General features: G+C 73.4%; 46 protein-coding genes (2 of these 46 cut by a window edge). 25 read left to right on the top strand and 21 right to left on the bottom strand.

What is annotated here, in order from left to right; translation table 11 throughout:
• On the top strand, positions 1-228 hold the 3' end of the coding sequence (locus tag N4G63_RS00650; RefSeq protein WP_260789363.1) for an MOSC domain-containing protein. 351 nt of this gene lie to the left of the window's left edge; 228 of the gene's 579 nt are visible here — the last part of the coding sequence; its start codon lies off the left edge, out of view; its stop codon occupies positions 226-228.
• A 51-nt stretch (positions 229-279) separates the two neighbouring features.
• Here N4G63_RS00650 and N4G63_RS00645 read toward each other — a convergent pair whose 3' ends face one another.
• Positions 280-1,377 carry an alkene reductase gene (locus N4G63_RS00645; protein ID WP_260789364.1) on the bottom strand — a complete coding sequence of 366 codons (1,098 nt, stop codon included), beginning with the start codon at positions 1,375-1,377 and terminating at the stop codon, positions 280-282.
• Between the two features lie 284 nt (positions 1,378-1,661).
• On the opposite strand from N4G63_RS00645, the gene N4G63_RS00640 reads away from it, so the two are divergent.
• Complete coding sequence (locus N4G63_RS00640; protein ID WP_260789366.1) at positions 1,662-2,339, top strand: CAAX prenyl protease-related protein; 678 nt, start codon at positions 1,662-1,664, stop codon at positions 2,337-2,339.
• 122 nt (positions 2,340-2,461) lie between these two features.
• Here the strand turns inward: N4G63_RS00640 and N4G63_RS00635 are convergent, their stop codons facing one another.
• From N4G63_RS00635 to N4G63_RS00620, 4 genes are all read right to left on the bottom strand, one after another.
• Positions 2,462-3,091, bottom strand: a complete 630-nt coding sequence (locus N4G63_RS00635) for a hypothetical protein (RefSeq protein ID WP_314599221.1) — start codon at positions 3,089-3,091, stop codon at positions 2,462-2,464.
• 49 nt (positions 3,092-3,140) lie between these two features.
• Positions 3,141-6,386, bottom strand: a complete 3,246-nt coding sequence (locus N4G63_RS00630; RefSeq protein ID WP_314599220.1) for an SNF2-related protein — start codon at positions 6,384-6,386, stop codon at positions 3,141-3,143.
• An 85-nt stretch (positions 6,387-6,471) separates the two neighbouring features.
• Entirely contained in the window at positions 6,472-7,629 is a 1,158-nt protein-coding gene (gene tgt, locus N4G63_RS00625; RefSeq protein ID WP_260789372.1) for a tRNA guanosine(34) transglycosylase Tgt, read from the bottom strand.
• Positions 7,630-7,801: 172 nt separating this feature from the next.
• Positions 7,802-8,197: a c-type cytochrome gene (locus N4G63_RS00620; protein ID WP_260789374.1), complete on the bottom strand. Its 396-nt coding sequence runs from the start codon at positions 8,195-8,197 to the stop codon at positions 7,802-7,804.
• Positions 8,198-8,398: 201 nt separating this feature from the next.
• Between N4G63_RS00620 and N4G63_RS00615 the strand changes: the two genes are divergently transcribed.
• The 4 genes from N4G63_RS00615 (at position 8,399) to N4G63_RS00600 (ending at position 15,128) form a co-directional block, all read left to right on the top strand.
• Complete coding sequence (locus N4G63_RS00615; protein WP_314599219.1) at positions 8,399-9,493, top strand: RDD family protein; 1,095 nt, start codon at positions 8,399-8,401, stop codon at positions 9,491-9,493.
• 172 nt (positions 9,494-9,665) lie between these two features.
• A complete protein-coding gene (locus N4G63_RS00610; protein ID WP_260789378.1) occupies positions 9,666-11,510 on the top strand; it encodes a hypothetical protein in 1,845 nt (614 codons plus the stop codon).
• Positions 11,511-11,603: 93 nt separating this feature from the next.
• A complete protein-coding gene (locus N4G63_RS00605) occupies positions 11,604-12,890 on the top strand; it encodes a phosphatase PAP2 family protein (protein WP_260789380.1) in 1,287 nt (428 codons plus the stop codon).
• Between the two features lie 9 nt (positions 12,891-12,899).
• Positions 12,900-15,128, top strand: a complete 2,229-nt coding sequence (locus tag N4G63_RS00600) for a hypothetical protein (protein ID WP_260789382.1) — start codon at positions 12,900-12,902, stop codon at positions 15,126-15,128.
• A gap of 43 nt (positions 15,129-15,171) precedes the next feature.
• On the opposite strand, the gene N4G63_RS00595 is transcribed toward N4G63_RS00600, so the two are convergent.
• Together N4G63_RS00595 and N4G63_RS00590 are read right to left on the bottom strand one after the other, a co-directional pair.
• Complete coding sequence (locus tag N4G63_RS00595; RefSeq protein ID WP_260789384.1) at positions 15,172-15,639, bottom strand: hypothetical protein; 468 nt, start codon at positions 15,637-15,639, stop codon at positions 15,172-15,174.
• A 332-nt stretch (positions 15,640-15,971) separates the two neighbouring features.
• Positions 15,972-16,877 (bottom strand): pirin family protein, encoded by a 906-nt coding sequence (locus N4G63_RS00590; RefSeq protein WP_260789386.1) that lies wholly within the window; start codon positions 16,875-16,877, stop codon positions 15,972-15,974.
• A gap of 112 nt (positions 16,878-16,989) precedes the next feature.
• Between N4G63_RS00590 and N4G63_RS00585 the strand changes: the two genes are divergently transcribed.
• Together N4G63_RS00585 and N4G63_RS00580 are read left to right on the top strand one after the other, a co-directional pair.
• Positions 16,990-17,778: a hypothetical protein gene (locus tag N4G63_RS00585; protein WP_260789388.1), complete on the top strand. Its 789-nt coding sequence runs from the start codon at positions 16,990-16,992 to the stop codon at positions 17,776-17,778.
• 108 nt (positions 17,779-17,886) lie between these two features.
• Positions 17,887-19,581 (top strand): thioredoxin family protein, encoded by a 1,695-nt coding sequence (locus tag N4G63_RS00580; RefSeq protein WP_260789390.1) that lies wholly within the window; start codon positions 17,887-17,889, stop codon positions 19,579-19,581.
• A gap of 58 nt (positions 19,582-19,639) precedes the next feature.
• Here N4G63_RS00580 and gstA read toward each other — a convergent pair whose 3' ends face one another.
• The gene (gene gstA, locus N4G63_RS00575; RefSeq protein ID WP_314599218.1) at positions 19,640-20,248 is read right to left on the bottom strand and encodes a glutathione transferase GstA; all 609 of its coding nucleotides are present in this window, start codon (positions 20,246-20,248) and stop codon (positions 19,640-19,642) included.
• A gap of 113 nt (positions 20,249-20,361) precedes the next feature.
• Here gstA and N4G63_RS00570 point away from each other — a divergent pair, with 113 nt between their 5' ends.
• The 5 genes from N4G63_RS00570 to N4G63_RS00550 all read left to right on the top strand — a co-directional run bounded on the left by N4G63_RS00570 (position 20,362) and on the right by N4G63_RS00550 (position 24,877).
• Positions 20,362-20,727, top strand: a complete 366-nt coding sequence (locus N4G63_RS00570; RefSeq protein ID WP_260789393.1) for a glutaredoxin domain-containing protein — start codon at positions 20,362-20,364, stop codon at positions 20,725-20,727.
• Positions 20,727-22,343 carry an alpha/beta hydrolase gene (locus N4G63_RS00565; RefSeq protein WP_314599217.1) on the top strand — a complete coding sequence of 539 codons (1,617 nt, stop codon included), beginning with the start codon at positions 20,727-20,729 and terminating at the stop codon, positions 22,341-22,343. The genes N4G63_RS00570 and N4G63_RS00565 overlap by 1 nt, the downstream gene beginning before the upstream one ends.
• Positions 22,340-23,146, top strand: coding sequence for an ABC transporter ATP-binding protein (locus tag N4G63_RS00560; protein WP_260789397.1), 807 nt, complete (start codon positions 22,340-22,342; stop codon positions 23,144-23,146). Before N4G63_RS00565 ends, N4G63_RS00560 begins: the two co-directional genes overlap by 4 nt.
• A complete protein-coding gene (locus N4G63_RS00555) occupies positions 23,143-24,312 on the top strand; it encodes an ABC transporter permease (RefSeq protein WP_260789399.1) in 1,170 nt (389 codons plus the stop codon). The genes N4G63_RS00560 and N4G63_RS00555 overlap by 4 nt, the downstream gene beginning before the upstream one ends.
• Positions 24,313-24,412: 100 nt before the next feature.
• Positions 24,413-24,877 (top strand): CopD family protein, encoded by a 465-nt coding sequence (locus tag N4G63_RS00550; RefSeq protein ID WP_314599216.1) that lies wholly within the window; start codon positions 24,413-24,415, stop codon positions 24,875-24,877.
• Positions 24,878-24,909: 32 nt separating this feature from the next.
• On the opposite strand, the gene N4G63_RS00545 is transcribed toward N4G63_RS00550, so the two are convergent.
• The 8 genes from N4G63_RS00545 to N4G63_RS00510 all read right to left on the bottom strand — a co-directional run bounded on the left by N4G63_RS00545 (position 24,910) and on the right by N4G63_RS00510 (position 34,417).
• Positions 24,910-25,551 (bottom strand): nitrous oxide reductase accessory protein NosL, encoded by a 642-nt coding sequence (locus N4G63_RS00545; protein WP_260789403.1) that lies wholly within the window; start codon positions 25,549-25,551, stop codon positions 24,910-24,912.
• A gap of 14 nt (positions 25,552-25,565) precedes the next feature.
• The gene (locus N4G63_RS00540; protein WP_260789554.1) at positions 25,566-26,135 is read right to left on the bottom strand and encodes a nitrous oxide reductase accessory protein NosL; all 570 of its coding nucleotides are present in this window, start codon (positions 26,133-26,135) and stop codon (positions 25,566-25,568) included.
• Between the two features lie 50 nt (positions 26,136-26,185).
• Positions 26,186-27,112: an ABC transporter permease gene (locus N4G63_RS00535; RefSeq protein ID WP_443111987.1), complete on the bottom strand. Its 927-nt coding sequence runs from the start codon at positions 27,110-27,112 to the stop codon at positions 26,186-26,188.
• Positions 27,109-28,044: an ABC transporter ATP-binding protein gene (locus tag N4G63_RS00530; protein ID WP_260789405.1), complete on the bottom strand. Its 936-nt coding sequence runs from the start codon at positions 28,042-28,044 to the stop codon at positions 27,109-27,111. Before N4G63_RS00530 ends, N4G63_RS00535 begins: the two co-directional genes overlap by 4 nt.
• Positions 28,025-29,398: a nitrous oxide reductase family maturation protein NosD gene (locus tag N4G63_RS00525; protein WP_260789407.1), complete on the bottom strand. Its 1,374-nt coding sequence runs from the start codon at positions 29,396-29,398 to the stop codon at positions 28,025-28,027. The genes N4G63_RS00530 and N4G63_RS00525 overlap by 20 nt, the downstream gene beginning before the upstream one ends.
• The gene (locus tag N4G63_RS00520) at positions 29,383-32,013 is read right to left on the bottom strand and encodes a 4Fe-4S binding protein (RefSeq protein ID WP_260789409.1); all 2,631 of its coding nucleotides are present in this window, start codon (positions 32,011-32,013) and stop codon (positions 29,383-29,385) included. Before N4G63_RS00520 ends, N4G63_RS00525 begins: the two co-directional genes overlap by 16 nt.
• Positions 32,014-32,093: 80 nt before the next feature.
• Positions 32,094-34,031 (bottom strand): TAT-dependent nitrous-oxide reductase, encoded by a 1,938-nt coding sequence (nosZ, locus tag N4G63_RS00515; protein WP_260789411.1) that lies wholly within the window; start codon positions 34,029-34,031, stop codon positions 32,094-32,096.
• Positions 34,028-34,417 (bottom strand): DUF2946 domain-containing protein, encoded by a 390-nt coding sequence (locus N4G63_RS00510; RefSeq protein WP_314599214.1) that lies wholly within the window; start codon positions 34,415-34,417, stop codon positions 34,028-34,030. The genes nosZ and N4G63_RS00510 overlap by 4 nt, the downstream gene beginning before the upstream one ends.
• A gap of 198 nt (positions 34,418-34,615) precedes the next feature.
• On the opposite strand from N4G63_RS00510, the gene N4G63_RS00505 reads away from it, so the two are divergent.
• From N4G63_RS00505 to N4G63_RS00495, 3 genes are all read left to right on the top strand, one after another.
• A complete protein-coding gene (locus N4G63_RS00505) occupies positions 34,616-35,053 on the top strand; it encodes a c-type cytochrome (RefSeq protein WP_314599213.1) in 438 nt (145 codons plus the stop codon).
• Positions 35,054-35,063: 10 nt separating this feature from the next.
• Positions 35,064-36,089, top strand: a complete 1,026-nt coding sequence (locus tag N4G63_RS00500; RefSeq protein WP_260789414.1) for an FAD:protein FMN transferase — start codon at positions 35,064-35,066, stop codon at positions 36,087-36,089.
• 233 nt (positions 36,090-36,322) lie between these two features.
• A complete protein-coding gene (locus N4G63_RS00495; RefSeq protein ID WP_260789416.1) occupies positions 36,323-37,903 on the top strand; it encodes a methyl-accepting chemotaxis protein in 1,581 nt (526 codons plus the stop codon).
• Positions 37,904-37,964: 61 nt separating this feature from the next.
• On the opposite strand, the gene N4G63_RS00490 is transcribed toward N4G63_RS00495, so the two are convergent.
• Positions 37,965-38,903 (bottom strand): LysR family transcriptional regulator, encoded by a 939-nt coding sequence (locus N4G63_RS00490; RefSeq protein ID WP_260789418.1) that lies wholly within the window; start codon positions 38,901-38,903, stop codon positions 37,965-37,967.
• 111 nt (positions 38,904-39,014) lie between these two features.
• On the opposite strand from N4G63_RS00490, the gene N4G63_RS00485 reads away from it, so the two are divergent.
• From N4G63_RS00485 to N4G63_RS00470, 4 genes are all read left to right on the top strand, one after another.
• A complete protein-coding gene (locus tag N4G63_RS00485) occupies positions 39,015-39,554 on the top strand; it encodes an RNA polymerase sigma factor (protein ID WP_260789420.1) in 540 nt (179 codons plus the stop codon).
• A 135-nt stretch (positions 39,555-39,689) separates the two neighbouring features.
• A complete protein-coding gene (locus N4G63_RS00480; protein WP_260789422.1) occupies positions 39,690-40,580 on the top strand; it encodes an anti-sigma factor family protein in 891 nt (296 codons plus the stop codon).
• A 69-nt stretch (positions 40,581-40,649) separates the two neighbouring features.
• The gene (locus N4G63_RS00475) at positions 40,650-42,275 is read left to right on the top strand and encodes an AmpG family muropeptide MFS transporter (protein ID WP_314599212.1); all 1,626 of its coding nucleotides are present in this window, start codon (positions 40,650-40,652) and stop codon (positions 42,273-42,275) included.
• A 58-nt stretch (positions 42,276-42,333) separates the two neighbouring features.
• Positions 42,334-43,257, top strand: coding sequence for a M48 family metallopeptidase (locus tag N4G63_RS00470; RefSeq protein WP_260789426.1), 924 nt, complete (start codon positions 42,334-42,336; stop codon positions 43,255-43,257).
• A 17-nt stretch (positions 43,258-43,274) separates the two neighbouring features.
• Here the strand turns inward: N4G63_RS00470 and N4G63_RS00465 are convergent, their stop codons facing one another.
• The 3 genes from N4G63_RS00465 to N4G63_RS00455 all read right to left on the bottom strand — a co-directional run bounded on the left by N4G63_RS00465 (position 43,275) and on the right by N4G63_RS00455 (position 45,714).
• Entirely contained in the window at positions 43,275-43,886 is a 612-nt protein-coding gene (locus N4G63_RS00465; RefSeq protein WP_260789428.1) for a Crp/Fnr family transcriptional regulator, read from the bottom strand.
• 187 nt (positions 43,887-44,073) lie between these two features.
• Entirely contained in the window at positions 44,074-44,877 is an 804-nt protein-coding gene (locus N4G63_RS00460) for a helix-turn-helix transcriptional regulator (protein WP_260789430.1), read from the bottom strand.
• Between the two features lie 198 nt (positions 44,878-45,075).
• A complete protein-coding gene (locus N4G63_RS00455; protein ID WP_260789432.1) occupies positions 45,076-45,714 on the bottom strand; it encodes an MBL fold metallo-hydrolase in 639 nt (212 codons plus the stop codon).
• Positions 45,715-45,992: 278 nt separating this feature from the next.
• Here N4G63_RS00455 and N4G63_RS00450 point away from each other — a divergent pair, with 278 nt between their 5' ends.
• Both N4G63_RS00450 and N4G63_RS00445 read left to right on the top strand, forming a co-directional pair.
• Entirely contained in the window at positions 45,993-47,255 is a 1,263-nt protein-coding gene (locus N4G63_RS00450; RefSeq protein ID WP_260789434.1) for a serine hydrolase domain-containing protein, read from the top strand.
• Positions 47,256-47,508: 253 nt separating this feature from the next.
• Positions 47,509-47,922: a response regulator gene (locus tag N4G63_RS00445; protein WP_260789436.1), complete on the top strand. Its 414-nt coding sequence runs from the start codon at positions 47,509-47,511 to the stop codon at positions 47,920-47,922.
• Here N4G63_RS00445 and N4G63_RS00440 read toward each other — a convergent pair whose 3' ends face one another.
• Positions 47,923-48,663 carry a DUF3280 domain-containing protein gene (locus tag N4G63_RS00440; protein ID WP_260789437.1) on the bottom strand — a complete coding sequence of 247 codons (741 nt, stop codon included), beginning with the start codon at positions 48,661-48,663 and terminating at the stop codon, positions 47,923-47,925.
• Positions 48,664-48,847: 184 nt separating this feature from the next.
• Here N4G63_RS00440 and N4G63_RS00435 point away from each other — a divergent pair, with 184 nt between their 5' ends.
• The 3 genes in view from N4G63_RS00435 to recC are tightly spaced (at most 28 nt apart) and all read left to right on the top strand, a layout consistent with a single transcriptional unit that may run on beyond the window.
• Positions 48,848-50,020 (top strand): metallophosphoesterase family protein, encoded by a 1,173-nt coding sequence (locus N4G63_RS00435; protein WP_260789438.1) that lies wholly within the window; start codon positions 48,848-48,850, stop codon positions 50,018-50,020.
• Positions 50,021-50,035: 15 nt separating this feature from the next.
• On the top strand, positions 50,036-52,786 hold the full coding sequence (locus N4G63_RS00430) for an AAA family ATPase (RefSeq protein ID WP_314599211.1): 2,751 nt from the start codon (positions 50,036-50,038) through the stop codon (positions 52,784-52,786).
• A gap of 28 nt (positions 52,787-52,814) precedes the next feature.
• Positions 52,815-56,497, top strand: the 5' portion of a protein-coding gene (recC, locus tag N4G63_RS00425) for an exodeoxyribonuclease V subunit gamma (RefSeq protein WP_260789441.1). It continues 118 nt past the right edge of the window; only the first 3,683 of its 3,801 coding nucleotides appear in the window; it begins with the start codon at positions 52,815-52,817; its stop codon lies beyond the right edge, outside the window.

The following is a 56,497-nucleotide window of genomic DNA, read 5'->3' as shown; positions in this document are numbered from 1 at the left end:
CTGGCCATCAGCGAGCCGCGTTTTCCGTGCTTCAAGTTCAACGCGGTGATGGGCTTCAACCAGGCCAGCAAGCTGATGGCGCAGTCGGGCTGGTGCGGCAGCTACCTGGCGGTGATCGAGCCCGGCGTGGTGCGGGCCGGTGACCCCATCGAGGTGCTGCCGGGCCCGCGCGAGGTCAACATCCGCGAGCTGTTCATGGCCCGGATGAAGAAGAAGAAAGACCTCTGATACGCCGCCACGGCAGCCGCTGTGGCCGCTGCCGCCGCCGCTGTTGCAAGCTCAGGCGGGGGCCAGCGACGGATAGTCGGTGTAGCCGGTGGCGTCGCTCAGGTACACGGTGCCCGGGTTGATCGGCGCCAGCGGCGCATCCAGGCGCAGGCGCTGCACCAGATCGGGGTTGCTGATGAACGGGCGGCCGAAGGACACCGCGTCGGCCCCGCCGGCGGCCATCGTGTCGATGGCCATCTGGCGCGTGTAGCCGTTGTTCACCACCCACGGGCCGCCAAAGGCCTGGCGCATGGCGGCGTAGTCGAAAGGCTTGACGCCCTGCTCGCCCAGGTCGCGCGGGCCGCCGGTGGCGCCTTCCACCACCTCCAGAAACGCCAGTTTCAGCGGCGCCAGCCGGGCCGCCACGTGGGTGTAGAGCGCCTGGGCGTCGCTGTCTTGCGGTGCGGCGTTGGCAGGCGTGATCGGCGACAGGCGCAGCGCGGTGCGATCGGCGCCGACCTCGTCGACCACGGCCTGCATCACCTCGATCAGCAGGCGGGCCCGGTTCTCGATGCTGCCGCCATAGGCATCGCGGCGGTCGTTGATGCTGTCGCGCAGAAACTGCTCGAGCAGGTAGCCGTTGGCGCCATGCACCTGCACGCCGTCGAAGCCGGCATCGAGCGCGAGGCGTGCGGCCTGGCGGTAGGCGGCGATCACGCCAGGGATCTCGTCGCTGCGCAGCGGGCGCGGCTGGGCGGCCAGCTTGGCGCCCTCGGCGGTGCGGGTCTTCACGCCCTCGGCCACCTTGTCGCTGGACGACACCGGCGCCGCGCCGCCGGGCTGCAGCAGGTTGTGCGAGATGCGGCCCACATGCCACAGCTGGGCCACGATCTTGCCGCCGGCGGCATGCACGGCGTCGGTCACGGGCTTCCAGGCAGCGGCCTGCTCGGCGGTGTAGAGCCCGGGCGTGTCAATGTAGCCGCGGCCTTCGGGGCAGATCTGGATGGCCTCGCTGATGATCAGGCCGGCACTGGCGCGCTGGGCGTAGTACTCGCGCATCAGCGCATTGGCCAGTTCACCGGGCGCTCGGGTGCGCGTCAGCGGCGACATGATGATGCGGTTGGACAGCGCAAGCGCGCCGAGCTGGACGGGATCGAAGAGGGTAGGCATGCGAACAAGCGTAACGGCGTGGCGCATGTCCCCGCTGTCACCCGGGCGGCGTGATTTCTGGCAGCCACCGCCCGCGGCCCTTGGCCTTGGGGGGCTGACGCGCGGCCGACACGAGCCGGTGCGATGATCCCAAGCAGCAAAGCCGCCAAAAGTTGCGCAATGCGCAACCGGGGCGCGCCGGCCACGAAGGCCTTGCCGGCCGACACTCGGCAGCGCCTGCGGCGCAACCAGCGTCGGCGGCGCGTCCCAACCGACGATCCCTGACCGTTTTTTCGCACCGCCCCATGCCCCAGTTGTCTCCAGCCGCGGTGCGGCGTGTTGTGCCCTTCGTCGTGTTCATGCTGCTGCTGGCCCTGCGCGGCATGGCGCCGGCCGACGGCAGCTGGGGCCTCGACAGCCGTTGGCTCTATGCGCTGAACCTGTTGCTGGTGGGCGGGCTGCTGCTGTTCTGGCGCCGCGAGTACGGCGAGCTGGGCCGCCAGACCTGGCCCGATCTGCGCCAGGTGCTGCTGTCGCTGGTGGTCGGGCTGGCGGTGTTTGCGGCCTGGATCCAGCTGGATGCGCCGTGGATGCAGATCGGCGAACCCACCGCCGCCTTTGTGCCGCTGAACGCCGCTGGCCAGCTCGACTGGCCGCTGATCGTGGTGCGCTGGATCGGCGCCGCGCTGCTGGTGCCGGTGATGGAAGAGCTGTTCTGGCGCTCGTTTCTGATGCGCTGGCTGCAGCAGCCGGTGTTCGAGGGCCTCAACCCGCAGGCCACCGGCGCCCGCGCGGTGCTGCTGTCGACTTTTGTGTTCATGCTGGCGCATCCGCTTTGGCTGGCCGCCATCGTGGCCGGCCTGGCCTATGCGCTGCTGTACCGCGCCACCGGCCGGCTGTGGACGGCGGTGATCGCCCACGCGGTGACCAATGGCGCGCTGGGCATCTGGGTGGTGGCCTCGGGCCAGTGGCAGTTCTGGTGAGCGTTTGAGCGCCTGAGCGTGTTGCCGCTGCGCGGGCACTTGGCGGCCCTGCACGGCTCACCATCCGGGTGCAGGGCAGCGCCGCGCGAACCACCCGGTGCCCGCGCGCGACAAAGATCGCCTCAGGCGCTCGTGTGGCCGCCAGCCCGCCAGCGCCCCCACTGCCTGCGCGCCAGGCGCTTGAATGCGCGGCCGGTGCGCCAGGCCCAGGAGGCCCGCACGCGGGCCAGCAGCGTGGCCTTCCAGGCGCCCCAGCGCGCGTAGAGCGCCACAAACCAGGGCAGTTGCAGCAGCGCCGGGCGGGTCAGCGTGAACAGGCGCGCCAGCACCGCGGTGCCGATCAGCTTGGCCAGCACGATGACGGCCAGCCCCAGCAGGCGCTGGCCATGGGCGATGAGGCCCAGGGCCAGCAGCTTGACCGGCAGCAGCAGCAGTGCCGGCAGCGCCAGCACCGCCAGCGCGGCCAGCGGCGGCAGCCGGGTGATGGCGGCCTCGAGCCGGCGCAGCAGCGGCAGCCGGCCCAGGCGGGCGAGGGCGCGCTGCAGCGGCTCCCAGCCCCATTCCTCAAACAGGATCAGCAGCGCCAGCAGCACGCCGGCCAGGCGCCGCAGCAGTTGCAGCAGCAGGCGCAGCCCACGGCGCAACGGCCCGCCGTGCGGCGGTGGCTGGCGCGGGGTGCCGGTCACGGCCGGCAGGCTGGATGGGCCGGGTGGGCCGGGTGGGCGCGACGGGTCGATCGGCTCGGTGGGCATGGGCGCATGATCAGCGCCCGGGCCCGCCGGTCAAGCCCGGCGCGACCGCTCAGCCGCCCGCGCCGACAGACGGCTGGGCGGCCGGCATGGCCTGCAGCGCCTGCTGCACGGCCTGCAGCCAGGCCAGCAGGCGCTCGCCCTGCAGGAAGCCGCGGCTGCCGGCATCGGCGGCGCCGCGCGGCACATCGGTGCGTGCGGCCAGGGTGTCGAACAGCGCGGTTTCCAGGCTGTCCTGCGCCACCAGCAGCTGCCACTGCTGGCCCGGCACGGTGGCGGCACCGGCACCGGCCGGCAGCAGGGCGGCACGGCGGGTGCGCCAGGGCACGCCCACCTGCAGCACGGCATCGGGCGCCACGCCCACCGGCTGGCCATCGGCCAGCAGCGTGACGCCGGGCCGCGCCAGGCCGCGCGCCTGCAGCATGGCAGCCAGCTGGGCGGCGTCGGCCGTGGTCTCGCACAGCAGCGCCACCTGCAGCGGCGCCGCGGCGTCGGTGGCCGGGTTCCAGGCCTGCAGCTGATCGGCCACGGCCTGCACCACGGCCTCGGCCAGCGGGCTGGTCTCGACCGCCGGATCGGCGCGGTGGCAGGCGGCCAGGGCGGCGCGCAGCGTGGTGGCCAGGCGCCACTGGTCGGTGTCCGACAGGTAGGCGCTGGCCTGCCAGCCGGCCAGCACGCGGCGCAGCGTGGCCAGGTGGCGCTCGTGCGCCTCGCGCTGGGCCGGGGCCAGCGGCACGATGCGCTCGCTGTAGACCAGCGGCGGCAGCTGCTCGGCCACCTCGGCGCGCTGGCGCTGCAGCACGCTGCGCGACAGGGCGTCGGACACGCGCTCGACACCGGCGTCATCCAGCACGGCGTGGCCCTCGCGGGCGGCCTGCACCTCGCGCAGCGCCGCCAGCGCGCCCAGGCGGTCGCGGTCGAGCCAGGTCACCAGCTGCTCGAGCAGCGCGGGCTGGTCGTCCAGCGGCGCGCCGCACAGCAGCAGGGCCTGCGGCGCCTGCGCCAGCGCGGCCCAGTCGCCGGCATCCAGCGCCAGGCGCTGCGGCTCGTCGATGATCACCAGCTCGGGCGCCCAGTGCGCCAGGTGGGCGGCGTCGCTGGCCAGGGCCTCGGGCGCCAGGATGCGCACCTCGGCCTCTTGCGACCAGGCGGCCTGGCGCTGGTGCAGGCCACCTTCCATCACCTGCGCGGGCTGGCCGGCAAAGCGCCGCCAGGCGCGCTGCCAGGCCAGGCGCTCGCCGGCGCCGCTGATCACCGCCACGCGGCGCACGCCGAAGTGGCGGCGCCACAGCTGCGCGGCGGCAATGGCCATCACGCTCTTGCCCAGGCCACGCTCGTCGGCCAGCAGGCCGCGGCCGGCCACCACCGCCCACAGCGCGCCTTCGGCCTGGAACAGCGGCAGCGGTGCGGCCAGCAGGCCACGCAGCGCCGGGCTGGCCGGGCCGTCGGGGTAGGCGGCCTGCAACACGCCGGCGCGGGTGCGCGCATCGCGGCGGGCGGCCAGCTGGGCCCACACGGCGGGGTCCACCTCGACCGGGTGGCCCTCGTCGGCAGCCTGGCGCAGCAGGCGCGGCAGGCTGTCGTCGTCCGCGTCGGGCAACTGGCCGCTGGCGCCCAGGCGCTCGGCGGCGGCGACGAACAGCGCGTCGCTGGCGCCACGGCCGGTGTGCCAGACGATCTGGCGCTGGTCGCCGTCCAGGCATTGCAGTGTGCTGTGCGCCGGGCCGCTGGGCGCCGGACGCTGCGGGCGCGCCGGCCGTGGCGGCCGCGCCGGTGGGGCGGGCGTGTTCGGCGTGTCGGGCGCGGCTGCAGCCGTCTCGGCAAGGGCCGGGTCGGCGGCCGGGGCGGGGGTGTCGGTCGAGGTGTGGGCCGAGGAATGGGCCGAGGTTTGGGCCGGTGTGCGGGCCGGGGCCGGGGCGCTGGCGTCAGGGGACTTGCGCACGCGCTCGGCATCGGCCGACTCGCCCTGCGCCGGCTTGGCCGCGGCCGCGGGGGCCTCGGTGCGGGCTTCGGCGCGCTCGCGGTTGCGCTCACGGTTGCGCTGGCGGTTGCGGCTGCGCCGGCTGCGCTCGCGGCCGGCGGCCGATTCGCCCTCGGGCGGGCTGTCAGGCTGGGTCTCGGTGGCGTTGTCGGCCGAGTCGTCGGCGGTGGCGTCGGCTGTGGCGGCCGGCGCTTCGCCGGCGGCGGCGGCGGCTGCGCTGTCGCGCTCAGCCTGGGCCACGGCGGCCTCGCCCGACGCGGCAGGCGCCGAGGCGCCGGCTGCTGCGTCATCGACGGCCGGCGCTTCGGCGCTGGTTTCAGCCAGCGGCGCGGTGGGCGCCGGCGCGGCGGCTGGCGCGGCGCCGGCGTTCGTGGCGGTGGATGCCGCACCGGTACCGGCCTGGCGCCCTGCCCGCTTGCGGGCGGGTGTGCGTTGCGGCGGCGCGGCAACCGGCGTGGCGTCCACGGCTGCGGCTGCGGCTGCGGCTGCGGCTGCGGCTGCGGCTGCGGCTGCGGCTGCGGCTGCCGGCAGGGCTTCGGCTGGGGCCTGCGCCGCAGTCGACTCGGCCGGCACCGGTTCAGCGGCCTGGCTGGCACCGCGCCGGGTCTGGGTCTTGTCCGTCTTGCCGGCGGGCGCCGGGGCGGCGGCGGCCTTCGTGCCTGCGGCCTTGGCACCCGCCGGCTTGGCGGCCTTGGGCTGGCCGGCTGACGTGGCTGCCGGCTGGCTGGCTGCCTTGCCAGCCGCCTTGCGGGCCGGCTTCTCAGCGGCCGGTGCGGGTGCGGGTGCGGGTGCTGCTGCGGGTGCTGCTGCGGGTGCTGCTGCGGGTGTGGCCACGGCCACAACGGCCGGGGGGGCCTCGGCCGCCATCGACGCCGCGGCGGCGCCGGCCGCCCGCTTGCGCGCAGCGGCCTTGGGCTTGGCGTCGGCCTGGGCTGCCACCGGCGCTGCGGGTGCGGGTTCCGGCGCCTCGGCGGCGCGCGCGCGACCGGCGGTATTGGCCACGGCCTTCTCGGAAGACGCCTTCTTGGAGGCGGTCTTCTCGATGGTGGTCGTCTCGGTGGTGGCCTTCTGGAGGGTGGCCTTCCCGGTGGTGGCCTTCTTGGCCACCGGGGTCTTGCCGGCAGCCTTCGGGGCCTCGGCCGGGGCGGCCGTGTCTGCGGCCTGGCTCGCCGTCTTGCGGCGGGTCTTGGCGGCCGGCGGGGGGCTCAGGGCGTCGGTGTGTGTGGAGGCCGGAGTGGGCTGGTCGGCCTGCGGGAGCGCTGCCTCGGCAGGGTTGGCGCTCGCGCGGCGACGGGTCTTGGCAGGGGTGGTTGCCATGGGATGTGGGTGTTTGTCTCGGGCAGGCGGCCTCCGGTTGGGCCGCCCGCAGTGTCGGATGGATGAATGTCCGCCGTGCGGCTGGCTAGACGCCGCGGGCCCGGTCGGACAGGAATTGCGCACGGAAGGCGGCGAACCCGCCAGGGCCTTCGTCCAGCGCTGCGCGCACCTCGCGCATCAGGTTCAGGTAGTAGTGCAGATTGTGGATGCTGGCCAGCATCGGAAACAGCATCTCGCCGCAACGATCAAGGTGGTGCAGGTAGGCACGGCTGAAGCCTCCCTGGCTGGAGCCCGCAGGCCCGGCGCAGGCCACGCAGCCGCAGCTGGGGTCGAGCGGGCCCGGGTCGGTCTTGTGCCGGGCGTTGCGGATCTTCAGGTCGCCAAAGCGCGTGAACAGATGGCCGTTGCGCGCGTTGCGGGTGGGCATCACGCAGTCGAACATGTCCACGCCGCAGGCCACGCCCTCGACCAGGTCTTCGGGCGTGCCCACACCCATCAGGTAGCGCGGCTTGTGGGCCGGCAGCCGATGGGGGGTGTGCGCCATGATGCGGCGCATGTCTTCCTTGGGCTCGCCCACCGAGACGCCGCCCACGGCGTAGCCGGGCAGGTCCATCTCGACCAGGGCCTGCAGCGACTCTTCGCGCAGGTGCTCGAACATGCCGCCCTGCACGATGCCGAACAGCGCGTTCGGGTTCTCCAGCCGCGCAAACTCGTCGCGGCAGCGGTGCATCCAGCGCCGGCTGAGCTCCATCGACGTGCGGGCCTCGGCCTCGGTGGTCAGCCGGCCCTTCACCTCGTAGGGCGTGCACTCGTCGAACTGCATGACGATGTCGCTGTTGAGCACCGTCTGGATCTGCATGCTCACTTCGGGGGTGAGGAACAGGCGGTCGCCATTGACCGGCGAGGCGAACTTGACGCCCTGCTCGCTGATCTTGCGCATCTCGCCCAGGCTCCACACCTGGAATCCGCCCGAGTCGGTGAGCATGGGCCGCTGCCAGCCTTCGAAGGCGTGCAGGCCCTTGAACTGCGCGATCACGTCCAGCCCCGGGCGCATCCACAGGTGGAAGGTGTTGCCCAGGATGATCTGCGCGCCCATGTCGACCAGCGACTGCGGCATCACGCCCTTGACGGTGCCGTAGGTGCCCACCGGCATGAACACCGGTGTTTCCACCACGCCATGGTTCAGCGTGAGGCGGCCGCGGCGGGCCAAGCCTTCGGTGGAGAGCAGGTCGAACTGGAGCATGGGGCGGCATTGTCGCCGAGGAGCGCAGGCCCTCTCGGCGCGCCACCGGCCGCCCGAACAGCCGCACTAACGGCCGCTCTAACAGCCGCCCCACCAGCCGCCCCACCAGCCGGCGCACCGCGCCCCAGGCGCATGCCCCGGGCGGCGCCCGCCGGGCTGGGGGCGCCGTGCTTTACTTCTTCGAGGCGTCGAGCGCCAGGATCCACTTCACGAGCTTCTTGGCGTCGGCTTCCTTGATGGCCACGGCATTGGGCGGCATGGCCAGGCCCGACACCTTGCCCTTCCAATGGCTTTCGTACGGGTTCGAGCCGGCCAGCACGGTCTGCGTGAGCTTGGCATCCGCGCCCTTCTGGCCCTTGTACTTGGCCGACACATCCTTCCAGGCCGGACCGATGGGCGCCAGGCCATCGGGGCCCTTGGCGCCGGGCTCGATGTGGTGGCAGGTCATGCAGCCCGCGTTCTTGGCCAGCGACAGCACGGCGTCATCGCTGGCGCGGGCGGCGGTGCCGGTGGCAAGGGTCACGGCGGCCAGGGCCGCGGCGGCAAGAAGGTTCGGCTTGCGATGCATGTGAGGTTCTCCAGCAATGACGGCCAGTGCGTCGATGGCGTCATCTTGCGGCGCAGCACCGGGCCGGATTTGACCGACCTCAAGTCGCCCACCCATTTCGCCAGGATGGAGCAAGGGTGTCGCCGCCTGGAGCATTGCGCCGCGCCGGGCATGGTGCCGAGCGTGGCGGGCGCGCTGCGGACGGCAGAATCGACGCCACCGATGTCACCCCATCCCCCGCCTGCCGACTTGCCCGCACGCAATGCCGCCGATGCGCCCGCCGAGCCGCCCGCCGAGCCGCACACCGAGCCGCACACCGAGCTGCCGGCCGGGGCCGATGGCCGCGGCCGGCGCGATGGCGTCAGCCCCGAGGATCTGAACGTCGACCCCGCGCTGCTGGGTCAGCCGCTGGCCCGGCCGGGCCGGCGCGCGGCGGCCATGGCCATCGACGGGCTGTGGATCGCCGCCTTCAATGCCCTGGGCAATGCCTGGGTGATGCTGGCGCTGGCCGCGCTGCTGCTGTGGCAGCACCTGCGGCGGCGCAGCGGCTGGCGCGCGCCCGACAGCGCCACCGCCACCGCCACCGCCGCCAACCGGCCCTGGCGGGCCGTGGCCGCGGCCGCGCTGCTGCTGGGCCTGGGCGCACTGACCCATCACGACGACGAGCCGCGGCAGGCCGCCGCCGTGCCCGACGAGGCCGCGGATGGCGTGATCGTGGTGCCCGGCGTTGCGCTCGGCGACATGGCGGCGCTGGTGGCCGAAGCGGCCAGTGCCCCGGCCTCGGCGGCCCTGGCGGCAACCGCGGCGTCGGCCGCGTCAATGGGCCGACGCGGCGAGCTGGACGCCCTGCGCCGGCGCATCCAGGCGCAAAGCGACGAGCTGCAGCGCCTGCGTGCGCCGGGCCTGGGCGCCTGGCAGGCGCGCGCCGAGCACTGGCTGGATCAGCTGGGCGAAGGCTGGCTGTGGTCGCTGCTGTACTTCACGCTGCTGCCGGCCGGGTGGCTGGGCGGCCGGCCGGGCCAGACCCTGGGCAAGCGCCTGCTGGGCCTGCGTGTGGTCGAGCTCACCGGCAAGCCGATGACGCCGCTGCGCAACCTCAAGCGCTACGGCGGTTATGCCGCCGGCATGGCCACCGGCGGCCTGGGCCTGGCGCAGCTGCTGTGGGACCCCAACCGCCAGGCCATCCAGGACAAGACGGCGCATACCGTGGTGCTGGATGGGCGTTCCATGCCTGCCCGCAACGCGTCGTGGGCCACCCGGCCGCTGGCGGCCGAGCCGCCTGATGTACGCCCGCCCGCGGGCCCGGCGGGCGGATGACAGCCCCATGAAGGCCCGGTGATCGCCCGGTGATCGCCCGGTGATCGCCCGGTGAAGGCCCAGAGATAGCGCATTGGGTGGGCAGGCGCTATCGTTACCGATGTTTCACATGACCACGATGCCGCCAGGCCCTGCGCCTGTCAGGCGTTCGGGCAAACCACGGGGCGGAGGGGTGAACAAGACTGAGCTGCGCATCGTCCGCGCGACGGTGGTGTTCGTCGACGTCGTCGAGTCGGTGCGGCTGATGGCGCAAGACGAGCGTCTGCACGCCGGCCGGGTGCGCCGGCTGCTTCAGGGACTGGCCGGACAGCGTGTCGTGCCGGCTGGCGGTCGTGTGCTCGAGCGCCGCGGTGACGGGCTGCTGGCCGGCTTTGACGACGCGCGCGCCGCCGCCGCCTGCGCGCTGGCCATGCATGCCGACGCCGCCGCCACCGCCCTGCCAGGCGACGCTGAGGTCGCTGCCACGCCAGCGCTGGCCCTGCGCATCGGCCTGCACTGCGCCGATCTGCTGAGTGACGAGGACGATGCGGTCTACGGCCAGGGCCTCAATCTCACGGCCCGGTTGGCGGCCATGGCCCAGCCCGGCCACACCTGGCTCAGTGCCACCGTGCGTGACCAGCTCACCGATGCGCTGGACGGCGGGCTGCTCGATCTGGGCGAGGTCTACCTCAAACACCTGGAGGTGCCGCTTCGGGCCTACCGCCTGCTGCCCCTGCCGCCGCCAGACCCGGTGCCTGCAGGCGCCGCCAAGGGTGCAGCGGCCATGCCCGCCGCCAGTGCCTCGCCCAGGCCCACCCTGCAAGCCCCGGCCGACATCCGCCCGCGCCTGGCCGTGCTGCCGCTGAACTGGGCCGCTGACGGCCGCACCGCTGCCGCACCCGATGCGGGCGATGTGCTGGTTGATCAGCTGGCGGCGGCCTTGTCGGCCTGCCCGCTGCTGCAGGTCACATCGATGCTGTCGGCCAACGCCTTCCGCGGGCGCGGCACTGCGCCGACCGAGGCCGCCGGCCGCCTGGCGGCCGACTACGTGCTCGCGGGCGAGCGGCAGCCGACCGATGCCGGCACGCTGCAGGTGCAACTTCGCTTGCTGCACGCGGCCAGCGGCCGCTGCATCTGGGAGCGGGCGCTGCACTGCACGGCAGACACTCTGGCCGATCCGGGGCAGGGCTGGCTGGCCGAGATCGTCACCGTGCTGGTGCAGGCGCTGACGGCCGCCGAGTACGACATCGCCTGTGGCCGCCCGTTGCCGAACCTGGCCGCGCACACCCTGTACCTGGCGGCCGTGAACCTGCTGCACCGGTTCACCCACACCGACTTCGAGCGTGCCCAGGAGATGCTGCAGGCTTTGCATGAGCGCGCCCCGCGCCATGCCGTGCCGCTGGCCTGGCTGGCGCGCTGGCGCGTGTTCCGCATCGTGCAGGGCTGGTCGCCCGATGTGGCCCGTGACGGCGCGCTGGCCAGTGACCATGCCCAACGTGCACTCGACTGCGACCCTGGTTCATCCTTGGCCTTGACGATGGCGGGCTCGGTGCGCGCCGGTGTGCACCTCGACATGGCCGGGGCCCGTCACTACTATCAACTGGCGCTGTCGCGCAATCCGAGCGAGCCGCTGGCCTGGCTGCTCAAGGGCGTGGCGCATGGGTTTCTTGGCGAGGGGCTGTCCGCGCTGGACGCCAGTGAGAGGTCGCTGCAATTGTCACCACTGGACCCGCTGCGCTTCTATTACGACTCGCTCAGCGCCACCGCAGCAATGGGCGCCCAGCGCTACGAGCGGGCGGTCGAGCTGGCGCAGCGTGCCATCGGAGCCAACTGCATGCATGGCTCGAGCTACCGCGCGCTGGCCATCTCGCAGGTGATGCTGGGTCAGGTGGACGCAGCGCGCCAGACGGTGCAGCAATTGCGCGCGGTGGAGCCGGGGTCCAACGTGCGCCAGTTCCAGGCGCGCGCGGCGGTGGACAGCGCACAGAACCGCCTGTTCGCGCAGGCCCTCACCGAGGCAGGCCTGCCCCTGGGCTAGGCCCACGTTCCCGCGGGCCGGCGGCCACACCGCCGACCGCGCAACACCAGGGTCGCTGCAGACGCACGGCCCGCACTGCAGGGAGGATGAAGCATGACCATCTACAGCGGATTGCAGGGGGCCCAGGGCGCGCAAGGGGCGCAGGGTGCACAGGGGGCGCAAGGCGCACAAGGGGCGCAGGGCGCCCTGGGCGCCTGGGTTCCCCACTTTGCGCAGGCCACCGTGGCGCCCAGCGCTGGCCTGGGCCCGGGGGCCGACCCGGCAATGAGTTTCGCGCTCACCGCCAGCCGCGAAGAGCTGGTCGAACCCCGCCTCGCCGCCACCTGGGATCCGCCCCGCACCCGCCTGATGCCGCCAGTGGCTGCGGTGCGCAACGCCGAGCGCTGGGCCGATGACATTCGCGTCGAGAACTGCATCACCGCGTTGATGCAGCCGCTCAACATGCGATTTACCAATGGTGGCCAGTTCGTGCTGCGTCACATGAACATCACACTCGCCGCCGGCGGTCTGGTGCTGGGCGTGGCGCCAGTGGTGCTGCAGCTCAAGCGTCCACCCGAGCGCCTGTTCGCACTGCAGACGCAGATGGTGTTCGACATGGCCGATCTGCGTCAGGAGCGCCTGTCGGAGATCGTCGGTCAGCTGGGCATTCCAATGCAGTTCTGGGCGGCCATCACCGATCTGAACCCCAGCAACCACCGCCGAACACTGGAGTTCCTGGCGGTGGCGCTGCAGGCTCTGTCGCATGTCAACCAGATTGCCAAGCACGGCCTGGCCTGCCTGCGGCCCACCGCCTTTTCGCCCAGCATCCAGCCGATGATCAATCCGCGGCGTTTTGGGGCATTTCCATGCGGCCATGCAGCCGAGGCGTTTCTGGTGGCCCACCTGCTGCGCGCACTGAGCGGCCAGAGCCCGGGCAGTGCCTTCGATACCCAGCTGCAGCGCCTGGCCAAGCGCATCTCCGACAACCGCGTGGTGGCCGGTGTGCACTTTCCAGTCGACAACGTGGCTGGCCGCATGGTGGGCGTGACCTTTGCCGAATACGTGCTGGCGCGCTGCGGCGTGGGTCCCGGCACCTGGCAGCCGCGCGGTTTTGATGGCGACCTCACGCTGCAGCCCGGCGTGCCACCCGAGGCACGCGCGCCGCAGCCATCGTTGATGCGCGACTTTGACCGCCATGAACCGATGGATCAGGCCACGGCAGGTCAGACCGGCCTGGCGTTGCCGCCCTACTTCGAGGACCTGGGCGCGCCACAGACGGTGGCGCAGCCGCTCGAGGATCTGGATGCCTATGCCGCTTCGCCCGACATCGCGCTGGGCCTGCTGGCCCACGCCTGGAAGCTGGCCAAGTCCGAGTGGGCCGATTGGGCCACCGTGGCCTGAGGCGGCGCCATGCCCATCCTCACCACGCCCCCAGCCTCGGCACTGTGGCCGCCCGCCACGGGCGGCCACGCCGGCTTGCCACGCGATCCCTACCTGCGCTGGGCCGAGCTGAGCGACTGGCGCAACCTGAAGCCGGGCGGGCGGCAACTGCCCGCACAGCTGTCGTTCGTGGTCGAACGCAGCGCTGCCAGCGCCAACTGGAACGATGTGCGCAGCAGCCCGTTCGGCGTCAGCGTGCCGCCGGCTTACGACCAGCCGCTGCCTGCCATCGGCGCTGCAGCCGGTGGCCCGTCGCACTTCGCCACGCTGCGCATCGCCACAAGCCTGCCGGGTGCACCGGGCAGTACCTTGCCTTCGGCCGCCATCGCCGCGCGCATCGCCAGCGTGCTGGCCAATCCCAAGGTGGCGCGGCTGCAACTGGGCTATCCGCGCGGCGCGGCAGTCGAAGCGGTCTCGCGACCGCTCCCGCCGGTGCCGGTGCCTGAACCCGCGGACGTGGTGCTGGGCATCATCGACTATGGCTGCCCGTTCGCCCATTCGCAGTTGCTGGACATGCATGGCGCACCGCGGGTGGCCGTGCTGTGGCAGCAGAGCACGCGCGACCCGGCCGATGCGCCGTGGCAGGCGCCCAGCGGCTTTGCCCATGGCCGCGTGCTCGACCGGCCGGCGATGGCGGCTTTGATGGCCGCCAGCACGCGCGCGGGCCGTGTCGACGAGTTGCTGTGCTACGAGAACGCCTTTGCCGTGCTCGATCGCGAGCCCGAAGATCCGCTCAGCCCGCCTCGCCGGCAATGGCTCAAGCCATCGCGTGTGCTGCTGGCGCGCGCCTCGCACGGCAGCGGCGTGCTGGCCATGGCGGCGGCACCTGCCGCGGCCTTGACCACGCACGTGGCGCCCGGTCTGCCGGTGGCTGAGCAGCCCGTCTACGCGTTGTATGCGCCGCCGGGTGATGCGGCCTCGGTCTGCCCGCTGATCATGGTGGATCTGCCGCGTGAGCAGTCGGAGGTGTCGTCGGGCCGTTGGCTGCCGGTCAACGCGCTGGACGGCATGCGTTTCATCCTGACCGAGGCGCGCAAGCGCTTTGTCGTCAGCCCGGCGGCGGCCGAGCCGGTGCCGGTGGTGATCAACCTCTCGTCCGGCGCGCATGCTGGTGCCCATGCCGGCCAGGCCATGTTCGAGCGGGCCATGGACGAATTGCTGCTGGCCGACGAGCGGCTGGCCATCACCCTGGCGGCCGGCAACAGCCGGCGCATCGACACCCACGCTGAGCTGACCGTGCCGCCCGCTGCGGCCGGCCTGCCAGGCCGGGCCGAGCTGGGCTTGTCGGTGCCGCCGGCGCAGGCGTTCGACACCTGTGTGGAGTTCTGGCTTCCGCCCGGCACTGACCTGCGCACGCTGGCTTTCGAGGTGCAGGCGCCAGGTGGGCCTGTGTTGCGGGTAGACGGCGCCCAGGCCGAGGACGAATGGCGCATCGGCACCGACCAGCTGATGGCCGCGCTGCTGCTCTACCCCGTGGTGGCGCAGGCCACTGACCGCAGCATGGCGCTGCTGTGCATCTGGGGCACCACCAGCAGCCGAACGCGCCGATCGCCGGCACCGGCAGGGCCGTGGCACATCACGGTGAGCAATCGGGCCGCGCAGCCGCTGGCCGTCTCGGCCTGGATCGAAAACGACGAGGTGATCTTTGGCCGCGTGCGCACGCAGGTGGCGCGATTCTTCAACCCGGCGCGCTGTGGGCCCGGTGAAGAACCTGCCCAGGTGGCCGCCCGCGTGGTGCGGCGCGACGACACGCTCAGCAACATCGCCACCGCCACCCAGGCGCTGGCCGTGGCGGCCTACCAGGGCCGCCGCGACCAGGGTCCGGTGTCGCGCTACTCGGGCATGCCGCGGCTGGGTGCTGCAGCGGCGCCGGGCGCGCCAGCGCCACCGCTGGCCTGGCTGCCGCTGGCGGCCGCGGCCGACGCGGGCCTCAGCCACCCCGGCGTGCGGGTGGCCGGCAACCGGGGGGCCGCGCTGCAGCGCTTCAACGGCACCAGTGCGGCGGCACCGCAGGCCGCGCGTTACCTGGCCAACGCCATGGCCGCAGGGGCCACGCGGCCAGCCATCGTCGCTGGCCTGCCGGCCACGCCGGTAGCGCTGCCCGCGCCGCCCGACTGGCTGCAGCACCCGGCAGAGCCGGCGCCGCCCACCGGCACACCGTTCAGCCATCCGGCGGACGGGCGGCTGCGTCTGCCCTGATCAGCAGGCGTCCGGGCAGCGCCCGGCGGGCGGCCTCGGGGCCTTACTTCACCAGCGTCGACAGCACCGAGTCCACGGCCTCGGCCAGCTTGGCGGCGCCCAGGGCCTTGCAGGCGGCGGCATCGGCGCCGGCCTTGGCGTCAAAGGTGGTGGCGATCTTCTCGGGTGCGAACTGCAGCACCTTGCCGGCGCGCGGCACCAGCATGGCGCGGGCGGCCACCACGCAGGTCTTGTCGGCGGTGAAGCCGCCTTCGACCTGGCTGATGAAGCCGAACTTGCCCACCGGGTAGAGCTTGGCCAGGCGCTTGCCGCCCTTGGCCTCGATCTGCTTGGCCCACTCGGCCTGGGCTGCGGCCTTGTCCATCAACGCCTCGGACGAGCGGTCGATGATCAGGTACTTGGGCGCGCTCTTGGCCGCCGCGGCGGCCGCGTCGGTTTTCGGGTCGGCGGCCTGGGCGGCGGTGGCCGCGGCGGTGGCCAGCAGTGCTGCGGTCAGCAGGCGAAGCGTCATGGGGTGTTCCGGGTGGGAAAGTGACAACCGGCCGAGTGTACGTAGTCGCATCGCCGCCCCACCCCCGGGCGGCACCTGATCGCGGGTACGGGCCGGTTACGCGGCCAACCCGCCTGGCGGGTGGCGGCGCGTGCCCGCGGTGCCGGGTGCCCAGCCGGCCGAGCGCCCGGCCGCTCCGAAGCCGGCCGGCCAACCCGCCTGGCGGGCGGCGGCGCGTGCCCGCGGTGCCGGGTGCCCAGCCGGCCGAGCGCCCGGCCGCTCCGAAGCCGGCCGGCCAACCCGCCTGGCGGGTGGTGCCGCGTAACCGCGGCGCCGGGTGCCCGGTTACCCGGTTACCCGAAGCGCCCGGCCTGGAAGTCGCCCACGGCCTGCAGCAGCTCCTCGCGCGTGTTCATCACGAACGGGCCGTACTGGGCGATCGGCTGCTTCAGCGGCGCACCGGCGATCAGCAGCGCGCGGGCGCCCTGGGCGCCGGCGGCCAGCACCACGCCATCGGTGCCCGGTGCGGGGTTCATGCCGCCGCCGGCCAGGATGGCCATGCGCTGGGCCGGCACCTCGGTGCCTTCGATGCGCAGCGCGCCGCGGTAGGTGTAGACGAAGGCGTTGTGACCTTCAGGCAGCGGCTGGGCCAACACCGCACCGGGCGCCAGGTGCACATCCAGGTACAGCGGCTCAGTGGTGGGGCGCTGCACGGCGCCGGCCACGCCCTGGCTGGCGCCGGCGATCACGCGCACGGTCACGCCCGGGCCCTGCCATTCGGGAATCTGCGCGCTGGCGATGTCGCGGTAGCCGGGCGGCTGCATCTTGTCGGCGCTGTGCAGGTTCAGCCACAGCTGGAAGCCCTCCATCACGCCTTCTTCCTGCTCGGGCAGCTCGCTGTGCACCACGCCGCGGCCGGCGGTCATCCACTGCACGCCGCCGTTGCTGAGCAGGCCTTCGTGGCCGGCCGAGTCGCGGTGGCGCATGCGCCCGGCAATCATGTAGGTGATGGTCTCGAAGCCGCGGTGCGGGTGGTCGGGAAAGCCGGCGATGTAGTCGCCCGGCTGGTCGGAGCCGAAGGCGTCGAGCATCAAAAAGGGGTCGAGCCGCTGCTGCAGCGGCTGGGTCAGAACCCGGGTGAGCTTGACGCCGGCGCCGTCCTGCGTGGGCTGGCCGGTGACCAGGCGCTCCACCGTGCGCGGCTGGCGCACCGGCAGGGCATCGGCGGTTGGGTTCGACGGGGTGGTGATCGTGCGCATGGCGGCATCGTGGCATGGCCGCGCGCCGCCACCATGCGCAGGGGCTTGAACGCAGCGTTCGCCGGCGCTGCATGGCGCGGCAGACCGCGCGCGGCGCGCTACGCTGCGGGCCGTGTCCAGCACCGCACCCGCCCTCAGCACCGCCCATCGCCGCCGCCTGCGCGAGGTCTGGCGCTCGGCCGGCTGGCCCTGCCGCGATCCGCTCGAGGCCGAGCTGCTGGCCGCCGGCCTGCTGGCCCAGCGGGTGGATGCGGCCGGGCGCGAGACCCTGCGCGTCACCGATGCCGGCATCACCCTGCTGGCCGACACCCTGCAGAAAAACCGCGCCAGCCGCGACGCACACGAAGCCCTGGTGGCCCGCGTGGCGCGCGAGATGCAGCGCGCCGGGCGCCTGGTGTGGCGCGGCCTGGCACTGCGCGCGCGCGTGGGCCAGATCCGCAACGATGAGGGCCAGGAGGTCGACGGCCCCGACGCCGCCTGGGCCATCGCCATGCCCGATGTCTATTCGATCCGCCACACCACCAAGGAGGCCTGGCTGCTGCCGATGGCGCACGAGATCAAGGTGCGCCGCGCCGACCTGCTGGCCGACCTGCGCCGCCCGGCCAAGGGCCAGGCCTACCGCTGGCTGGCCAGCGAGTGCTGGTACGTGATCCGCGCGGGCATCGCGCAGCCCGAGGAGATTCCGCCGGTCTACGGCGTGCTGCTGGCGCCCGACAGCGGGCCGCTGGAGGTGGCTCGCCCGGCACCGCAGCGCGCGATGACCCTGCCCTTTGCGGTGTGGATGGCGCTGGCCCGCGCCACGCCCGAGCCGCTGGACGACGACGCGCAGCTGGCGCTGGGCGCCGGGGCCGACCCCGACCCCGACCCCGACCCCGACCTTGGCGCCGACATTGGCGCCTGACCCCGCACCCTGGCCCGACCCCACCGCCGGCGCGGGCAGCGCCTTCGCCGCCGCGCCGGGCGCAGCGCCACAATCGCCGTGCCCCACCAAGGAAGCCCGAGCCTGCCGATGCGCCCACCCCTTCGCACCGCCCACCTTCGCAGCCCGCTGCTGCGCACCGCCCACCTTCGCAGCCCGCTGCTGCGCACCGCCCTGGCGCTGGCGCTGAGCCTGCCCGTCGGCCTGGCCAGCCAGGCCGCGGCCCTGCCCGGCCCCGGCGTGGCCTGGCAGCAGGCCGGCGCCGACGCCGATGTGGAGCGCGCCTTTGCCCAGGCCCGCGCCGAGAAGAAGCCGCTGCTGCTGTACTGGGGCGCCAGCTGGTGCCCGCCGTGCAACCAGCTCAAGGCCACGCTGTTCAACCGCCAGGACTTCATTGACCGCGCCAAGGGCTTTGTCGCGGTGCATGTGGACGGTGATCTGGCCGGCGCGCAAAAGCTGGGCGGGCGCTTCAAGGTGCGCGGCTACCCCACGCTGATCCTGTTCAACGCCGAGGGCGCCGAGATCACCCGCCTGCCGGGAGAGGTGGATGCGCCGCAGGTGATGGCCGTGCTGCAGCAGGGCCTGGCCGGCGGCCGCCCGGTGAAGGCGGTGCTGGCCGATGCCCGTGCCGGCCGGCCGATCAGCGGCGGCGAGTGGCGCATGCTGGCCTTTTATGGCTGGGCCACCGACGAATCTCAGCTGGTGCCCGCCGCCGAGCGCGCCGCCCTGCTGGCCCGGCTGGCCGCAGCCTGCCCGCCGGCCGAGCGCGAGGCCGGCACCCGCCTGCTGCTCAAGGCCCTGGCCGAAAGCGACGACGGCGCGGGCCTGAAGCCCGACGCCGCGCTGCGCAGCCGGGTGCTGGCGGTGCTGGCCGACGGCGCGGCCAGCCGCGCGCAGATGGATGTGCTGGTCAACTTTGCCAGCGACATCACCAAGGCCCTGGCGCCTGAGGGCGCAACGGCGCGCGCGCCTGCCGCGTCGCCGCTGCCCCCCGAGGGCGCGTCCGGCCCATCGGGGCGGCCCGGCGGCACCGAGCGCCAGAAGCTCGCCGCCGCCTTTGACACCGCATTGCAGCGCCTGGAGGCCGACGGCAGCCTGTCACGCGCCGACCGCCTCTCGGCGCTGATCTCGCGCGTGCAGCTGGCCCGCCTTGACCAGGCCAAGGACGAGCGCGCGCCCAGGCTGCCCGCCGCGCTGCTGCAGCGCGTGCGCGAGGTGGTGGCGCGCGAAGACCGCGAGATCACCGACGGCCACGAGCGCCAGGCCGTGATCACCGCCGCCGCCTACCTGCTGGGTGAGGCCGGCCTGTGGGCCGACAGCGATGCGCTGCTCAAGGCCAATCTGGCGCGCAGCCACTCGCCCTACTACCTGATGAGCCAGCTGGGCGGCAACGCGCGCAAGCAGGGCCGGCCCGACGAGGCGCTGCGCTGGTACGAAGAGTCGTTCACCCAGGCGCAGGGTCCGGCCACCCGGCTGCAGTGGGGTGCCGGCTACCTGACCGCGCTGGTGGAACTGGCGCCGCAGGACGCCGCGCGCATCGAGCGCGTGGCGCGCCAGCTGATCGACGAGGCCGCGCGCGACCCCGCGGCGTTTCACGAGCGCAGCGCGCGCTCGCTGCAGCGCATGGGCGGCAAGCTGGTCGGCTGGAACGCCCAGGGCCAGCACGATGCCGTGCTGCGCCGGCTGCAGGCTGGCCTGCAGCCGGTGTGCGGCAAGCTCGACCCCGCCGATGCGCAGCGCGCCACCTGCGACGCGCTGCTCAAGAACGCCGTCAAGAAAGGCTGACTGCCGCCAGGCCGGCCGGGCCGACGCCGGCCCAGCCCAGCCCAGCCCGCCGGCTGCCTCAGGCCAGGCCTTCGGCCTTCAACGTGGCCTGCACCGCCGGCAGCGCGGCAACGCGCTCGCGCCAGGCCAGCAGCCGGGTGTAGGGCGACAGGTCCACGCCGGTGGGCTTGGCCCAGTTGGTCACGGTGAACAGGTAGGCATCGGCGGCGGTGAAGGCATCGCCCATCACATAGGTTTTGCCTTCGAGCTGCTCGTTCACCCAGCGCAGGCGGCCGGCCAGCTTCTCGCCGGCGGCGGCCTTGAACTCGGCGTTCGCGCTCGGGTTGAAGAACACGCCGAAGCCACCCTTGTGCAGCTCGGTGCTGACGAAGGTCAGCCAGGCCTGCAGGCGGTAGCGGTCCATCGTGCCGTTGGCCGGTGCCAACCGGGCGGCCGGCACCTGGTCGGCCACGTACTGCATGATCACCGGGCACTCGGTCAGGCGCTCGCCGTCGGCCAGCTCGAGCAGCGGCACATAACCCAGCGGATTGATGGCGCGGTAGTCGCTGCCATCGGGCAGCAGCTTGGTCTTGGTGGGCGCCGCAATGGCCTGGAAGGGCAGGCCCGAGGCCTGCAGCACGATGTGGGCGGCCATCGAACAGGCGCCGGGGCTGTAGTAGAGCTTCATGCGGATGTCTCCATCAGGGTGGGGCCGCCGCGGCCGGTCCGTGCGGCAGCGCCGCGCAGGCGGCGGGGCTGGCAGTATGCTGCCGCCAGCTTGCCGTTGCAGAAAGCCCGTTCATGCCCCGTTCCGTGCTCGATGAATCCGCCATCCACCCGGCCGTTCGCGCCCAGGTGGCCGGCCGGCATGCCGACACCGTGCGCGAGGTGCAGCAGGCCATCGCCAGCCACCCGATGGTGGTGGTGGGCATGGCCGTCAACCCCTGGCCCAAGAAGGCGCGCCGCGCGCTCGATGCCGCCGGCATTGCCCACCATGATCTCGACTACGGCAGCTACCTCAGCCAGTGGCCGCGCCGCCTGGCGCTCAAGCAGTGGAGCGGCTGGCCGACCTTTCCGATGGTGTTCGTCAAGGGCCAGCTGGTGGGCGGCGCCCAGGATCTGTGCCGGCTGATCGACAGCGGCGAGTTGAAGAAGCTGCTGGGCTGATGCGTCGGCCGGCCGTTGCCCGTCGCGCCCTGGCCGCCGGCCTGGCGGCGCTGCTGGCCGCGCTGCTGCCGGCCGCGGCCGCGCCGGGTGCCGCGGGCAGCGCGGCCGCCCTGGCCAGGGTCACCCACCCGGCCACCCGCCCGGCCACCACCCCGGCCACCACCCCGTCGGGCCTGGCGCCCTGCCGCCTGAAGCACCTGAGCCAGGCTGCGCAGTGCGGCGTGTTGCTCCGGCCGCTCGATCCGGCGCGGCCCGGCGGCCCGGTCATCGAGATCCACTACGCGGTGCTGCCGGCGCAGGCCCGGCACAAGGCGGCCGATCCGGTGTTCTTCTTTGCCGGCGGGCCGGGCCAGAGCGCCATCGACGCGGCCGCGCACTTTGCCGGCCAGCACGCGCGGCTGAACCAGCGCCGCGACCTGGTCCTGGTCGATCTGCGCGGCACCGGTCGCAGCGCGCCGCTGATCTGCCCCGACGACCGTGCCGATGCGCCACCGCGGCCGCTGGCCGAGCAGTTCGACCCCCAGGCCCGGCTGGCCCGGCTGGCGGCCTGCCGCGTGGCGCTGCAGGCCCTGCCGCATGGCGACCTGCGCCAGTTCACCACCACACTGGCGGTGGCCGATGTCGAGGCCGTGCGCCAGGCGCTGGGCGCGCCGCGGGTCAATGCCATCGGCGTGTCCTACGGCACGCGGGTGGTGCTGGAGTGGCTGCGCCAGCAGCCGCAGGCGCTGCGCCGCGTGGTGCTGGATGGCGTGGCGCCGCCCGACCTGCGCCTGGCCGAGGCCGCGGCCCGGGACAACCAGCAGGCGCTGGAGGCCCTGCTGGCCGACTGCGCGCGCGATGCCGCCTGCGCCCGCCGCCACCCGGCGCTGCGCCAGCAGTTGCAGGCCCTGGCCGCTGGCCTGCCGCAGCAGGCCAGCCTGCCGCACCCGTTGAGCGGCCAGGCCGAGCCGCTGCGCATCGACCGCGACGCGCTGGCCGCGCTGCTGCGCGCGCCGCTGTACGCACCGGCGCTGGCCGCCGGGCTGCCGGCCGCCATCGAGGCCGCGGCGCAGGGCAACTGGGCGCCGCTGGCCGGTCTGGGCATGGCGCTGGGCGGCGGTGGCGGCATGGTGCTGGCCAGTGGCCTGCACCACGCCGTGGTGTGTGCCGAAGACCTGGGTGCCCATGCCCCCGCGCCGCCACCCGAAGAACAGGCCGCCACGCGCCAGGCCGGCAATCTGTTTGGCGGTGTGCTGCAGCAGCATTACCAGCGCTCGTGTGCCGACTGGCCGCGCGGCGCCGTGCCGGCCGATTTCTACCGCGTGGTGCGCTCGCCGGTGCCGGTGTGGCTGCTGTCGGGTGGCGCCGATCCGGTGACGCCGCCGCGCCATGCCGAGCGCACCGCGCGGGCGCTGGGGCCGCAGGCGCGGCACATCGTGCTGGGCCAGGCCGGCCACGGCGTGGCCACGCAGCCCTGTGTGCGCAATGCGCTGCAGCGCTTCATCACACTGGCCGACGATGCCGCCGCGCTGGGCACCGACCGCGAGGCCCTGGCCGCCTGCAACCAGGGCCTGCCGCGGCCGCCCGCCTTCACGCCGCCGGGCAGCCCGGCACCGGCCCCCCAGGAGCGCAGATGATCGAGGTGCAGGGCGTGTCCAAGGCCTATCCGGCGCCTGGCGGCGGGGCCTGGCCCTGGCGCCGGGCCGCGCCGCCGGTGCAGGCGGTGCGTGCGGTGAGCTTTGGCGTGGCCGACCGCAGCATCACCGGCCTGCTGGGCCCCAACGGCGCCGGCAAGACCACCACGCTGCGCATGGTGGCCGCGCGCGTCCTGCCCGATGCCGGCACGGTGCGGGTTGACGGCATCGACGTGGCCGCCGATCCGCAGGCCGTGCGCGCCCGCCTGGGCGTGCTGAGCGATGCGCGCGGCCTCTACCCGCGGCTGAGCGCGCGCGAGAACATCGTCTATCACGGCCGCCTGCATGGCCTGGACACCGACACCGCCGCGGCCCGCGCCGACGAGCTGGCGCGCCTGCTCGAGATGCAGCCGCTGCTCGACCGCCGCACCGAGGGCTTCAGCCAGGGCGAGCGCATGAAGACCGCGCTGGCCCGCGCCCTGGTGCACCGGCCCAGCCACCTGATCCTGGACGAGCCCACCAACGGCCTCGATGTGCTGGCCACCCGCGCGCTGCGCGAGGCCCTGCGCACGCTGCGCGACGAGGCCGGCCAGTGCATCGTGTTCTGCACCCACATCATGCAGGAGGTGGAACGCCTGTGCGACCGCGTGGTGGTGGTGGCCGGCGGCCGCACCGTGGCCGAGGGCAGCGTGCCCGAGCTGCTGGCGTGCAGCGGCTGCGACGACTTCGAGGCCGCCTTTGTGCGCCTGGCCTATGCCGACGATGCAGCGGCCGCCGCCGCCGCCGCGGCCAGGGTGCGGCCATGATGCGCGTGCTGCACCAGATGCTGCAGGTGCTGCGCAAGGAGCTGCTCGACGCGCTGCGCGACCGCCGCAGCCTGGGCGTGATGCTGCTGTCGGCCGTGGTGATCGGGCCGCTGATGCTGCTGGCGCTGTCGGCCCTGGTGGCCGATCTGGAAAGCCAGGCCGAGGCGCGCACGCTCAGCGCCCTGCACATCCAGCATGCGCCCACGCTGGCCAACTATGTGGCGCGCCAGGGCTACCGCCTGGAGGCCGCGCCCGAGGATCATGCCGACGCGCTGGCGCGGCGCGAGCTGGGCCAGGCCGTGCTGGTGCTGCCAGCCGATTTTGAAGCCGCGCTGGCCGCCGGCCGCGCGCCGCAGCTGCTGCTGCGCAGTGCCAGCGGCAACACCCGCGCGCAGGCCAGCGCCGGCCAGTGGCGCCAGCTGCTGCAGGGCTTCCAGCAGGAGCAGGCCACGCTGCGCCTGGCCTGGCGCGGTGTGCCGCCGGCGCTGCTGCAGGTGATCGAGACCGACGACCAGGACATGGCCGACGCACGCCAGCGCGCCGCGCAGTTCACGCGCATCCTGCCCATCTTCATCCTGATGGCGGTGGTCTACGGCGCGCTGAATGCCGCGCTCGACAGCACCGCCGGCGAGCGCGAGCGCGGCTCGCTCGAACCGCTGCTGATGACCCCCGCGCCGCGCTGGGCCCTGGTGCTGGGCAAGTGGGGCGCGGTGGCGCTGCTGGCCATGGGCGTGGCGGTGCTGGCCTGCCTGAGCTTTCTGCCCGGGCAGTGGCTGCTGCGCAGCGAGACGCTGGCCGCCAGCTTCCAGTTCGGGCTGCGCGAGGCGGGGCTGTTTCTGGCCCTGCTGCTGCCGCTGGCCGCGCTGATGGCCGCCGCGCTGATGGCCGTGGCGCTGCGCAGCCGCAGCGTCAAGGAGGCCCAGGCCAGCGCCACGGTGCTGGTGCTGGGCTGCTCGTTTGCGCCGATGGTGCCGATGTTCAGCCTGGGCGCCGAGGCGCCCTGGCACCTGTGGGTGCCGGCTTTGGCGCAAAGCACGCTGATGCTGCGCGTGCTCACCGGCGAGGCCATGGCCCTGCCCGACCTGCTGCAGCCGCTGGCGGTGGCCGCGCTGCTCACCGTGGTCTGCCTGCACGATCTGGTGCGGCAGCTGGGCCGGGTGTCGTGATCGGCTGGCGCGCCGCGGCCCGTGCGCCCGCGCTTACGCCGCCGGTGCCCGCGCCGCCCGCGCCTTGCCCGCAGGCCCGGGCCTTGCGTATGCTGACCGCATGAACCTGCCCACCGTCTGGACCCTGACCTTCACCCTGCATCTGCTGGCCGCCGTGCTGTGGGTGGGCGGCATGGCCTTTGCGCACTTCGCGCTGCGGCCCTCGGCCGCCGCCTTGCTGGAGCCGCCGCAGCGCCTGCCGCTGCTGGCGGCCACGCTGGGCCGCTTCTTCGGCCTGCTGGGCGTGGCCGTGCCGCTGATCCTGGCCACCGGCCTGGCCCTGCTGCTGCGGGTGGGCATGGCCGCTGCGCCGCCCACCTGGCACGCCATGCTGCTGCTGGGCCTGGTGATGGCGGCGATCTTCGTGTTCATCGTCAGCCGGCCCTACCCGCGGCTCAGGCGCCATGTGGCCGCGCGCGAATGGCCGGCCGCCGGCGCAGCCATGGCCGTGATCCGCCGCTGGGTGCTGGTGAACCTGGTGCTGGGCACGCTGACGGTGGTGGTGGCCGGGCTGGGCCGCGGTTAGCCCGGCCTGGCGCGCCGGCGCCCGCGCGGCGCTCAATGGCGGTGCGGGGCCAGTGCCCGCAGGCCCTGGGGCAAGGCCTGGCGCAGCGCGTCGGCGCGCGCCGCGGTGCCGCCGTGCCGGGCGATGAAGGCTGCGGCGGCATCGGCGTCGGCAAAGGCCGGCAGGTCTTCGGTGCGCATCGGGCCGTGCACGCGCGAGCCGTGCACCAGCACCGCCTGCGCCAGCGCCAGCCAGCCGCCGCCCTGATGGTTGGCCACATGCATGGCGCGCACGGCCTGCGCGGAGCGCCCGGGCTGGTACCGGGCCGGGTTCTGCAGGTACAGCAACAGGTGCGCCGGCGTGTCGAAGAACTGCGCCGCGCCGTCGTCGAAGATGGCCATCGCCGCCCAGCGCGGATGGCGCGCGGCAAACATGCCGCACACCGGGCAGCGGGCGTCGGCCGGCACCGGCCGTGCGGCCAGCGGCGCCAGGCCCGAGCGCGGGTCGAAGGGCTCGGGCGGCGCCACGATGCACACCTCGTCCGGCGGCGTGGCGGGTGGCGGATGCAGCCCGAGGCGGCTGGCCAGCCCGGCCAGCGGCGCGGCCGGCCACCGGCCTGGCAGGCCCCAGCCCAGCAGGCCGGCCGTGCCGAGGCCGGCGCCCAGCAGCAGGCGGCGACGGGCGAGCCAGGGCATGGCGGGCGGGCGGCTCACATGCGGGTGTCGTGCAGCGCGCCGCCCGACAGGTCGACCATCTCGGGCTTGAGCTCGGCATAGGCCACCACGCGCCCGCCGTGCTGCTGCACAAACGCCTGAGCCGCGGCCGCATCGGCAAAGCTGGCCGCCGTGGCACCCATCGAGCCTTTGCGCCGGCTCTGCAGCACGTAGTGGGCGCTGCGGGCGTCGATCCAGTGGCCGCGCGGGCGCTCCCAGTCGGCGCGCGCCATGTCCTGCACCCAGGCGCCCTGGCGCTTGCGCACCTGCTCGGGCCGCAGCATCGCGTTGAGCAGCTCGAGGGTGTCGCAGTACCACTCGGGCTGGGGCTGGCCGCTCAGCTGGATCTGCCCCTTGGGGCCGGGGTACTCGGCCAGCAGCATGCCGTCCAGCGCGCAGCTGGCGGCGTTGTCGAAGTCGACGGCCGCCACCGGGGCGGCGGCCCCGGTCTCGCGGCCACAGCCGGCCAGCGCCAGCGTGCCCAGGGCCGCCAGGCCGGCGCCGCAGCGGCACAGCAGGCGCCGCCGGCTGATGGCCGGGGCAGCGCCGGAATCCCGGCCGGACATCGGGCCGGCATCGGTGCCGGTGCGGGCCGGCTGGCGGGAGCGGATCTTGTTCATGGCTTGAATCTCCAGGAGGCCAGGGCCAGCGGCAGCCCGATCCAGGCGGCCATGGCCGAGCCCATCAGCCAGGGGTTGCCAAGTGCCGAGGGCACCAGGCTGGCCAGGCCGTAGGTGCGGCGCACGTCGTCCAGTGAAAACACGTTGAGGATGCGGAACACGTCGGCCGGGTTGAGCAGCAGCAGCCAGGCGGCGCGGTCGCCGTCCAGCCAGCCGCCGAGGTCGCCGCCGGTGGCCACCAGCAGGCCCAGAAGAAGCAGGTCGAAGGCCAGCACCAGCACGAACCAGGTGGCGATGGCCAGGCCCGAGGCATGGGCACGGTCGCGCGCCAGCGTGGACAGCAGCATCGCCAGGCTCAGAAAGGCCAGGCCCAGCAGCACCGCGCTGAGCATGAAGCCGCCATAGTGGTACAGCCCGGCCTGGCCGAAGCGCGAGTACAGCAGCACCGCCACGCCCGCCAGGCCCAGCAGCGTGGCCACGGCCAGCGCCAGCGCCAGACCCAGGTACTTGCCCAGCAGCAGCTCGATGCGCGTCACCGGCAGGGCCAGCAGCAGATCCAGCGAACCCCGCTCGCGCTCGCCGACGATGCTGTCAAAGCCCAGCAGCAGCGCGATCAGCGGGATCAGGTAGATCACCAGGCTGACCAGGCTGGCGATGGTGAGCTCCAGCGAGCCGGGGCCGATCAGGCCCTGGCTGGCGCCGCCGAACCAGGTGATGGCCAGCGAGAACGCCGCGAACACTGCACTCACCGCCAGCACCCAGCGGTTGCGCAGGCGGTCGCTGAACTCCTTGTGCGCCACGGCCAGCAGCGGGCGCCACTGCAGGCGCGCGGTGGGCGCGTCGGCTTGCGGCGCGGGCAGGGTGGGGGGCAGCGCTGGAGCCGGCTTTTCGGCCGCGGCTGCGGCGGCAACGGGCGATCTCATGCCGCGCTCCGCACGTCGAAGTACACGTCTTCCAGCGTGGGCTCGTGCAGTTGCAGATCGTCCACGCCGTGGTTCGCGAGCAGGCCCAGCACGGCCATCTTCTGCGCGCGCGGCAAGGCCAGCTGCAGCAGCTCGGGGGCCTGGCGCTGCAGCACCAGGCCGTCGTGGCCGCACAGTGCCGCCGGCAGGGCATCGAGCCGGTCTGCCGCGGCGCTGACCAGCAGGCGCAGCGGCAGGGCCGAGCGCTCGCGCAGTTGCTGTACCGTGCCCTGCGCGGCCAGCCGGCCGCCGGCCAGCATGGCCAGCGCATCCACGCGGCCCTGCAGCTCGGCCAGCACATGCGAGCTGATCAGCAGCGTGACGCCGGCATCGCGCAGGCGCTGCAGCTGGCCGAAGAAGTCGCGCGTGCCGGCGGGGTCGAGGCCGGTGGTGGGTTCGTCCAGCAGCAGCAGTTCGGGCGCGCCCAGCAGGGCCTGGGCAAAGCCCAGGCGCTGGCGCATTCCCTTGGAGTAGCCGCGCACCGGCTTGCGGCCCACGCCGCCCAGGCCCACACGCTCGAGCAGCTCGGCGCAGCTGTCCAGCGGCGCGCCCTTCATGCGGGCAAAGAACCTCAGCGTCTCCAGGCCGTCGAGGTTGTCGTAGAGCACCAGGTTCTCGGGCAGGTAGCCGACGCGGCGGCGCGTGTCGCGGCTGGCGGTGCCCAGCACCTCGCGCCCGCCAATCCACAGCCGGCCGCTGGTGGGCGCGATCAGGTTGAGCAGCAGCTTGAACAGCGTGCTCTTGCCGGCGCCGTTGTGGCCGATCAGGCCGAACAGCTGGCCGCGCGCCACGGTCAGGCTCACGCCGTCGAGCGCGGCGTGCTCGCCGTAGCGCTTGACCACGGAGTCGAGCCGCACGGCGGCGTCGCGGCCGTCAATGGAAGCGGTGACCAATCCAGTCGCTCCAGTTCTTGTGGATGGGGTGCATGCGGGGTGCGGCGTCCACCACGCTGGGGGCGCGCAGCACCGGGAACTGCTGGCCGATCAGGCGCAGCGCCTGCACCGCCGGGCTGCCCATCAGCAGGCCCATGGCGGGGTGGCGGTACTGCAGCCGGTCGATCAGGTCGTTGGCCTCGTAGGGCACGTCGCCGCGGCCATCGGCGTTGCGATCCCAGCCGCGGTAGTTGGACCAGTGGTTGCCGCCGCCGCCATCGACGCCATCGCCGGCACGGCCTGCGGCCCCGGCGCGGGCGCCGGCCGCGGCGCGGGCGCTGGCGCCCCAGGCCTCGTCGCGGCTGCCCACGTAGCGCACCTGCTCGCGGTTGCCGATGAAGTCGTTGCCGTGCACCACGTTGCGGGTGGACAGCGCGGCCAGGTGGACGCCCACCGCGTTGTCCACCACCAGGTTGCCGCGCAGCGTGGCGTACTCCACGTCGTAGATGAAGAAGCCGCGCGCATTGCCGGCCACCACGTTGCCCTCGATCACCGAGTCCTGCAGCGTGCGCAGCATGATGCCGTGGTCGGAGTTGCCCCAGGTGCGGTTGTTGCGCACGATGTTGTCGCGCACCTCCATCAGCGCCAGGCCGCCGCGGTTGAGGTAGCTGTCGTTGTCCTCCCACAGGTTGCGGTAGGAGTTCATGTAGTGCGTGCCGTAGCGGCTGTGGTGCAGGCGGTTGCCGCGAAACACCGCGTCGTGCGACACATCCACGTACAGCGCATCGCGCACAAAGCTGATGTGGTTGCCGATGATGTGCGCGCCGCGCGTGTTGTAGAGCTGCACGCCGTTGCCGCGCTGCGGCGAGTGCAGGTCGCGCAGGCCGGTGATGACATTGCGCTCGATGCGCACCTGGTCGGCCTTCTCGATCCACAGGCCGAACAGGTTGTAGGTCAGGTCGCAGCGCTGCACCACGGCGCGGTGGCTGCCGGGCTGCAGGTAGATGCCGGCATGCTGCGAAACCAGCGCCTGGCCCGAGTCGCGCACGATCAGGTCCTCGATGGTCACATCGGCGGCGGCAACGCGGATGGTGTCGCCGCGCTGGCCACCGCTGATCGTCGGCCGGCCCGTGCCCGTGTCCAGGCCGCGCAGCGTGAGCGGCTTGTCGATGCGCAGGTTCTCGTCGTAGAAGCCCGCGGTGATCTCGACCACGTCACCGGCCGCGGCGCGGGCGATCACCGGCTGGATGGCCTGGCCCGGCTGCACGCGCCAGGTGGCGGCCTGCAGCGGTGCCGCCGGCAGCGTGCAGGCCAGTGTCGCCGCCAGCAGCCGGGCGGCGATGCCGAGGCCGCGCCGGCTCAGGGTGTCAGCCATCCCATGCCCTTCAATGCCAGGAAGAGTGCCGCGCCGATCAGCAGGTTCTTGAAGCCCACGTAGCTGAGCATGTCCATCCAGTTCGCCACCCGGTAGCCGGATTGCCACCACGGGCCGTCCTTGACGTAGCGGCGCCCGGCCATGCGGATCAGCACCTCGTACACGCTCCAGCCGAACCAGCCGGCAATGATGGCCACCGCCGACAGCCGGCCCTGTGCCGCCAGGCCCCAGGCCAGCGTGGCCGCCACGGCCAGCGAGAAGCCGGCGATCTGCAGCGCACGGCGGCTGCGCCAGCCGGCCACGCTCCAGGGCCAGAGGTGGTCGCGCAGCTCCAGCAGCAGGCGCTGCCACAGCTTGCGCGGCGCATCGCCATAAGGCTGCACCCGGTGGGTGGGCATGCGCGGGTCGGGGCCGGCGGCGGCCCGGGCGCTGACCGCCGGCACCGCGTCGATGGGGATGTAGTAGCCGTCGCGGCCGATGGGCGTGATCAGCAGGCCGTCGCGCTCGCGCCGCTTGCGTTCGCGCGCCAGCGGCGGGCAGCCTGCCGGGTCGGTGTACAGCACCATGCAGTCCAGGCAGTGCAGGCATTCGCGGTGGTCGATGCGGCCGGCCGCGTCGATGGCCTGCGCGCCACAGCCCGCGGCGCAGGCCTTGCAGCTGTTGCAGTCGCGCTTGCGCTTCAGCCCGAACCAGCGAAAGGTGCTGGGCATGGCCAGCGCGGCGCCCAGCGGGCAAAGGTATTTGCAGTAAGGCCGCTCGATGAAGATCGACAGGCCCAGCAGCACCGCCACGAACAGGCCGTAGGGCCAGGGGCGATGGCTGATGCCGACCAGGAAGGTGGTCTTGAACGGCTCCACCTCGGCCAGCATCTCGGCGCGGCCCATGTCCACCAGCGACACCGCCAGCAGGCCCATGAAGATGGCGTACTTGAGCCATTTCAGCCGGTCGTGCAGGGCCTGCGGCAGCGGCTTCTGCCAGCGCTTGAGCCCCAGCCTGCCGGCCAGCTTGAACAAGGCCTCCGACAGCGATCCGAACGGGCACAGCCAGCCGCAGAACAGGCCGCGGCCGAACAGGAACACGGTGACGATGATGAAGATCCAGAACACGAACACATAGGGGTCGGTCAGGAACAGCGACCAGGTCCACTGGAACAGCAGGCTGTGGAACCAGGTGAGCACCTGCGTCACCGAGGGCTGGGCCATCACGCCAAAGCCCACGAAGCCGATCGACAGCGCCCAGGCGCTGTACTTGAAGGCGTTGACCGGCCACTTGTTCTTGTGCGTGGCGCGCCGCGTGAGCCGCTCGCGCAGCGCATACACCACGCCCACCGCCAGCAACAGCGCCACGAAGGCGCCAATGCCCGCGGCCTGGGTCTTCCAGATGCGCACCCAGGGCGCGTCCGGCTCATGCACCTCGGGGCGGCCGCCGGCCAGCAGCGCGGCGGGCAGCCAGTAGCGGCTCTCGAACACCGCGAAGCTGCGCTGGCCGGTGGCACGGTCGACCCGGTTGCCGAGGAAGGCCAGCTGCCAGGGCCAGGCCGCCGAGAAGCTGGCCGAGCGGATGACGAAGATGGCCGACTCGGTGGTGGCCGGCGCGCCGGCGGCCTCCAGGCCGTAGAGGTTCAGGTAGTCGAGGTCGCGGAAGGTGAACGAATCGGCGCCCTGGCGCACCTGCACGCGGTCATAAAGCCCGCCGCGGACATAGCCCGAGCCCTTGAACGACTCCTCGCCCGCGGTGCGCACGATGAACAGGGCGCTCTCGCCGGGCTTCAGGCGCGAGTGCAGGTTGTCGTAGCCGCGCTCGCCCAGCAGGCTGCGGCCCAGGTCGGGGTGGTTCAGGTCGCCGAACCACAGCGCGATGAAGGGTGTGTCCGACCGGGCCAGGCCCACCTGCGCGGGCAGCACGCGCAGCGGCTGCACGGCGCCCATCGCCACCAGCTCGGCCCAGCTGTAGCGCTGGCCACTGGCCTGCCAGCGCGCGGGCTCGCGCCGCGTCGGCTCGAGGATGCCCACCTGGCGCGCCACGGCGCTGCCCGAGAGCTGCATCACCTGGTTCTGCGCCACCACGGTGACGGTGGCGCCGGAGATGGCATCCAGGCCAAGCACGTTCTCGTCGGGCCGCGAGGGGCCGACCTCGATCCGGTCCTTGACCGACTTGCCCAGGTACTGGTCGTTGAACTTCAGCAGCGCCGTCTCGGGAATGCCCAGCAGCAGGATGGGCTCGGAGTGCTTGAGCACCTTCACGCCCACGTAGCGGCCCTGGCGGTCCATGCCGATCAGCGTGACCACCGGCTTGCCCGAGTAGGCGGGCGTGTCGGTGATGTCGGTGGACAGCATCACATAGCCCAGCAGCGCGGGCTTGCCGGTGGGGTCGGCCGGGCCGTAGGCCTCCACGTAGGGCGGCTGGCCCTTGCGCGGCGAGAAGTGGCTGGCGCCGGGGAACACGTCCTTGCAGGGCACGCGCGCGCACAGGTCGGGCGCCGTGTCCAGATCGGCCGGCAGCTTGGCCTCGTAGCTCAGGTGGGCGCCGGCCGCCAGCACCTGCAGGGCGAACAGCAAAGAAAAAGCGGCCAGACCCCGAAGGCAGGCCGCTGAAAGTCTGACGACGACCGGCATTGCTGTTCTTCTCACTGAGGACACACCGCGCCGGCCGGCTCGAGTGGCAGGCGCGGTGAGGGGCGACGCAGGGCCTGCGTTCAGGCCTCCACGATCATGCGGGTGCGCATCTCCAGATGCAGCGCATGGCAGAAGTGCGTGCAGTAGCACCAGTACACGCCGGGGTCGCCGGCGGTGAAGGTGACCGACGCGGTCTCCTGCGGGTTCACGATGAAGTTGACGTTGTGGTTGGGGATCGCGAAGCCGTGCGTCAGATCCTCCACCTTGTCGAGGTTGGTCAGGATCAGCGTGACCTCGTCGCCCTTCTTCACCTTGAACTCGCGCAGCGAGAAGGCCGGCGCCTGCGAGGTCATCTTCACCAGCACCTTCTTGCCGTTGCGGGTGACACCCGACTCCTTGGGGTCCTTGACGGCATTGGCAAAGTCGTCGAGCGCGTAGACCTGCTTGGGCTTGACCAGCTCGCGCTTGAAGATGATGAAGTCATGCGGCTCGCCGCGCACCGGGTGGTCGCCCAGCAGCACCATCTTCTCGCCCGACATGTCGATGATCTGCTCGTTCTCGGGGTGCAGCGGGCCCACCGGCAGAAAGCGGTCCTTCGAGAACTTGCAGCCCACGGCCAGGTACTTGCCGTCGGCGGCGACGGTCTCGGACTGCGAGCCGTTGATGTGGCCGGGCTGGAAGTGGACGTCCAGGCGGTCGATCACGTACTTGGCGGTCTTGTCGCCCTTGTGGAAGGCGATGGCCTTCTCGAGGTTCCACTTCACGATCTGGCTGTCCAGGAACAGCGTGGTGTAGGCGTTGCCGCGGCCGTCGAAGGCGGTGTGCAGCGGACCCAGGCCGATCTCGACCTCGGCCACGATGGCCGCGTCGGGCTTGTCGAGCTTGCCGTCGAACCAGTCCAGCACCTTGGCCAGCTCGATCACCGTGGCCGTGGGCGACAGCTTGCCGGCGCAGATGAAGTACTTCTGGTCGGGGCTGGCGTTCACGCCGTGCGGGTTCTTGGGCGTGGAGACGTAGGCGGTGAGCGCGGTCTTGGGGTCCTTGTTGGCCTCGCGCGTGCCGTCCACCACGGGCACCTTGGAGCTGCCGATGGTCTTGAACCGGCCGGCCTTCACCGCCTCTTCGATGCGGGCGACATGGAAGAACAGGCAGGCGTCGCGCTCGGCGGACATCATGTCCTCGAACTTGGCACCCATCTCGGTGTTGTACTGGTTGACGGCGGCCAGCTTGCCGTCATACGAGGTGGCGCACAGATCGCAGTTGCCGTCGATCAGCACCTGCCAGCGCAGCTCCATGGTCTCGGCGTCCACGCAGCTGAACATCGAGCGGTACTTGCTGGCGTCCTCGGTGCCGGTGTTGGGCAGCGGGATGGCGAACTCGGCGCCGCAGAACACGCGCGTGGTGTAGTTGATCTTCGGGTCGACCGGGTCGCGCTTGTCCGGGAAGATGCCGTGAAAGCCCTGCACATTGGGCAGCTGCGTGATCTTGTCGCAGACGAAATAGTCGAGCCGGATGCGCGCGATGCGGCTGTTGATCTTGTCGTTGATCCAGGCGTAGCGGCCGTCGTAGTTGCCGTCCTTGTACGAGGCATGCGTGTGGTGGGTGTCGCCCACCGTGAAGCGCAGCGAGCCATCGGCCCGGGTGCCCATGATCTTCTTGGACTCGTTGGTGTGGCCCCAGCCCACCAGCGCATCGGGCACGAAGCACGGAATGCGCAGGATCTCGCGCCCCGAGGGCAGGCCCAGCACGCGCATGTCGCCGGTATGGCCACCGCTCCACAGGCCGTAGTAGGTGTCGAGCTCGCCCGGCTTCAGGTGCGCGGCCGAGGCGGCGTTGGCATGCGCGGCGGCGGGCGCTGGCGATTGCGAGGCCGCTGCCGCCGGCGGCGGTGCCGCTTCGGGCTTCTGGTTGCAGGCGGCCAGGCCCAGGCCCAGGCCGCTCAGCGCCGCGGTGTTGATGAAGCGCCGGCGCGGCAGCGTGGTGACGGGCGCATCGGGGCGGGTGTTCTTGTCGGTCATGGCAGAGCCTCTTTGAGGGATCGGTCGAGAGGAGGGGCGCGCGCCGGTGGCCGCAGCACGCGAGAAACAAGGCGCAAGGTCTCGGCCGGGCCGGTGCCTGGGGCAACGGGTCGGGCGCCGAGGGCGGCCACCGCGAAATCGGGCAGGCCGGGCATGCCGGGCGGCAGGCACAGCGGGCAGTCGAGGGAGTGGCTTGCGCCCGGCCGCGGGGCCGGGTCGTCCGAGCCGGCGTCCAGCAGCTTCAGGCCGCCCTGGCCGCTGCAGACCAGGGCCAGCGCGGCGTCCGGGCCGAGCAGCGGCGAGGCCACGGCCGCCGCCACGCTGCACATGAACAGCAGCAGCAGGCAGGCCCGAAGGCGGCGTGCGATGCGAAGGGCTGCGAACATGGTGCTACGGCGGTTGAGACGTCGGGAACAGGCTGAGGGCAGCGTATCGACGCCGCGGCGCCGCAGCCTTGAAGCAGTTCAAGGACTCGGCCGACGGGCCGCCGCACACTGCTGCCACAGGGGGCGGGGCGGCGCATGTCCGCACAGGCATGCGCTGCAGCCTGAGCGCCCCATGAACCCTTTGACCGAGGTCTTTCAATGTCTGTCCGACTCCTGAGTCTGGTCGCCGCGATGGCCGCCACCCTGACGCTGGCCGCCTGCGGCAAGCAAGAGGCCCCGGCCGGCGGTGCCGCACCGGCCGCACCGCCGTCGGCGGTGGTGCCAACGCCCGCGCCCGCCTCGGCGCCCACGGCCGGCGCCGCCGCCGGAGGCGCGCAGACGGCCCAGCTCGAACTGGGCAAGTCGGTCTATGGCAAGACCTGCGCGATGTGCCATGCCGCCGGCGTGGGCGGCGCGCCCAAGCCCGGCGACAAGGCCGACTGGGACGCCCGCATGGCGCAAGGCATGGAGGTGCTCCACAAGCACGCCATCGAAGGCTTCACCGGCCAAAAGGGCATGATGCCGGCCAAGGGCGGCAACGCCGCGATGAGCGACGACGAGGTCAAGGCCGCCGTGTCCTACATGGCCAGCAAGTGAGCGCGCTGCCGTGACCATCGGCCGCCGCCGTTTCGGCTGCGCCTCGCTGGGGCTGCTGGTCACGCTGGGCGTGCCGGGCCCGGCGCGCGCGGCCGATCCACGCGTGCAGCACGAGGCGCGGGTGGCGCTGGGCACGCGGGTGGGCCTCACGGTGGCCCACCCGTCGCCCGCGCTGCGCCGCCAGGCGCTGGATGCGGCCTGGCAGCTGCTGCGCGAGCGCGAGGCCCTGATGAGCCGCTACCGCAGCGACAACCCGCTGCAGGCCCTGGCCGCGCGGGCCGGGCAGGCGGGCTGGCTGCCGCTGCCGGCGCCGCTGATGCAGGTGCTGCAGGCGGCGCAGGCCGCGTCGGCCTTCACCGACGGGGCCTTCGACGCCACGGTGGGCGCCTACCGCGACTGGCAGTTCGGCAGCGACAGCGGCAATGCGCCGGCGCCGGTGGTCAGCGAGGCGCGCCTGCGCACGCAGCGCCCGGCCGTGGGCTGGCGCGCGCTGCAGCTGGATGTGCCGGGTGGCCGGGCCCGCCTGGCGCGCCCGGGCATGGCACTTGACCTGGGCGGCATCGCCAAGCTGCCCATCCTGGACGCGGCCCTGGCCCGTGTGGTGGCGCTGGGCGTCGATCAGGCCATGATCGACGGCGGTGGCGATGTGCTGTGCCGCGGCGGCCTGCTCGGCCGGCCCTGGCGCGTGGGCGTGCGCGATCCGCTGGCGCCACAACGCCTGCTGGGCGTGGTGAGCCTCCACGATGGGCTCGTGGCCTCGTCAGGCGACTACGAGCGGGGCTTCAATGGCCCCGACGGGCGCCGCTGGCACCATGTGCTGGATCCGGCCACCGGCTGGCCCACGCGCGGCGTGCGCGGTGTGGCCCTGCTGGCCGACGCGGTGGCCGACGTCAACGGCCTGGGCACCGCCATCATGGTGGCCGGCCCCGACGCGGCCAGACGCTGGCTGGGCCAGCGCCCCCAGGTGCAGGCCCTGCTGGCCACGCCGCAGGGGCATGCCATGAGCCCGGGCTTTGCCGCGCGGCTGCAGGCCTGAGCCGGACAGGCACCACTGCCCGGGCCCCGGCGTGCCGGGTTGGCGTGGCCGGCCGGCGAGGCGGCAGCCGGCCCGGTGCCAAGGCCCGAACAGCGTTGCGGCGCCGGCGCTGTTTGGCGGCTTGCCCGTTCGGCGCAGGCCTTAAGGTCAGCCGGCATCCCCGGCGCTGCCTGGCGCCGGCCCTGCCATTGCGGGCGTTGTCTTGCCTGCACCTGCCGCAACACCGCCCCATCATGTTCAGCAATATCCGCATCACCCAATTTTTTGGCGGCATCCTGGCCGCGTTCTGGATCGCCTTTCTCACGCTGGCCGTCATGGCCTGGTGGGGCATGTCCAGCAGCGTCGAGAGCCTGCGCACTGTGCATGGCAACCGCATGGCCAAGGCCGAGCTGCTGGCGCAGATGGCCCAGCTGACCACGGCCAACCGGCTGGAGGTGCTGCTGGCCTTCCAGCACGACCCCAAGGGCGCGCTGCACGGCGTGCACGACCATGCCACCGAGACCCACCTGCAGCGCTTTGGCCAGCGCCGCGACGAGCTCGAGGCGCAATGGCAGCGGCTGCAGGCCGCGCCGCAAGACGCACAGGAGCAGCGCCTGCTGGCCGACCTGGCCGACAAGCGCCAGGCCTGGGGCGGCCAGGCCGATGCCGCGCTGGCCGCGGTGCGGGCCGGGCAGTTTGCGCCGCCGGTGATGGCGGCCTTTCTGCAGGCCGGGCGCCAGCAGGGTGAAACCTTGATGCAGGCCATCGAGGCCCTGCGCAAATACCAGGATCAGGCGGCCGAGGCCGCCGCCAGTGCCGCCGAGGCCCGCCACCGCAACGGCCTGGTGGCCTTCGGCCTGCTGTGCCTGGTGTTCGGCGCGCCGGCCACCGTGGCCTCGCTGCTCACCATGACCCGCCTGCGCACCGGCTTTGCACGGGCCGGCGAGGCCGCCGAGGCCATCGCCCGGGGCGATCTGTCGCAAGGCCTGGCCGTGAGCGGCAGCGACGAGATCGCGGCGCTGCTGCAGCGCCTGGATCAGATGCGCGAGCGCCTGGCCAGCGTGATCTCGCAGGTGCGGCAATCGGCCGACAGCATCGAGTCGGCGGCCACCGAGGTGGCGGCCGGCAACGCCGACCTGAGCCAGCGCACCGAGCGCACCGCCAGCAACCTGCAGCAGACGGCCAGCTCGGCCCAGCAGCTGGGCGGCACGGTGCGCCAGAACGCCGACACCGCTGTGCAGGCCAACCGCCTGGCGCAGGGCGCCTCCGATGTGGCGGCGCGTGGCGGCAGCGCGGTGGCCCAGGTGGTGGGCACCATGCGCGAGATCGACGACAGCGCCAAGAAGATCGCCGACATCATCGGCACCATCGACGGCATCGCCTTCCAGACCAACATCCTGGCGCTGAACGCGGCGGTGGAAGCCGCCCGCGCCGGCGAGCAGGGCCGCGGCTTCGCGGTGGTGGCCGCCGAGGTGCGCACGCTGGCCCAGCGCTCGGCCGGTGCCGCGCGCGAGATCAGCGGCCTGATCCAGACCAGCGTGTCACGCGTGGGCGCGGGCAGCCAGCAGGCCGACGCCGCCGGCCGCACCATGGACGAGGTGGTGGGTGCCATCCGCCAGGTGAGCGACCTGGTCGGCGAGATCAGCGCCGCCAGTGCCGAGCAGAGCCAGGGTGTGGCCACCGTGGGCGAGGCCGTGGCCCAGATGGACGAGGCCACGCAGCAGAACGCCGCGCTGGTGGAGCAGAGCGCCGCCGCCGCCGAGAGCCTGCGTGCGCAGGCTCGGCAGCTGGTGCAGGCGGTGTCGGCCTTCAGGCTGCAGGCCCACGCGGCCTGAGCAGCGCCTGAACCTGGGCACGCGCGGCCCGCGGCGGGTTGGCGCGCTCGGCTGGGCGTGCTCAGCGCGGCGTGCCGGCGCTGGCCAGCTGCGCCGCGATGCGGTCGCCCACCAGCTGCATGAACGAGCGCACGCGGGTGGTCTGGCGCAGGTCGGGGTGGGTCAGCATCCACACCGGAACCTGCAGCTCGTCGATCGGCTCGCTCACCGCCACCAGCTCGGGGTGGCGCGGCTCCATGAAGGTGGGCAGCAGGGCCACGCCGATGCCGGTGTGCAGCATGGCCGCCGCGGCATTGAAGATGTCCACGCGCACCCGCACCGCCGAGGGCGCCAGGTGCTTGCGCATCCAGCCGTCGTACACGCGTGCCTGGCTGTCGCGCTCGAAGGCCACCCAGGGCGCGTCCTTCAGCAGCGCGGCCAGCGGCTGCACCGTCTGCGGCAGGCCCGGCGCGCCGCGGCGGGCGTACACCCGGCACTGGCTCATGCCCAGCTGGCGGCCCACCAGGTGCTCGGCCACCTGCTGCGACAGGCGGATCGCCACATCGGCCTCGCGCCGCGCCCAGCCGCTGGATTCGTCGGCATGGCGCCGGCTCAGGTCGGCCAGGAAGGCGTTCTCGACCACCTCGACCTCGATGCCCGGGTAGGTGCGCGCAAACTCGGCCAGCGGCTGCGGCAGCAGGTGCTCCATCACCACGAAGGCGGTGGTCACGCGCAGCGGGCCGGTCAGCTCGCGGTCGCGGCCGCTCACCCGGCGCTCGATCTCCTCGGCCTGGTCGGCCATGCGGCGGGCCTGCTCCAGCAGCAGCGCGCCGGCCTCGGTGGGCAGGTAGCCGGTGCGTGCGCGCTCGAACAGGCGCGCGCCCAGGCGGTCTTCCAGCGCATCGAGCCGGCGCAGCACGGTGGTGTGGTTCACGCCCAGTTGCCGCGCGGCACCGGCCAGCGAGCCGGTCAGGCCCACCGCCAGCGCGTAGCGCAGATCGCTCCAATCGAGTTCGGACATCCGCTTCGCTCTCCACCGGCCCGGGGCCGGCACGTCGTGTGTGCAAGGCCAGCATTGTGTGGCGCGCGCCGCGGCGCGGAATAATCGGCGCGGCCCAGCCGTAAGCCCCGTGTGGACGCTCCCGACGCCTTTCGCCAGCAACTGCTTGCGGCCATGCCGCGGCTGCGGCGCTATGCACGCAGCCTCACGCTCGATGCCGGGGCGGCCGACGACCTGGCGCAAACCACGCTCGAGCGCGCACTGACCCACTGGCACCAGTTCGACCCGCTGCGCGACATGGTGGTGTGGCTGCTGTCCATCGCGCACAACGCCTTCCTCGACCAGCGCCGCCGCGACAGCCGGCTGAGCATCGTCGAGCCGGCCGAGGCCGATGCGCGCCAGGACGCGCTGCGCGCCGACCCCGGCGCCGACGTGGGCCTGCGCATCGACCTGATGGCCGCGCTGGCGCGCCTGCCGCTCGAGCAGCGCGAGCCGCTGCTGCTGGTCAGCCTGGAGCAGTTCAGCTATGCCGAATGCGCCGAGGCGCTGGGCATCCCGATCGGCACCGTGATGTCGCGCGTGTCGCGCGCCCGCGCCGCCCTGCGCGAGCATCTTGACGGCCGCGGCCCGGCGCGCCCCGAAGGCAGCCCCGCGCTGCGGCGGGTGATATGAGCCCCGTGACGCTGCCTGGATGCGCCCCCCCGGGGGGCGGCGCCGGTGCGCCGGCGCCGCTGGCGGCCCGGCGGTTGCCGGGTGGGCACCGGTGCATGCGGCCTGGGTGCCGGCCGGTGGCTTGGAGCAATTGACATGGACAGCGCGAGACCCCCCGACGACGAACACCTCTCGGCCTGGCTGGACGGCGAGCTCGACGCCGCCGCCGCCGCCGCTGTGGACGCCTGGCTGCGCGAGCACCCCGAAGACGCCGCCCGCGTGCGCCTGTGGGCCGCCGACCGCGACGCGCTGCGCGCCCGTTTCGCGCCCGTTGCCGACGAGCCGCTGCCCGAGGCCTGGCGCCGGCGGCTCACCGCGCCGGCCGCGGCGCCCGGGCCGGCCGCCCGCCGGCGCCTGCCGCTGGCGCTGGCCGCCGGCCTGCTGCTGGCCGGCGGCGTGCTGGGCGGCCTGCTGGGGGCCGGTGCGGTGTGGAGCTCGCCCGCGCTGCAGGTGGCGCTGCAGGCGCGCGGCTGGACGCGGCCCTCGCCGCTGGCCTGGACGCACCGCGCCGCCGTGGCCCACGCGGTGTATGCGCCCGAGGTGCGCCATCCGGTGGAGGTCAACGTGGCCCAGGGCAGCGCCGCCGAGCAGCGCGCGCAGGAAGAGCACCTGGCGCGCTGGCTGTCCAAGCGCCTGGGCATGGCGGTGCGGCTGTTCGACCTGCGCGCCCAGGGCTTCGAGCTGGTGGGCGGGCGCCTGCTGCCCGATGCCGCCGGCCCCAGCGCCCAGCTGATGTACCAGAACAGCGCCGGCCAGCGGGTCACCGTCTACCTGCGCCGCCCGGAGGCCGGCGCCGCCACCGCCTTCCGCTACCAGCGCGACGGCGAGCTGGGCCTGTTCTACTGGACCGAAGACGGTTTCGGCTGCGCGCTGGTGGGCAACCTGCCCAAGGAGCGCCTGCTGGCGCTGGCCCAGGCGGTGTACAAGCAGGCCGAAGGCGGCATCGTGCCCGCGCCGGCCGGGGGCGCCTCGCAGCCGGCATCCTGAGGCCGTGCGGGTTTGCGGGTGTGCGGGCGTGCGGCGGGTTCCGCGGGTGCCGTCCCTAGAATCAGCCCGATGCCCGAACTCCTGCCCGCCGAGCGCCGGGCCCGCCCTTCCGGCGCCGCGCTGTACCGCCTTGCCGTCGTCGCCCTGCTGGGCTTTGCCTCGGGCCTGCCGCTGGCGCTCACCGGCCAGGCGCTGCAGGTCTGGCTCAGCGGCTCGGGGCTGGATGTGGCCACCATCGGCTTTCTCAGCCTGGTGGGCCTGCCCTACACCTTCAAGTTCCTGTGGGCGCCGCTGATGGACCGCTTCGAGCCCGCCGTGGGCCTGCTGGGGCGGCGGCGCGGCTGGCTGGTGCTCACGCAGCTGGCGCTGGCCGCCGGCCTGGTGGCGATGGCCGCGCTCACGCCCATCGGCCCGCCCGGCGCGCTGCAGATGTTTGCGCTGCTGGCGGTGCTGGTGGCCTTTCTGTCGGCCTCGCACGACGTGGTCATCGACGCCTACCGCACCGATCTGCTGGCGCCGGCCGAGCGCGGGCTGGGCTCATCGCTCAACGTGGCCGGCTACCGCGCGGCCATGGTGGTGTCGGGCGGGCTGGCCATGATCTGGACCGATCCGGTGCAGGGCGGCGGCCTGAGCTGGCCCGAGGTCTACCGCTGGATGGCGCTGGCCATGGCCGGCGCGGCGGCCATCTCGCTGCTGCTGCTGCCGCGCCTGCCGCCGCTGCCCCCGCTGGCCGCCGGTGAGGCCGCCCCGGCCGTGGCCGGCCGGCAGGACGTGCTGGGCTTTCTGGCCGTGCTGCTGGCGGTGGCCACCGGCTACCTGGCCACGCAGCAGGTGTTCACGCCCGCGGCCGCGGCCGTGCTGGGGCCCTGGCTGGCCGGCAGCACGCTGGCGCCCACGCTGCAGGCGCGCTGGATCGACCTGGTGGCGCTGCTGCTGGGCCTGGGCTTCACGCTGCCGCTGGCGGCCTGGACAGCCCGCGCGGCGCGGTTTCAAACCCTGCTGAACGGCCTGGGCGCCTATTTCAGCCAGCCCGGCGCGGGCCTGTTTCTGCTGTTCATCGTGCTCTACAAGCTGGGCGACGCCTTTGCCATCGCCCTGGTCACGCCCTTCTTGCTCAAGGCCATGGCCTTCAGCTCGGCCGAGGTGGGCGTGGTCAACAAGGTGCTGGGCCTGTGGCTCACCATCGGCGGCGCGCTGGCCGGCGGCCTGCTGATGCTGCGCCTGGGCCTGTGGCGCGCGCTGCTGGCCTTTGGTGTGCTGCAGATGCTCAGCAACCTGGGCTACTGGTGGCTGGCCGCCCATGGCAAGGGCACGCTGGGCACGGTGCTGCTGCCGGCCTTCGACTGGGGCTTCGTGGCGCTCAAGCAGGCCACGCCGGTGGATGGTTCGCTGCTGGCGGTGATCGCCGTCGACAACATCGCCGGCGGCATGGGCACGGCGGCCTTCCTGGCCTTCTTGATGAGCCTGACGCAGCAGCGCTTCACCGCCACGCAGTTTGCGATGCTGAGCGCCTTTTCCTCGGTGGGCCGGGTGTGGGTGGGGCCGCTGGCCGGGGTGCTGGCCGAATCCATCGGCTGGCCGGCATTTTTCATCGTGTCCACCGTGGCGGCCCTGCCGGCGTTGGGCATGCTGTGGTTCTTGCGTGGCACCGTGCGGCGGCTGGAAGCGGCCGCCGCCGCGCCGCGCGATGATTGACACTCGGCCCGGCGCCCCCATCTAGGGCGACGACAGCCGCGACGACGAGAAGCCGACGATGACCGACACCCTGTTTCGCACCGATGCGCAGGTGGCCCTGCCCGCGCTGGCCCGCCATGCCGAGGGCTGCCGCTGCGCGCTGCATGCCCGCCGCCGCATGGGCGGCGCACTGCTGGGCGCCGGCGTGCTGGCCGCCACCACCGGCCTGCCGGCGCTGGCCGCCGAGCCCGAGTGCAAGCGCTCGGGTTTTGCCAAGCTGACCGGCGCCGACCAGATCGAGCAGGGCGCCAGCCAGCAGTACCGCCAGATGCTGCAGCAGGCCGGCGGCCAGCAGGGCCTGGCGGGCAAGGACCATCCGCAGGTCAAGCGCCTGCGCTACATCGCCAACCGCATCATCCCGCTCACCTTCGACTGCAACCCGCGCGCCAAGGACTGGCGCTGGGAGGTCAACCTGATCGGCAGCAAGGACCTCAACGCCTTCTGCATGCCCGGCGGCAAGATCGCCTTCTACTTCGGCATCCTCAACCAGCTCAAGCTCGACGACGACGAGGTGGCGGTGATCATGGGCCACGAGGTGGCGCATGCGCTGCTGGAGCACGCGCGCGAGCGCATGGGCAAGACCATGGCCACGCGCGGGGCCATCGAGCTGGGCGCGGCGCTGTTCGGCCTGGGCGACCTGGGCCGCACCGCGGCCGGTATCGGCGGCCAGCTGCTCACGCTGCGCTTCTCGCGCGATGACGAATCCGAGGCCGACGCGCTGGGCCTGATCCTCTCGGCCAAGGCCGGCTACAAGCCCAGCGCCGGCGCCTCGCTGTGGCGCAAGATGCTGGCCGCCAACAAGGGCGCGCCGCCGCAGTGGCTGTCCACGCACCCGTCGGGCGAATCACGCATCCGCGAGATCGAGGCGCGCTACCCGCGAGTCGACCCGATGTACGAGGCCGCGGCCAAGCCCGACCAGCATTTCGGCGCGCCGGCCGCCTGACCAACCGGGGCCGTCAGTCACCACCGCTGCGGCAAGGCCTTCAGAACGTGGATGCGCGCGTCCTGCAGCGTGATGTAGCCACCGCGCTCCAGATCCTTCATCAGCCGGCTCACCATCTCGCGCGAGCAGCCCAGGCGGTGCGCCATCTCCTGGTGCGTGAGCCGTTCGCCGACGCGGCGGCTGCCGTCGTCCAGCGGCTGCGACAGCTCGGCCAGCAGCAGGCGCAGGCGGCCGTACACGTCGTTCAGCGCCAGTTGCCGCGCGTTCAGCGTGGCCGCGCGGGCACGGCGGATCACCTTGGCCAGCAGCTCGAACGCGAACTCGGGCCGCTCGGAGATGAAGCGCTCCAGCGTGCGCCGGCTCACCACCGCGCACTGCGTGGTCTCGAGCGTGATCACGCTGGCCGAGCGCGGGCCGCCGTCCAGGCTGATCTCGCCCAGGTACTCGCCGGGGCCGTAGACGCCGTAGGTGATCTCGCGGTCGTTGTCGCCGGCGCTGAACGCCCGCAGCCGGCCGCTGAGGATGATGAACAGCGTGTCGCCATGGTCCCCCTCCTGGATCAGCAGCGTGCCCTTGCGGTAGCGCCGTGTCTCGCCGCGCGCGGCCAGCGCCCGCAGCGCGTCAGACATGGTCGCGCCGCTGGCATCGGCAGGGCCGGCAGCGGGCGGGGCGGCAAGCGGAGGGGATTCGTTGGCGGTAACCATGGGCAGGCACTGCGCCGGCCGTGGGTGGCCGGCGCACGCCGCGCATGCTACCTGGGTGGCATGCCTGCCGCCGTGGCGCGCGCGACACGGGCCGCGCGGCGCCAGCCGGCGCTCAGGCGTGCAGCGCGCGGCCGTTGGCGCGCACCGTCGGGCCGGTGGCCGCGGCACGCGCGGGCTCGGCGCCGGCCGGGGCGGCTGCCGCCGCCGCCGGGGCCTGCAGCGCGCTGACCAGCGGCGGCAGCAGCGACACCTGGCGCACCAGCGCGCGGATGCTGCCGGCGCCGGTCTTCTGGCGGATGCTGCCGATCTGGGTGCGGATGGTGGCCAGACCCACGCCCTGGCGCTGGGCGATCTCCTGCGGCGTGAAATCGGCGCACAGGCCCTTGATGACCGCGGTCTCGGCCATGGTCAGGTTGTGGGCGCGGGCATACCAGTCGACCGTGAGCTCCTCGCACACCTGGCGGCGGCCCAGCAGCAGGGCCACGCCGTGCTGGCTTTCGGTGCCCAGCGGCGCCAGCGGCACCACGGCCACGCTGACGCGCTGGCGGCCTTCACCCAGCATCAGCAGGCGGCGCAGGCCGCGGTGTGCGGCACCCTGCAGCGCCTCGCGCAGCGGCACCGAGTCGGCGCTCTGGCGGGTGCCCAGGTGGTCGCCGGCCAGTTGCAGCGGATGCTGGCTGTCCAGGTCGCGGCGGGCGGCCTTGTTCAGGTGCGCAATGCGGCCCTCGGCATCCACCAGCAGCAGGCCGTGATCCAGCGTGTCCAGCATCTGCGCCATGCGGCGGTGTTGCTGCGAGGCCGCGCCGCGGCGCTCGGGGCCGGCATAGCCGCGGCTGCGCGTGGCGGGCAGGGTGGCGGCAAAGCCGGCATAGAACTCGGCCACGTGCGCGCTGCGGGTGTCGTGCAGATCCAGCATGGTGATCACTCCTGCGTGAAGGGCGCCCTGCATGTGCCGACGGCACGGCTATGCGCCATGCCGGCAGCTTAGGTGCCGGCACTCCCCCGGTTTGGTGAACTGGCGCCCCCGCCCGCTGTGACAAATTCACAGCCGCCGGCCCGCCCGGCACCGGCCCTGAACCCGCCCGACAGCGCGGCGCGGCTCCCGGCCGCCGCCTCAGGTGCCGGCCACGTAGGGGTTGTGGCGCCGCTCGTCGCCGAAGCTGCTTTCGGGCCCGTGGCCCGGGATGAACACCGTGTCGTCGCCCATCGGCCACAGCCGCTCGGTGATGCTGCTGATCAGCGTGGGGTGGTGGCCGCCCGGAAAATCGGTGCGGCCGATGCTGCCGGCAAACAGCACATCGCCCACGAACGCGCGCTGCGTGCCCGGGTCGTGAAACACCACATGCCCCGGCGTGTGGCCCGGGCAGTGGCGCACGTTCAGCGTCACGCGGCCCACCTGCACCGTGTCGCCATCGGCCAGCCAGCGCGTGGGCGTGAAGGGCTCGGCCGGCTTGAAGCCGAACATCTGCGCCTGCTGCGCCAGGCCGTCGATCCAGAACTGGTCGCCCGGGTGCGGGCCCACGATGGGCAGCCCCAGCTCGCGCGCCAGCGTGCCGGTGCCGCCGGCATGGTCGATGTGCGCATGCGTGAGCAGGATCTGCTTGAGCGCGACGCCATGGCGCGCCACGGCCGCCCGGATGCGCTCGAGATCACCCCCGGGGTCGACCACCGCGGCCTCCAGCGTGTCGGTGCACCACAGCAGCGAGCAGTTCTGCTCGAAGGGCGTGACGGGGATGGTTTCGTAGCGAAGCATGGTGTGTGGGTGGGTGCAGGCCGGCAACAGCCGCCATTCTGGGCGCGAATGGGCACACCGTGATGCGGCCTGGCGCCGGGGCTTGCGGATGGCCACGTCCGTGTGCCGGCCCGTGTGGCGGCACATTTGGCGGCCCATGTGGCCGCCCATGTGGCTGCCCACGCGGCGGTTCGCCCGGCCCGGTCAGGCCGGCCCCGGGCCGGGTCGCCGGCATGACTGACGGGCGGCCCAGGCCCGGCCACCATGCGGGCCCGATGGCCGACTGACCCGGAGCCTTGATGCCCACTCTCCCCACCGCCAGCCCCGCTTCGCAAGGCCTGTGCGCCGAGCGCCTGGCGCGCATCGACCGTTTTTTGCACGAGCGCTATGTGGCGCCGGGGCGGTTGCCGCATGCGCAGCTGCTGGTGGCCCGCCATGGGCAGATCGTGCACCAGAGCGTGATGGGCCACGCGGTATTGCCCGGTGGTGAGGTGCCGGGTCGCGCGATGACCGAGGACACGATCGTGCGCATCTACTCGATGACCAAGCCGATCACCAGCGTGGCCTTCATGATGCTGGTGGAAGAAGGCCGGGTGGCGCTGGACGACCCGGTGCACCGCTTCATCCCGTCGTGGCGCGGCCTGGGCGTGTACCAGGCCGGCGGCGCCGGTGTGCCGGGCGGCGGCGGCGGCTGGGTCACCCGGCCCACCGCGGCGCCGATGCGCATGATCGATTTGCTGCGCCACACCGCCGGCCTGAGCTACGGCTTCCACCAGCGCACCAGCGTCGATGCGGCCTACCGCAAGGCGCGGCTCGAGCCCTTCGAGCAACAGGGCGGGCTGCAGGATTTTGTCGATGCGCTGGCCACCGTGCCGCTCGAGTTTTCGCCCGGCACGGCCTACAACTACTCGGTGGCCACCGATGTGCTGGGCTACCTGGTCGAGCAGATCTCGGGCCTGGCGTTTGCCGACTTTCTGCAGCAGCGCATCCTGGGCCCGCTGGGCATGGTGGATACGGCCTTCCATGTGTCCGACGAGCAGGCCCACCGGCTGGCCGAGTGCTACCTGGCCGGTGCCGACGGGCGGCTGGCCGTGCTGCCCGGCCGCAGCTTCCGCGAGCCCACGCGCTGCCCGTCGGGCGGCGGTGGCCTGGTGGGCACGGCGGCCGACTACCTGCGCTTTTGCGAATGCCTGCGCCGCGGCGGCGAACTGGATGGCGTGCGCCTGCTGGGCCCCAAGACGCTGGCGCTGATGACCAGCAACCACCTGCCCGGCGGCGCCGACCTGGCCGATGTGTCGCTGAGCCTGTTCACCGAAGCGCCGTACCGCGGCGTCGGCTTCGGCCTGGGTTTTGCGATGACCACCGACGTGGCGCGCACCGGCATCGCCGGCAGCCTGGGCGAGTACTGGTGGGGCGGCGCAGCCAGCACCGCGTTCTGGGTCGATCCGGTGGAAGACCTCTCGGTGGTGTTCATGACCCAGCTGATGCCCAGCAGCCTGTACCCGATCCGGCGCGAGCTGCGCACGCTGGTCAATGCCGCGGTGGTGGACAGCGCGGCCTGAACGCCGCCGGCGCCGCCCCCAGGCCATGCGCCGAACGGCTCATATCACCAAGCTGCCGGGTCGGACATCGAAAAAAATCTGGCCACCCGGGGCTGGTGACAAGCCTGTGCACAACCTGGGCCCAAGCTCTGGACAGGCCCCAGGCCGCCGCCAGATGGGGCCTTTGCCGCATTTTTGAGCAAGCCCGGCTTGGCCGCCGCAGCGCGGCGCCAGCCCCTTTTCGCCGCGGCGGCCAATCGCTAAGCTGAGCGGCATGTCCCTGCCTGCCGATCCGCGGCCGTCTGCCGCCCAGCGCAGCATCCTCACCGTGGATGACTGTGCCGCCACGCGGGCGGTGATGTGCGCCACGCTCGAGGCCATGGGCTACTGCGTGCAGACGGCCGACAGCGGCCTGGCCGCGCTGGAGGCGGTGGGCCGCCACCGCTTTGACGCCTTTGTGCTGGATGTCGAGATGCCGGGCCTGGACGGCATGGCGCTGGGCCGTGCGCTGCGCCAGAACCCGCGCACCGCGCGCGCCAAGATCGCCATGCACACCGGGCTGGACGAGGCCCAGGTGCGCGCCGGCTTCAGCGGCTACGACGCTTTCGTGCCCAAGGCCGGCAACCCGCGCCTGCTGGGCGAGCGGGTGCAGCGCCTGCTGCTGCAGGCCGAGCCCCACGCCGCCTGATCAGCGCGGCGCTGCCGCCGCCGCCGGCGGCGGGCCCGGCACCCAGGTGGGTGCGCCGTTCCACAGCCGGCCTTCGCGCATGTCGCGCAGCAGGTAGTCGAGCATGCGCTCGCCGCTGTTCTCGGCGTCGTTGCGGAAGTCGAGTGCGCGTTTCATCAGCAACTGGCCGGTGGCCGCATCGCGCAGCTCGAAATGCATGGTCAGGATCAGCTGGCTCATGCGGAACAGCCAGCCCACCAGCACCGCGTCGGCCGCCAGCGCGCGGGCGATGTCCAGCTCGCAGCCGTTGCAGTGGCGCAGGTCGTGCAGCGCGCGCTCATGCGCCAGGCGCTCGCGCTGCGGTGTGTCGTCCACCACCGTCACCAGGCCGGCCTGGCCCAGGCGCTGCCGCAGCCTCTGGCTCAGCCGCTGCAGGCGCAGCGTGCGTTCGGCCTGCATCGTGGCGTCGCCCAGGTCGCCGGCCTGCTCCAGGTCGAGCACCAGCACGCGCAGCGCTCCGGGCAGCGGCTGGGCCTGGGCCAGTGGCGGCGCCAGCAGGCCGGCCAGCAGGCTGATCAGGCCGGCCAGGCGTGACAGGCGTGACAGGCGTGACAGGCGCGGCAGGTGCGGCAGGTGCGGCAGGTGCGGCAGGTGCGGGAGGCACCGCAGTGGCGTGGCGCGGGCCGGGTGGTTCAGGCGCAGGTTCGGGCGCTGGTTCGGGCGCAGGCGCGGGCACAGGTTCGGGCACAGGCGGATCGGCATCGTGGCTCCTTGGCGCCGTGCATCGGCGCAGCGCGGGGGGCTGCGGCGCAGTGCGCTGGCGCAGCCTAGCCGTTCGGTGCGGTCTTGTCGCGTGCCGCTGGCTCATGTTTCGAGCCAGCAAACGGCTATGGTTCGGGCTTCGCCGTCTTGCGGCACCGCCGCACCGGCAGCCAGCGCCCTCGTCATGCCCACCTTCCTGCACACCGCCGATTGGCAGATCGGCCGCCAGTTCAGCAGCTTCGACCCGGAGCATGCGCCCCTGCTGGCCGAGGCGCGCCTGGCCGCGGTGGAGCGCCTGGCCGCGCTGGCCGCCGCGCACCGGGTGGACGCGGTGCTGGTGGCCGGCGACGTGTTCGACGCGCAGACCGTGTCCGACCGCATCGTGCGCCGCCTGTTCAATGCGCTGGCCGCCTACCCCGGGCCGTGGCTGATGATTCCCGGCAACCACGACGCCGCGCTGGCCGAAAGCGTGTGGACCCGCGCCCAGCGCCTGGGCGCGGTGCCGGCCAATGCCCACCTGCTGCTCAGCGCCGAGCCGCGCCTGTTTGCCGAGTTGGGCTTTGCCGTGCTGCCCGCGCCGCTCACCCAGCGCCACACCCATGGCGACCTGAGCGCCTGGTTCGACGCCTGCGACACCCCCGCCGGCCTGCTGCGCCTGGGCCTGGCGCACGGCAGCGTGCAGGGCCTGCTGGCCGACGAGATCGACGCCACCAACCCGATCGCCCCCGACCGCGCCGCCCGAGCCCGGCTGGATTACCTGGCGCTGGGCGACTGGCATGGCTGCAAGCGCATCGACGCGCGCACCTGGTACGCCGGCACGCCCGAGCCCGACCGCTTCAAGGACAACGGCGCCGGCCAGGCGCTGCTGGTGAGCCTGGCCGCGCCCGGCGCCGAGCCGCAGGTGCAGGCGCTGGCGGTGGGCCAGTACCGCTGGCAGGCGCTCGAGGCCAGCCTGCAGGTGGCCAGCGATGTGCAGGCCCTGGTCGAGCGCCTGGACGCGCTGGGCGCCCACGACGTGGCCAGCCTGCGCGTGGCCGGCAGCACCGATCTGGCCGGCCATGCGGCCCTGCTGGCCGCCATCGCCCGTGCCGAGGCCGCGGCGCGCGATCTGCAATGCGATCTGGCCGATCTGCGCCTGAACCCCACCGGCGACGACATCGCCAGCCTGCAGGCCGACGGCTACCTGGGCGAGCTGATCGCCGAGCTGCGCACCGAGCAGGCCGGCACCACGCCCGAGGCGCGCACCGCACGCGATGCGCTGGCCCTGCTGACCGCCGCGCTGGCGCCGCGCAACCTGGCCGCCGTGGCCCCGCCATTGGCCAGCACGCCCCCGGCCGCCAGCGGCCTGGCGGCCTGACGGGGGGCGCGCACGATGGCGTTCCAGATCACCCGGCTGCAGGTCGAGCAGCTGCGCCGCTTTCGCCAGCCGCTGCTGCTGGAGGGTTTCGAGCCCGGCCTGAACATCCTGGCCGGGCCCAACGAGGCCGGCAAGAGCACCCTGGTGCGGGCCATCCGCGCGGCGTTTTTCGAGCGCCACCGCTCCACCGCGGTGGACGATCTGCGCCCCTGGGGCGAGGGCAGCAGCGCCACGCCCACCATCACGCTGGACTTCATGCTCGACGGCCAGCCGCACCACCTGGTCAAGAGCTTTCTGGGCAAGAAGCGCTGCACGCTGCAGATCGGCAGCCAGCGTGCGCTCGATGGCGCCGAGGCCGAAGACCACCTGGCCCAGCGCTTCGGCTTCGGCTTTGCCGCCAAGGGCGCCAGCCGGCCCGAGCACTGGGGCATTCCCGGCCTGCTGTGGGTGGAGCAGGGCAGCGGCCAGGCGCTGGATGTGAGCCATGCCCGCGAGCACCTGCACGATGCCCTGCAGGGCCAGGCCGATGCCGCGGGCGGCCCGGCCGCGCTGGGCGGCCTGGCCGCCAGCGGCGGCGACGAGCTGCTGCAGTGGCTGCGCGGCCAGCGCGACGAACTGCTCACCGCCAAGGGCGTGCCCCGGCGTGGCGGCGGACTGCCCGAAGCCACCGAGCTGGCCGACGAGCAGCAGGCGCAGATCAGCGCGCTCGACCAGCAGATCGCCAGCTACCGCCAGCAGGTCGACCAGCTGGCCACGCTGCGCGCCCAGCACCAGGCCGACGAAACCGCCCAACCCTGGGCGGCGCTGCGCAGCACGCTGGCCGAGGCCCAGGCCCGCCAGCAGGCCCTGGCCGGCCAGCAGCAGCAGCTGGCCGCCGACCAGGCCCGCGCCGCCCAGCTGGCGCAAACCCGCCAGCTGCTGGCTGGCGAGATCGATGCCTTGGCGCGCCAGCAGGCGCAGGCCGCGCAGCGCGGCCAGGCCCTGGCCCAGGCCACCCAGCAGCTGCAGGCCGCCGACGCCGCGGTGGCCGTGGCCGCCGCCGGCGTGCAGGCCAGCCAGGCCCGCGCCCAGGCCGCACGCCTGGCCTGGCGCACGGCACGCGAGGCCGCGCAGCGCCAGGCCCTGGCCCAGCAGCTGCAGCAGGCGCAGGCCGATGCCGCGCGCCAGGCCGATGCGCTGCAGCGTGCCGATGCCGCGCACCAGCACCTGGCCACGCTGCGGGCCCAGGCCGCGGCGCATCCAGCCATCGGCGAGGCCCAGCTCAAGGTGCTGCAAAGGCTGGATCGCGGCGCCCGCGAGGCCGCGCTGCGCCGCCAGGCCGTGGCCACGCGGCTGCAGTTCGATCTGCCGGCCGGGCAGGCGCTGGGCCTGGCCAGAGGCGCGGCTGGCGGTGCCGATGCCGGTGCCGGTGCCGGTGCCGGCACGGGCGAGGTGCAACGCACGCTGCAGGGCCAGGGCGAGCTGCTGCTCGACAGCCCGGCCACGCTGGCCCTGCCCGGTGGCGGCACGCTGCGCATCACCCCGGGCGGGCAGGATCTGGCGGCACTGGCGCGCCAGCACGACGAGGCCCTGGCCGCGCTGCAGGCGGCCCTGCAGGGCCAGGGCCTGGCCGATCTGGCCGAGGCCGAGGCCCGGCTGGCCGCGCACACCGAACGCCAGGCGCAGATCCGCCTGGCCGAGCAGGCCCTGGCCATCGTGGCGCCGCAAGGTCTGGCGCCAGTGCAGGCGGCGGCCGGCGAGGCCCAGGCGCGCATCGCCAGCGCCCAGGCTGCGCTCGACCGGTTGCCGGCCAACGCCAACGCCAGCGCGACCACCACCACCACCACCGCCCTGCCGCTCGACGAAGCCGAGGCCGCCCACGACGCCGCCACACGCAGCGAGCAGGCCGCGGCCGAAGCCCTGGCCGGCGCCCAGCGCCGCCAGGCCGCCACCGCCAGCGCGCTCGATTCGGCGCAGCGCGAACACGCTGCCGCCCAGGCCGCGCTGGTTGATCCGGCGCGCGCGGCGCGCCAGCAGCAGGCGCAGCAGCAGCTGCTGGCCACCCAGGCCGAACACGAGGCGCTGGCCGCGCGCATCGGCCAGGCCCAGGCCGCGCTGGCCGCCGCCCGGCCCGACATCGTGGCGCAGGACATCGCGCGCCTGGCGCGCAGCATCGAGCAGCTGCTGCAGGCCCACCAGCAGCGCCGCGAGCAGCTGCTGGTGCTCGAAGGCACGCTGCAGCAGGCCGGCGCCCAGGGCCTCGAAGAGCAGCGCGACAGCCTGGCCGGCGCGCTGGCGCGCACCCGGCGCCGTGCGGCCGAGCTGCAGCACCGCGCCGCCGCGCTGGCCCTGCTGTGCAGCCGCATCGAGGCCCGCCGCCAGGCCACGCTGAGTCGGCTGCAGGCCCCGCTGCAGCAGCGCCTGCAGCACTACCTGCCGCTGCTGCTGCCCGGCGCCGCGGTGCAGATGGACGCGCAGCTGGCGCCCGAATCGCTCACCCGCCCCGCGCCCGACGGCGGCGCCGAACGCGCCGCGCTCGACGAGCTGAGCTTCGGCGCGCGCGAGCAGCTGCGCCTGATCAGCCGCTTTGCCTACGCCGACCTGCTGCAGCAGGCCGGCCGGCCCACGCTGCTGATCCTGGACGACGCGCTGGTGCACAGCGACGCCGAGCGCCTGGGCGCCATGAAGCGCGTGCTGTTCGATGCCGCCCAGCGCCACCAGCTGCTGCTGTTCACCTGCCACCCCGAGCAATGGCGCGACATGGGCGTGGCCCTGCGCCAGCTGTGATCGGCTGCGCGCACGCCCGGACACCCCCATGAGCGACACCCTGACCCCCGGCTTCCTGGTGGTGCACGGCAACCACCCCGAGGCGCTGCGCGCGCTGATGCTGCAGTGGCTGGCCGCCCATCCGCTGCCGCCGCTGGCCGACGAGACGGTGCTGGTGCAGAGCAACGGCGTGGCGCAGTGGCTCAAGCTGGCCATGGCCCGGCCGCCGCGCGCCGACGGCTCGGGCGGCCTGGGCATTGCCGCGGCGGTGAAGATGCTGCTGCCCTCGCGCTTTCAGTGGGACGTCTACCGCGCGGTGCTGGGCCCGGCCGCCGTGCCGCCGGTCTCGCCCTTCGACAAGCCGCTGCTGCTGTGGCGGCTGATGCGCCTGCTGCCGGCCTTGCTGGCCGAGCCGGTGTTCGCGCCGCTGCAGCGCTTTCTGGCTGACGACGCCGACCTGCGCAAGCGCCACCAGCTGGCCGAGCGCCTGGCCGACCTGCTCGACCAGTACCAGGTCTACCGCGCCGACTGGCTGGCCGACTGGGCCGCCGGTGACGACCGCATCGCCACCAGCCGCCAGGGCCTGCAGCCGGTGCCCGACGACCTGCGCTGGCAACCGCGGCTGTGGCGCGCGCTGCTGGCCGACGTGGCGGCCGCGGCCGAGCCTGGCGGTGATGTCGATGCTGGCACCGATGCCGGTACCGATGCCGGCGCCGCCGCGGCCGCCACCAGCCGCGCCGCCGTGCACCAGCAGTTTCTGCAGCGCATGGCCGATTGGGCGCCGGCGCGCGACGGCCCGCGCCCGGCCGGCCTGCCGCGGCGCCTGGTGGTGTTCGGCATCTCCTCGCTGCCGCAGCAGGCGCTGCAGGTGCTGGCCGCGCTGGCCCGCTTCACCCAGGTGTTGATGTGCGTGCACAACCCCTGCGAGCACGACTGGTCGCACATCGTGGCCGACAAGGACTTGTTGCGCGCCGAGCGCCAGCGCCAGCGCCGCCGCCCCGGCAGCGAAGGCGCCATCGCCGACGAAGCCCTGCACCTGCATGCCCAGCCGCTGCTGGCCGCCTGGGGCAAGCAGGGGCGCGACTTCATCCGCCTGCTCGATGAGTTTGATGGCAGCGACAGCGCGGCGGCTCAGGCGCATGCCCGCCAGCTGCTGGCCCTGGGCCAGCGCATTGACCTGTTCGAGGCCACGCCCGGCCACAGCCTGCTGGCCCAGCTGCAGGACGACATCCGCGACCTGCGCCCGCTGGCCGAAACGCGCGCGCGCTGGCCGGCGGTGGACGCGGCGCGGGACCGCTCGATCCAGCTCCACATCACCCACGGCCCGCAGCGCGAGGTGGAGGTGCTGCACGACCAGCTGCTGCAGGCCATGGCCGCCGATGCCACGCTGCAGCCGCGCGACGTGATCGTGATGGTGCCCGACATCGCCGCCTATGCGCCGCATGTGCAGGCGGTGTTCGGCCTGCTGCCCAGCGGCGATGCGCGCCACATCCCGTATTCGCTGGCCGACCAGGGCCAGCGCGGGCACGACCCGCTGCTGGGCGCGCTGGAGAAGCTGCTGGCCCTGCCGCAATCGCGCCTGGCGGTCAGCGACGTGCTGGATCTGCTGGAGGTGCCGGCGCTGCGCCGGCGCTTTGCCATCGCCGACGACCAGCTGCCGCTGCTGCGCCGCTGGCTGCAGGGCGCCAACATCCGCTGGGGCCTGCATGCGGCGCAGCGTGCGGCGCTGGGCCTGCCGCCCGACCAGCCGCACAACAGCTGGGACAGCGGCCTGCAGCGCATGCTGCTGGGCTATGCCAGCGGCGTGCATGGTGCGGGCGAGGCCTGGCTGGGCATCGAGCCGCTCGACGAGATCGGCGGGCTCGACGCCGCCCTGCTGGGCCCGCTGGTCACCTTGCTGGCCACGCTCGAGCGGCACTGGCAGGCGCTGGCCGAGCCGGTGTCGCCCAACGCCTGGGGTGAGCGGCTGAACGCCCTGCTGGCCGACTGCTTCGACACCGACGCCGGCCCGGCAGCCGGGCCGCCAGGTGGCGTGCCCGGCGCCGCCGCCAAGGGCCGCCCCACCGACGGCCTGACCCTGCTGCGCCTGCAGACCACGCTGCAGGACTGGCTGGCCGCCTGCGCCAGCGCGGCGCTGGTCGAGCCGCTGCCGCTGGCCGTGGTGCGCGAGCACTGGCTGGCGGCGCTGGACGCCGGCGGCCTCAGCCAGCCCTTTTTTGCCGGCGCGGTGACCTTTGCCACGCTGATGCCGATGCGCGCGATCCCGTTTCGCATCGTCGCGCTGCTGGGCATGAACGACGGCGACTACCCGCGCAGCCGCGTGCCGATGGATTTCGACCTGATGGGCGCCGGCGTGGGCGGCGACTGGCGCCCCGGCGACCGCTCGCGCCGCGAGGACGACCGCTACCTGTTCCTCGAAGCCCTGCTGTCGGCGCGCGAGCGCCTGCACATCAGCTGGGTGGGGCGCAGCATCCATGACCAGTCGGAGCGCGCCCCCTCGGTGCTGGTGGCCCAGTTGCGCGACCACCTGGCCGCCGGCTGGCAGCTGGCCGGCGCGCCGGCCGATCACCCGCACGATCACCCGGCCGATCGCCCGGCCGGCCAGGCGCTGGTGGCGGCGCTGAGCGTCGAGCATCCCTTGCAGCCATTCGACGCGGCCTACTTCACGCAAGGCGGCGACCCCCGCCTGTCCAGCCACGCCCACGAGTGGCGCGACGGCCTGTGCGCCGTGCCGCAGGCCGCCCCGCCCGCAGGCGACGCGGGCAACCCGGGTGACGCAGGCAACGAAGGCGACCCTGGCGATGCAGGCAGCGCCGCCTTGCCGCCCTGGGCCTTCGAAGGCCCGCTCACGCTGCGCCTGCTGGCCGAGTTTCTGGCCAATCCGGCGCGCAGCTTCCTGCGCCAGCGCCTGGGCGTCTTTTTCGAGGCCGACGACCCGGTGGGCGCCGACCAGGAGCCCTTTGCCGTGGACGCGCTCGAGAACTGGCAGCTGCAGGACGAGCTGATCCAGGCCCAGCTGGCCGCGCTCGAAGCCGGTGACAGCCGCGAGCACGCCATGCAGGCCCAGCTGCAGCGCATGGCCCGCCGCGGCGCGCTGCCGGCCGGCCACTTTGCCGAGCTGGTGCAGCAGCAGCTGGCCGCGCCGATGGACGACCTGTTCGCCCGCTACACCGAGCAGCTGGGCCTGTGGCCGCAAACGCTGCCCGATGCGCTGCTCGATCACCTGCCCGAGGGCCTGCCCGAACCGCTGCGCCTGCTCGACTGGCTGGGCCAGCTGCGTGCCAACGCCCAAGGCCAGCGCGTGCGCCTGCTGCTCGACAGCGGCAGCCTGATCGCCAACAAGCGCTACCGCCGCGACCGCCTGGTGGCGCCCTGGGTGGCGCATCTGGCCGCGCACCTGGGCGCCGAGCCGATCACCACCGTGGTGGTCAGCAAGGCCGGCACCGCCACGCTGATGCCGCTGGATGCGGCCAGCGCCAAGGCCGCCTGGGCCGCGCTGCTGGCGGCCTGGCAGCAAGGCCTCACACAGCCGCTGCCGCTGGCCCTGCGCAGCGCATTCGAATGGCTGGACAAGGGCGGCGCCGACGCCGGGCCCGACAGCGCCGAGGCCCATGCAGCCGCCCGCGCCGCCTACGAAGACCACGAACCCGCGCACGGCCTGTACGGCGAGCGCGAGGGCAACGCCTACCTGGCGCGCGCCTTCACCGGCTTCGACGCGCTGTGGGCCGGCGG

It is taken from the genome of Aquabacterium sp. OR-4, assembly GCF_025290835.2.
In the GTDB taxonomy this organism is placed as follows: domain Bacteria; phylum Pseudomonadota; class Gammaproteobacteria; order Burkholderiales; family Burkholderiaceae_C; genus Pseudaquabacterium.
This window is presented reverse-complemented; position numbering and strand designations above follow the sequence as displayed.

Coding starts and splice junctions, on each gene's coding strand:
- N4G63_RS00490 (WP_260789418.1), bottom strand. CDS start 38,903: ATGTCCGAACTCGATTGGAGCGATCTGCGCTACGCGCTGGCGGTGGGC.
- N4G63_RS00640 (WP_260789366.1), top strand. CDS start 1,662: ATGCCCCAGTTGTCTCCAGCCGCGGTGCGGCGTGTTGTGCCCTTCGTC.
- N4G63_RS00440 (WP_260789437.1), bottom strand. CDS start 48,663: ATGCCGATCCGCCTGTGCCCGAACCTGTGCCCGCGCCTGCGCCCGAAC.
- N4G63_RS00595 (WP_260789384.1), bottom strand. CDS start 15,639: ATGACGCTTCGCCTGCTGACCGCAGCACTGCTGGCCACCGCCGCGGCC.
- N4G63_RS00605 (WP_260789380.1), top strand. CDS start 11,604: ATGACCATCTACAGCGGATTGCAGGGGGCCCAGGGCGCGCAAGGGGCG.
- N4G63_RS00535 (WP_443111987.1), bottom strand. CDS start 27,112: ATGAGATCGCCCGTTGCCGCCGCAGCCGCGGCCGAAAAGCCGGCTCCA.
- N4G63_RS00520 (WP_260789409.1), bottom strand. CDS start 32,013: ATGCCGGTCGTCGTCAGACTTTCAGCGGCCTGCCTTCGGGGTCTGGCC.
- N4G63_RS00470 (WP_260789426.1), top strand. CDS start 42,334: ATGACCGACACCCTGTTTCGCACCGATGCGCAGGTGGCCCTGCCCGCG.
- N4G63_RS00580 (WP_260789390.1), top strand. CDS start 17,887: ATGCGCCCACCCCTTCGCACCGCCCACCTTCGCAGCCCGCTGCTGCGC.
- tgt (WP_260789372.1), bottom strand. CDS start 7,629: ATGCTCCAGTTCGACCTGCTCTCCACCGAAGGCTTGGCCCGCCGCGGC.
- nosZ (WP_260789411.1), bottom strand. CDS start 34,031: ATGACCGACAAGAACACCCGCCCCGATGCGCCCGTCACCACGCTGCCG.
- N4G63_RS00565 (WP_314599217.1), top strand. CDS start 20,727: ATGCGTCGGCCGGCCGTTGCCCGTCGCGCCCTGGCCGCCGGCCTGGCG.
- N4G63_RS00590 (WP_260789386.1), bottom strand. CDS start 16,877: ATGCGCACGATCACCACCCCGTCGAACCCAACCGCCGATGCCCTGCCG.
- N4G63_RS00495 (WP_260789416.1), top strand. CDS start 36,323: ATGTTCAGCAATATCCGCATCACCCAATTTTTTGGCGGCATCCTGGCC.
- N4G63_RS00475 (WP_314599212.1), top strand. CDS start 40,650: ATGCCCGAACTCCTGCCCGCCGAGCGCCGGGCCCGCCCTTCCGGCGCC.
- N4G63_RS00435 (WP_260789438.1), top strand. CDS start 48,848: ATGCCCACCTTCCTGCACACCGCCGATTGGCAGATCGGCCGCCAGTTC.
- gstA (WP_314599218.1), bottom strand. CDS start 20,248: ATGAAGCTCTACTACAGCCCCGGCGCCTGTTCGATGGCCGCCCACATC.
- N4G63_RS00550 (WP_314599216.1), top strand. CDS start 24,413: ATGAACCTGCCCACCGTCTGGACCCTGACCTTCACCCTGCATCTGCTG.
- N4G63_RS00450 (WP_260789434.1), top strand. CDS start 45,993: ATGCCCACTCTCCCCACCGCCAGCCCCGCTTCGCAAGGCCTGTGCGCC.
- N4G63_RS00620 (WP_260789374.1), bottom strand. CDS start 8,197: ATGCATCGCAAGCCGAACCTTCTTGCCGCCGCGGCCCTGGCCGCCGTG.
- N4G63_RS00430 (WP_314599211.1), top strand. CDS start 50,036: ATGGCGTTCCAGATCACCCGGCTGCAGGTCGAGCAGCTGCGCCGCTTT.
- N4G63_RS00540 (WP_260789554.1), bottom strand. CDS start 26,135: ATGTCCGGCCGGGATTCCGGCGCTGCCCCGGCCATCAGCCGGCGGCGC.
- N4G63_RS00555 (WP_260789399.1), top strand. CDS start 23,143: ATGATGCGCGTGCTGCACCAGATGCTGCAGGTGCTGCGCAAGGAGCTG.
- N4G63_RS00630 (WP_314599220.1), bottom strand. CDS start 6,386: ATGGCAACCACCCCTGCCAAGACCCGTCGCCGCGCGAGCGCCAACCCT.
- N4G63_RS00560 (WP_260789397.1), top strand. CDS start 22,340: ATGATCGAGGTGCAGGGCGTGTCCAAGGCCTATCCGGCGCCTGGCGGC.
- N4G63_RS00525 (WP_260789407.1), bottom strand. CDS start 29,398: ATGGCTGACACCCTGAGCCGGCGCGGCCTCGGCATCGCCGCCCGGCTG.
- N4G63_RS00480 (WP_260789422.1), top strand. CDS start 39,690: ATGGACAGCGCGAGACCCCCCGACGACGAACACCTCTCGGCCTGGCTG.
- N4G63_RS00455 (WP_260789432.1), bottom strand. CDS start 45,714: ATGCTTCGCTACGAAACCATCCCCGTCACGCCCTTCGAGCAGAACTGC.
- N4G63_RS00645 (WP_260789364.1), bottom strand. CDS start 1,377: ATGCCTACCCTCTTCGATCCCGTCCAGCTCGGCGCGCTTGCGCTGTCC.
- N4G63_RS00460 (WP_260789430.1), bottom strand. CDS start 44,877: ATGCTGGATCTGCACGACACCCGCAGCGCGCACGTGGCCGAGTTCTAT.
- N4G63_RS00615 (WP_314599219.1), top strand. CDS start 8,399: ATGTCACCCCATCCCCCGCCTGCCGACTTGCCCGCACGCAATGCCGCC.
- N4G63_RS00505 (WP_314599213.1), top strand. CDS start 34,616: ATGTCTGTCCGACTCCTGAGTCTGGTCGCCGCGATGGCCGCCACCCTG.
- N4G63_RS00635 (WP_314599221.1), bottom strand. CDS start 3,091: ATGCCCACCGAGCCGATCGACCCGTCGCGCCCACCCGGCCCACCCGGC.
- N4G63_RS00570 (WP_260789393.1), top strand. CDS start 20,362: ATGCCCCGTTCCGTGCTCGATGAATCCGCCATCCACCCGGCCGTTCGC.
- N4G63_RS00465 (WP_260789428.1), bottom strand. CDS start 43,886: ATGTCTGACGCGCTGCGGGCGCTGGCCGCGCGCGGCGAGACACGGCGC.
- N4G63_RS00600 (WP_260789382.1), top strand. CDS start 12,900: ATGCCCATCCTCACCACGCCCCCAGCCTCGGCACTGTGGCCGCCCGCC.
- N4G63_RS00510 (WP_314599214.1), bottom strand. CDS start 34,417: ATGTTCGCAGCCCTTCGCATCGCACGCCGCCTTCGGGCCTGCCTGCTG.
- N4G63_RS00445 (WP_260789436.1), top strand. CDS start 47,509: ATGTCCCTGCCTGCCGATCCGCGGCCGTCTGCCGCCCAGCGCAGCATC.
- N4G63_RS00545 (WP_260789403.1), bottom strand. CDS start 25,551: ATGCCCTGGCTCGCCCGTCGCCGCCTGCTGCTGGGCGCCGGCCTCGGC.